Source organism: Niastella sp. sgz303648 (assembly GCF_059587045.1).
In genome coordinates, this window is record NZ_JCAPSW010000012.1 from 57,672 (window position 1) to 115,342 (window position 57,671).

45 protein-coding genes (2 of these 45 cut by a window edge) are annotated in these 57,671 nt (G+C 42.3%); 28 read left to right on the forward strand and 17 right to left on the reverse strand.

The genetic code is table 11. The features are described from left to right. From AC59IL_RS28270 to AC59IL_RS28290, 5 genes are all read left to right on the forward strand, one after another. On the forward strand, positions 1 to 629 hold the 3' portion of the coding sequence (locus tag AC59IL_RS28270; protein ID WP_496555588.1) for a DNA polymerase III subunit. Its footprint begins 580 nt before the window's first position; 629 of the gene's 1,209 nt are visible here — the last part of the coding sequence; the start codon falls outside the window, past its left edge; it ends in the stop codon at positions 627 to 629. Between the two features lie 410 nt (positions 630 to 1,039). After that, positions 1,040 to 2,293 (forward strand): PSP1 domain-containing protein, encoded by a 1,254-nt coding sequence (locus AC59IL_RS28275; protein ID WP_496555589.1) that lies wholly within the window; start codon positions 1,040 to 1,042, stop codon positions 2,291 to 2,293. Between the two features lie 549 nt (positions 2,294 to 2,842). Beyond that, the gene (locus AC59IL_RS28280; protein ID WP_496555590.1) at positions 2,843 to 3,598 is read left to right on the forward strand and encodes a Bax inhibitor-1/YccA family protein; all 756 of its coding nucleotides are present in this window, start codon (positions 2,843 to 2,845) and stop codon (positions 3,596 to 3,598) included. A 718-nt stretch (positions 3,599 to 4,316) separates the two neighbouring features. Beyond that, positions 4,317 to 7,658: a SusC/RagA family TonB-linked outer membrane protein gene (locus AC59IL_RS28285; protein ID WP_496555591.1), complete on the forward strand. Its 3,342-nt coding sequence runs from the start codon at positions 4,317 to 4,319 to the stop codon at positions 7,656 to 7,658. 25 nt (positions 7,659 to 7,683) lie between these two features. After that, positions 7,684 to 9,393, forward strand: coding sequence for a RagB/SusD family nutrient uptake outer membrane protein (locus AC59IL_RS28290; RefSeq protein ID WP_496555592.1), 1,710 nt, complete (start codon positions 7,684 to 7,686; stop codon positions 9,391 to 9,393). Between the two features lie 114 nt (positions 9,394 to 9,507). Here AC59IL_RS28290 and AC59IL_RS28295 read toward each other — a convergent pair whose 3' ends face one another. Then, positions 9,508 to 10,299, reverse strand: coding sequence for a TIGR00266 family protein (locus tag AC59IL_RS28295; protein ID WP_496555593.1), 792 nt, complete (start codon positions 10,297 to 10,299; stop codon positions 9,508 to 9,510). Between the two features lie 358 nt (positions 10,300 to 10,657). Here AC59IL_RS28295 and AC59IL_RS28300 point away from each other — a divergent pair, with 358 nt between their 5' ends. Beyond that, a complete protein-coding gene (locus AC59IL_RS28300) occupies positions 10,658 to 13,516 on the forward strand; it encodes a M16 family metallopeptidase (RefSeq protein ID WP_496555594.1) in 2,859 nt (952 codons plus the stop codon). Positions 13,517 to 13,608: 92 nt separating this feature from the next. Here the strand turns inward: AC59IL_RS28300 and AC59IL_RS28305 are convergent, their stop codons facing one another. The 4 genes from AC59IL_RS28305 to AC59IL_RS28320 form a co-directional block, all read right to left on the reverse strand. Further along, the gene (locus tag AC59IL_RS28305) at positions 13,609 to 17,220 is read right to left on the reverse strand and encodes an efflux RND transporter permease subunit (protein WP_496555595.1); all 3,612 of its coding nucleotides are present in this window, start codon (positions 17,218 to 17,220) and stop codon (positions 13,609 to 13,611) included. Between the two features lie 137 nt (positions 17,221 to 17,357). Then, the gene (locus tag AC59IL_RS28310) at positions 17,358 to 18,530 is read right to left on the reverse strand and encodes an efflux RND transporter periplasmic adaptor subunit (protein WP_496555596.1); all 1,173 of its coding nucleotides are present in this window, start codon (positions 18,528 to 18,530) and stop codon (positions 17,358 to 17,360) included. A 52-nt stretch (positions 18,531 to 18,582) separates the two neighbouring features. Next, the gene (locus AC59IL_RS28315) at positions 18,583 to 19,992 is read right to left on the reverse strand and encodes a TolC family protein (RefSeq protein ID WP_496555597.1); all 1,410 of its coding nucleotides are present in this window, start codon (positions 19,990 to 19,992) and stop codon (positions 18,583 to 18,585) included. Continuing rightward, entirely contained in the window at positions 19,964 to 20,626 is a 663-nt protein-coding gene (locus AC59IL_RS28320; RefSeq protein ID WP_496555598.1) for a TetR/AcrR family transcriptional regulator, read from the reverse strand. Before AC59IL_RS28320 ends, AC59IL_RS28315 begins: the two co-directional genes overlap by 29 nt. 254 nt (positions 20,627 to 20,880) lie before the next feature. On the opposite strand from AC59IL_RS28320, the gene AC59IL_RS28325 reads away from it, so the two are divergent. The 9 genes from AC59IL_RS28325 (at position 20,881) to AC59IL_RS28365 (ending at position 32,628) form a co-directional block, all read left to right on the forward strand. Beyond that, positions 20,881 to 21,522, forward strand: a complete 642-nt coding sequence (locus tag AC59IL_RS28325; RefSeq protein ID WP_496555599.1) for a DUF502 domain-containing protein — start codon at positions 20,881 to 20,883, stop codon at positions 21,520 to 21,522. 157 nt (positions 21,523 to 21,679) lie between these two features. Continuing rightward, positions 21,680 to 22,648: a zinc dependent phospholipase C family protein gene (locus AC59IL_RS28330; RefSeq protein WP_496555600.1), complete on the forward strand. Its 969-nt coding sequence runs from the start codon at positions 21,680 to 21,682 to the stop codon at positions 22,646 to 22,648. Between the two features lie 94 nt (positions 22,649 to 22,742). Next, positions 22,743 to 23,822: a 3-phosphoserine/phosphohydroxythreonine transaminase gene (gene serC, locus AC59IL_RS28335; RefSeq protein WP_496555601.1), complete on the forward strand. Its 1,080-nt coding sequence runs from the start codon at positions 22,743 to 22,745 to the stop codon at positions 23,820 to 23,822. A 134-nt stretch (positions 23,823 to 23,956) separates the two neighbouring features. Beyond that, a complete protein-coding gene (locus tag AC59IL_RS28340; protein ID WP_496555602.1) occupies positions 23,957 to 25,183 on the forward strand; it encodes a DUF1015 domain-containing protein in 1,227 nt (408 codons plus the stop codon). A gap of 222 nt (positions 25,184 to 25,405) precedes the next feature. Further along, complete coding sequence (locus tag AC59IL_RS28345) at positions 25,406 to 26,425, forward strand: tetratricopeptide repeat protein (protein WP_496555603.1); 1,020 nt, start codon at positions 25,406 to 25,408, stop codon at positions 26,423 to 26,425. Positions 26,426 to 26,578: 153 nt separating this feature from the next. Next, positions 26,579 to 28,360: an AMP-dependent synthetase/ligase gene (locus tag AC59IL_RS28350; protein WP_496555604.1), complete on the forward strand. Its 1,782-nt coding sequence runs from the start codon at positions 26,579 to 26,581 to the stop codon at positions 28,358 to 28,360. Between the two features lie 260 nt (positions 28,361 to 28,620). Next, positions 28,621 to 30,105, forward strand: coding sequence for a pyridoxal phosphate-dependent decarboxylase family protein (locus AC59IL_RS28355; protein ID WP_496555605.1), 1,485 nt, complete (start codon positions 28,621 to 28,623; stop codon positions 30,103 to 30,105). Positions 30,106 to 30,505: 400 nt separating this feature from the next. Next, the gene (locus AC59IL_RS28360) at positions 30,506 to 31,570 is read left to right on the forward strand and encodes a branched-chain amino acid aminotransferase (RefSeq protein ID WP_496555606.1); all 1,065 of its coding nucleotides are present in this window, start codon (positions 30,506 to 30,508) and stop codon (positions 31,568 to 31,570) included. 365 nt (positions 31,571 to 31,935) lie between these two features. Next, positions 31,936 to 32,628, forward strand: coding sequence for an SDR family NAD(P)-dependent oxidoreductase (locus tag AC59IL_RS28365; protein ID WP_496555607.1), 693 nt, complete (start codon positions 31,936 to 31,938; stop codon positions 32,626 to 32,628). 238 nt (positions 32,629 to 32,866) lie between these two features. On the opposite strand, the gene AC59IL_RS28370 is transcribed toward AC59IL_RS28365, so the two are convergent. The 5 genes from AC59IL_RS28370 to AC59IL_RS28390 all read right to left on the reverse strand — a co-directional run bounded on the left by AC59IL_RS28370 (position 32,867) and on the right by AC59IL_RS28390 (position 38,074). Further along, positions 32,867 to 33,163, reverse strand: a complete 297-nt coding sequence (locus tag AC59IL_RS28370; RefSeq protein WP_496555608.1) for an early set domain-containing protein — start codon at positions 33,161 to 33,163, stop codon at positions 32,867 to 32,869. 1,018 nt (positions 33,164 to 34,181) lie between these two features. Next, the gene (locus AC59IL_RS28375) at positions 34,182 to 35,579 is read right to left on the reverse strand and encodes a HAMP domain-containing sensor histidine kinase (RefSeq protein WP_496555609.1); all 1,398 of its coding nucleotides are present in this window, start codon (positions 35,577 to 35,579) and stop codon (positions 34,182 to 34,184) included. A 1-nt stretch (position 35,580) separates the two neighbouring features. Next, positions 35,581 to 36,270 carry a response regulator transcription factor gene (locus AC59IL_RS28380; protein ID WP_496555610.1) on the reverse strand — a complete coding sequence of 230 codons (690 nt, stop codon included), beginning with the start codon at positions 36,268 to 36,270 and terminating at the stop codon, positions 35,581 to 35,583. A gap of 319 nt (positions 36,271 to 36,589) precedes the next feature. Beyond that, the gene (locus AC59IL_RS28385; RefSeq protein WP_496555611.1) at positions 36,590 to 37,567 is read right to left on the reverse strand and encodes a type I glyceraldehyde-3-phosphate dehydrogenase; all 978 of its coding nucleotides are present in this window, start codon (positions 37,565 to 37,567) and stop codon (positions 36,590 to 36,592) included. Between the two features lie 159 nt (positions 37,568 to 37,726). Beyond that, complete coding sequence (locus AC59IL_RS28390; RefSeq protein ID WP_496555612.1) at positions 37,727 to 38,074, reverse strand: response regulator; 348 nt, start codon at positions 38,072 to 38,074, stop codon at positions 37,727 to 37,729. Positions 38,075 to 38,195: 121 nt separating this feature from the next. Between AC59IL_RS28390 and AC59IL_RS28395 the strand changes: the two genes are divergently transcribed. The 3 genes from AC59IL_RS28395 to AC59IL_RS28405 are packed head-to-tail and all read left to right on the forward strand — an operon-like array spanning position 38,196 to position 39,232. Next, on the forward strand, positions 38,196 to 38,477 hold the full coding sequence (locus AC59IL_RS28395; RefSeq protein WP_496555613.1) for a YtxH domain-containing protein: 282 nt from the start codon (positions 38,196 to 38,198) through the stop codon (positions 38,475 to 38,477). A gap of 22 nt (positions 38,478 to 38,499) precedes the next feature. Beyond that, entirely contained in the window at positions 38,500 to 38,859 is a 360-nt protein-coding gene (locus AC59IL_RS28400; protein ID WP_496555614.1) for a phage holin family protein, read from the forward strand. Further along, a complete protein-coding gene (locus AC59IL_RS28405) occupies positions 38,834 to 39,232 on the forward strand; it encodes a hypothetical protein (protein ID WP_496555615.1) in 399 nt (132 codons plus the stop codon). The genes AC59IL_RS28400 and AC59IL_RS28405 overlap by 26 nt, the downstream gene beginning before the upstream one ends. On the opposite strand, the gene AC59IL_RS28410 is transcribed toward AC59IL_RS28405, so the two are convergent. Next, on the reverse strand, positions 39,205 to 39,642 hold the full coding sequence (locus tag AC59IL_RS28410) for a response regulator (protein ID WP_496555616.1): 438 nt from the start codon (positions 39,640 to 39,642) through the stop codon (positions 39,205 to 39,207). The genes AC59IL_RS28405 and AC59IL_RS28410 overlap by 28 nt on opposite strands. 181 nt (positions 39,643 to 39,823) lie before the next feature. After that, positions 39,824 to 39,973 (reverse strand): DUF1328 domain-containing protein, encoded by a 150-nt coding sequence (locus AC59IL_RS28415; protein WP_496555750.1) that lies wholly within the window; start codon positions 39,971 to 39,973, stop codon positions 39,824 to 39,826. Here AC59IL_RS28415 and AC59IL_RS28420 point away from each other — a divergent pair. Together AC59IL_RS28420 and AC59IL_RS28425 are read left to right on the forward strand one after the other, a co-directional pair. Beyond that, positions 39,903 to 40,088, forward strand: coding sequence for a hypothetical protein (locus AC59IL_RS28420; protein WP_496555751.1), 186 nt, complete (start codon positions 39,903 to 39,905; stop codon positions 40,086 to 40,088). The two genes, AC59IL_RS28415 and AC59IL_RS28420, sit on opposite strands and share 71 nt — an antisense overlap. A gap of 484 nt (positions 40,089 to 40,572) precedes the next feature. Continuing rightward, positions 40,573 to 40,899, forward strand: a complete 327-nt coding sequence (locus AC59IL_RS28425) for a single stranded DNA-binding domain-containing protein (RefSeq protein WP_496555617.1) — start codon at positions 40,573 to 40,575, stop codon at positions 40,897 to 40,899. Here the strand turns inward: AC59IL_RS28425 and AC59IL_RS28430 are convergent. Next, entirely contained in the window at positions 40,868 to 42,235 is a 1,368-nt protein-coding gene (locus tag AC59IL_RS28430; protein WP_496555618.1) for a sensor histidine kinase, read from the reverse strand. The genes AC59IL_RS28425 and AC59IL_RS28430 overlap by 32 nt on opposite strands. A gap of 181 nt (positions 42,236 to 42,416) precedes the next feature. On the opposite strand from AC59IL_RS28430, the gene rpoN reads away from it, so the two are divergent. The 4 genes from rpoN (at position 42,417) to AC59IL_RS28450 (ending at position 49,091) form a co-directional block, all read left to right on the forward strand. Then, positions 42,417 to 43,838 carry an RNA polymerase factor sigma-54 gene (gene rpoN / locus AC59IL_RS28435; RefSeq protein ID WP_496555619.1) on the forward strand — a complete coding sequence of 474 codons (1,422 nt, stop codon included), beginning with the start codon at positions 42,417 to 42,419 and terminating at the stop codon, positions 43,836 to 43,838. A gap of 83 nt (positions 43,839 to 43,921) precedes the next feature. After that, entirely contained in the window at positions 43,922 to 45,487 is a 1,566-nt protein-coding gene (locus AC59IL_RS28440; protein ID WP_496555620.1) for a sigma-54-dependent transcriptional regulator, read from the forward strand. A 124-nt stretch (positions 45,488 to 45,611) separates the two neighbouring features. After that, positions 45,612 to 47,600, forward strand: a complete 1,989-nt coding sequence (locus tag AC59IL_RS28445) for a PAS domain-containing sensor histidine kinase (RefSeq protein ID WP_496555621.1) — start codon at positions 45,612 to 45,614, stop codon at positions 47,598 to 47,600. 9 nt (positions 47,601 to 47,609) lie between these two features. Further along, entirely contained in the window at positions 47,610 to 49,091 is a 1,482-nt protein-coding gene (locus tag AC59IL_RS28450; RefSeq protein ID WP_496555622.1) for a two-component system sensor histidine kinase NtrB, read from the forward strand. 4 nt (positions 49,092 to 49,095) lie between these two features. Here AC59IL_RS28450 and AC59IL_RS28455 read toward each other — a convergent pair whose 3' ends face one another. The 4 genes from AC59IL_RS28455 to AC59IL_RS28470 all read right to left on the reverse strand — a co-directional run bounded on the left by AC59IL_RS28455 (position 49,096) and on the right by AC59IL_RS28470 (position 52,155). Continuing rightward, positions 49,096 to 49,263 carry a hypothetical protein gene (locus AC59IL_RS28455; RefSeq protein ID WP_496555623.1) on the reverse strand — a complete coding sequence of 56 codons (168 nt, stop codon included), beginning with the start codon at positions 49,261 to 49,263 and terminating at the stop codon, positions 49,096 to 49,098. A gap of 35 nt (positions 49,264 to 49,298) precedes the next feature. After that, positions 49,299 to 51,515, reverse strand: coding sequence for an outer membrane beta-barrel protein (locus AC59IL_RS28460; RefSeq protein ID WP_496555624.1), 2,217 nt, complete (start codon positions 51,513 to 51,515; stop codon positions 49,299 to 49,301). Further along, positions 51,478 to 51,726 (reverse strand): carboxypeptidase-like regulatory domain-containing protein, encoded by a 249-nt coding sequence (locus AC59IL_RS28465; protein ID WP_496555625.1) that lies wholly within the window; start codon positions 51,724 to 51,726, stop codon positions 51,478 to 51,480. Before AC59IL_RS28465 ends, AC59IL_RS28460 begins: the two co-directional genes overlap by 38 nt. Before the next feature lie 78 nt (positions 51,727 to 51,804). Beyond that, complete coding sequence (locus tag AC59IL_RS28470; RefSeq protein ID WP_496555626.1) at positions 51,805 to 52,155, reverse strand: VOC family protein; 351 nt, start codon at positions 52,153 to 52,155, stop codon at positions 51,805 to 51,807. 189 nt (positions 52,156 to 52,344) lie between these two features. Here AC59IL_RS28470 and AC59IL_RS28475 point away from each other — a divergent pair, with 189 nt between their 5' ends. From AC59IL_RS28475 to AC59IL_RS28490, 4 genes are all read left to right on the forward strand, one after another. Further along, complete coding sequence (locus AC59IL_RS28475; RefSeq protein WP_496555627.1) at positions 52,345 to 53,646, forward strand: SWIM zinc finger family protein; 1,302 nt, start codon at positions 52,345 to 52,347, stop codon at positions 53,644 to 53,646. Positions 53,647 to 53,736: 90 nt separating this feature from the next. After that, on the forward strand, positions 53,737 to 55,221 hold the full coding sequence (locus tag AC59IL_RS28480; protein ID WP_496555628.1) for a DUF5691 domain-containing protein: 1,485 nt from the start codon (positions 53,737 to 53,739) through the stop codon (positions 55,219 to 55,221). Between the two features lie 10 nt (positions 55,222 to 55,231). Then, on the forward strand, positions 55,232 to 56,311 hold the full coding sequence (locus AC59IL_RS28485; protein ID WP_496555629.1) for an ATP-binding protein: 1,080 nt from the start codon (positions 55,232 to 55,234) through the stop codon (positions 56,309 to 56,311). A gap of 45 nt (positions 56,312 to 56,356) precedes the next feature. Further along, a protein-coding gene (locus tag AC59IL_RS28490; protein WP_496555630.1) for a DUF5682 family protein crosses the window boundary here: on the forward strand, positions 56,357 to 57,671 show its 5' portion. It continues 983 nt past the right edge of the window; 1,315 of the gene's 2,298 nt are visible here — the first part of the coding sequence; it begins with the start codon at positions 56,357 to 56,359; the stop codon falls past the right edge of the window.

Here is a 57,671-nt window from a genome sequence, read left to right on the forward strand (position 1 = left end):
TGAAGCTGATTGAAGAACCGCCCCCCAATACCTTATTTATATTGGTAGCCGAAAACGAGTCGCTGATACTGCAAACCATTTTATCGAGAACACAACTGGTTAAAATACCGGCACTTACACAGGCTGAAATAACCGATGCCCTTATTACAAGAGCAAAACTGGCCGAAGATCAGGCAAGGCAAATAGCCCTTATTGCCGAAGGCAATTACCACGAAGCCCTGCAACTGGTGCAACATGCCGAGGAAGACTGGCAATCGCTGTTGCGCGACTGGCTGAATGCCATTTTAAAAAACGGGCCCATAGCCCAGGTGAAATGGATCGACGACATCAGCAAGCTGGGGCGCGAAAAACAAAAACAATTCCTGAGATATTTTAATCACCTGCTCGAACAGGCCATTCGCCTGCAGGCCATGGGCGCCCAAAATGTGCATCTACCATCAAATGAGCTCGATTTTGCAGGTCGTCTTAATAAAATTGCCGGTTTTTACCAGCAACAGGCCATTATTGAAGAGCTCGACAAAGCCTCCTACTATATTGAGCGGAACGCCAACGCCAAAATGCTATTCCATGCCCTCACCATTAAAATGTACCACATAATTGCCGGTAAAGAGGTAACCAATATCATCTAAGCTAAACGCTTAATGCATAACGCAAAACGCAAAACATAGCTAATTTGGCGTTCAGCATTCGGCGTTCAGCGTTCGGCATTCAGCTATAATCAATTTCCATATGAATCCCTTTTGCAGTTAATAACTTATATTTGTAAATCGGCCTGTAAAGCAGAAGGCAGAAAATGTTGTGGTGGGGTTTGAATTGCGAGCAGGATTACTAAATATCAGGTTATCTTTTTTCGCTATATTTTATCCATAAATGCGTCGTATTCATTAGGTTACAATTTTGCAACCGGTATTTGAATAAATATTTAGTGGGCGCAATCCGCTTTAGCGGTGATGGATCAACAGTTCCTACCTTTCACTTTCTGCATGCGTTTCCGGCCGAGGTTTAAAAATTTTTATAAATCGTTAATCCTAAATAGAGAATGGGATGTAGTTCATGCGGAACAGGCGGTAAAGTAGCAGGCTGTAAAAGCAATGGCGGATGCAGCACAGGCGGTTGTAACAGAATGAATGTTCATGATTGGCTGAGTAACCTGCCCTTTAGCGATCCTTCGGGCACCTGTAAAATTGTTGAAATAACTTTTAATAACGGTAGTCGTAAAGATTTCTACCGCAATACCACTGTTCACATATTCGAAAAAGGCGACCTCGTTGCCGTGGAAGGCGTAAGCGGATTTGATGTTGGTACGGTAAACATCACCGGTGAAATTGTACGTCTTCAAATGAAAAAAAGAAATGCCGACGAAACCGACCCCGATATTAAAAAAGTACTTCGTCGCGCTACTGATAAAGACATCGAGATCTGGCAACAGAATAAAGACCGTGAAAAAGAAGGCCTGATCCGCGCCCGCGCCATTGCCCGCCAACTGGGTCTTGAAATGAAGCTTACCGAAGTAGAAATTCAGGCTGATGGCCGTAAAGCCACCTTCTTTTATATTGCCGACGACCGCGTTGACTTTCGTGAACTGATTAAGATATATGCCAAGGAGTTCAGGGTTAAGGTCGAAATGCGCCAGATAGGCGCCCGCCAGGAAGCTGCCAAAGTTGGTGGCATTGGCAGTTGCGGCCGCGAATTGTGCTGCAGCACGTGGTTAACCGATTTTAAATCGGTAAACACTACCGCAGCCCGTTATCAGAATTTATCCATCAATCAAAGCAAGCTCAGCGGTCAGTGCGGCCGGTTAAAATGCTGTCTGAACTACGAACTGGATATTTATCTTGATGCCCTGCAACACTTCCCCGACAATGCCGATACTTTACAGGTTACAAAGGGTACTGCCATCCTTATTAAAAAGGATATTTTCAAAAACCTCATGTGGTATACCCTGCCCGATAGTACCAAGCAATATCCGCTGACTATTGAACGGGTAAGGAAAATAAAACAAATGAACGAGCAGGGCCATGCTCCCGATGAACTGGAAGCTGTTGACGTTACAACAAATAAACCTAAAGAGGTTGAACCCGAATTTGTTGATGTGGTTGGGCAAATCAGTTTGCGCAGTTTGGAAAGAGCCGAAAAGAAAAAAAGGCATCAGCATCATCAACAAAAAGAACAACCGCGCAAGCAACAGCCTCAACAAGGCCAGCAACAGCAACGTCGCGACAACCGGCCCGATAACCGGGATAATCGTCCGCCTAAAAAAGACGACCGGAGAAATATTCAACCGAAGAAATAGTAGTCAATAGACAACAGGCAATTGGCAATAGACAAATCCATATATAAAAGTTATATGCATATTGGTTAAGTACTGTCGCCAGGGTATTGTCCCTTGCCTGTTGCCCATTGCCCATTGCATATTGCTTGTTGATTACCGGTTGCATGACCTTTCGCAAAGCCGATTCGGTGATGATAAACCAGTTTCCGGGCGCCACCCGGCAATGTTGAATACTGAACGTATTGGCGAACTGATTATACCCGGCGCCAATCATTTTATTCCCTGAGCGAAATTCAAAGAAATTAAAGAAGTGTTGTTACAATTACCGGTGAACTGAGACTGATTAAAAGGCAATAGGCAGCAGGCAATGGGCAGTAGAAAGCAGGCAGTTCTTAATATAGCAAAATGACAAAGTGTGCGTGGGGTGTAAGCAATTGCCGTTTCATTCCGCCATGGCGGGACCGGTTGCCGATTCACAGATCAATCTTTAACAATTGACCATTGACCATTCACCATTGGTGATTGATGATTTTTTGTATCTTGTTTTCTGTAAACTAAACTCTATTTTATATGGCGCTATTTAAATCCGGTAATCCTGTTTTAAACGAAAAAACGTTTAACAGCAGTATCGAGTGGCAGCAAACCGAGGTAATGACCGAAAAAGGTACCCTGAACAAATTTGGCCTGATGTTGATCTTATTACTTGCATCTGCTTCATTTACCTGGAAAGCAGCTGCCGAGGGCACAGATGTTATGGTATGGATATTCGCTTCACTGATCGTGGGCGCAATAGCAGGTTTGGTATTGTATTTTAAACAACAATGGGGTTCGTTTCTGGCTCCCATATATGCCCTTGCCGAAGGCGTGTTGCTGGGCGGCATTTCAGCTTATTATAATGATGCATTCGATAAAATTGCCCCCGGCATCGTTATGCAGGCCGTTGGGTTAACTTTTGGTGTAGTGATCGCCATGTTTGCTTTATACCGCTTCGGTATTATTAAAGCAACCCAAAGATTTAAAACCATTGTTATTGTAGCAACTGCCGGAATAGGTGTCTTTTATATGTTAGCTATGATCTTAAGAATGTTTGGCGTACAAATGCCGCTCATTTACGAAGGCTCTACTATGGGTATTTTGTTTTCGTTAGTGGTTGTAGGTATTGCTGCGATGAACCTGGTATTAGATTTTGATTTCATTGAACGGGGCGCCAAACAGGGTGCTCCCAAATACATGGAATGGTTCGGCGCCTATGCTTTAATGGTAACCATCGTTTGGTTATATCTCGAAATCTTACGTTTACTGTCAAAACTGGCTTCCAGAAAATAAAACAGTGAATAACTTTTATACAAAGCCATCCCGCTGACAGCAGGATGGTTTTTTTATTTACATTAAAACATAATTAAAAATCATATGACTCCTGTCTGAAAAAAGCACGGCATCATAATACATCTTTCTTTAATAAATCCTGCTTCGGTTTGTCGAATATGTTATTCTAAAGAAAATTTTGATAGATTACTTCATATATATTGAATTATAATGTATACTCGCAGAAATTATCAGGTTTGAAAATAAATGTCTTATAAAAATCAGGATAAGATTGAAACCTTGTTAAGTAAATCATTATCATATTTTTATATTTTATATATTTTAATCACAAATCATTTAATTGATATTTTCATTAACTTGATAATTATATAATGGTTTCCTGACCATTACTTATTGTTTATCTAAAAACTGTCACATGAGAAATTCACTGGCGCTCCTGCAGGCCGGTATGGTAATGTTATTTTCATACCCCGCAGGTATACACTTTAACAATCAGGGAGTGGGTCATACACACAGCAAATGGCTTCCCAACCTCCAAATCAATCCTTTTATTCAATGGATCAAAAGCAGGCACCTCTTCAGAGGTGGATGGAGTTTTTTTAACTACACTGCCTCCTGGCCCTACAACCGATATCGACCAGGGGCTTGTTGGTTATAGTTGCGATTTCAATCGCAAATGATCCTTTTTCATTTTTAATTTTTTAAAATTTTAGTGCACATGAGAAAATTCATCTACTGCCTGATAGCAGGCAGCCTGCTTACTATTTCGGCAACTGCTCAAACAGTTGAAGTCAGCGGAAAAGTGCTCGACACTTCCGGAGCCCCCATTCCAAACACCACCATTTTACAAAAAGGCGTTTCCAAAGGAACCACAGCCGACATTGATGGAAAATTTACTTTGAAAGTCCCTTCAGGTACTACTTTGGTGTTTAACTCCATTGGTTACGAAAAAAGAGAAGTTAAGATAACCGAGGCTACTTCATCTTTAATAATAAAACTAAAGACTTCCTCTACGTCTTTGGCCGAAGTAGTGATCACCGGCTCGGGCGTTGCTACCACTAAACGAAAATTAGGGATTTCGGTAGAATCACTTTCTTCTGATAAATTACCACAAATACCTACGGCCTCCATTGATCAGGCCATGGTTGGCAAAATTCCCGGCGCCCAGATTTCATCGGTTTCGGGTAACCCCGGCGATAAAGTAAATATCGTACTAAGAGGTATTAATACTGTGCAGGGCGGCACAAGACCGCTGGTAATGTTAGATGGGATCGAAATTCCTTTCGAATACCTCAACACGCTCGATATGGCTCAGGTAGAACGTATAGAAGTGGTGCAGGGCGCTGCATCGGGTACCATATACGGTGCACAGGGCGCCAACGGCGTTATTCAGATCTTTACAAAAAAAGGCACCAAAGGCCGCATAAGTATTAATGTTTCTTCAAGTATAGCAAACAATTCATTTATCAATGCAGGCGATTTTGGCAAAGCCGATAAGCACCCTTATTTAACTGATGCCAACGGAAATGTCATCAATGCTGGTACCGACTCAAGCATTGGTTACTTTGCAGGTGATATCATCAAAATAGATCCTGCAACCGGATCGATCCTGGGCTCCAATTCCATTGCCTATAAGTATGGCAATGATGTACCGGGCCTAACAAGCACCATTCCCGGTTTATCGCCAAGCTATACCCGTTATGGCATACTCGATCCGCGCAACAATGCCGATCAGCCTTACAACGGCAACCTGCATTACAATGATCATTTCAAACAGGTTTTCACAGGTTCAACAACAAGAAACAACTCTTTAAGCGTAAGCGGCGGAAACGACAAAATGGATTTTAACTTTGCCTTCGCCAATAATCATACAACTTCTCCTTTCTTAAAAAACAATGGTTATATCGACCGGTCGAATTTGAGCGTAAATCTGGGGTTTGAAGTTTTTAAAGGATTTACATTACGGTCAATAACACAATTGGTTTACACACGCAATACCATGCACCCTCAATTGGGCGCTCCCGGGGGCTCGGATTTCGGCAGAGGAACTCTTAATGCCGATGTAGGCGGCGTATATGGCTTCTTAAACACATCTCCCTTCTTTAGCTTAACCGATACCATAACAGGCGGTCATTATGCGCCCTATCAAACAGCCAGCTTTTTAAGCGTAAACGCATTCAACCCCTATTACCGGCTTGAATATACCAGCGGCAACAGCAAGCGGTACGACATTATTCAAAACCTTGAAGCCAATTACCGCGTGAATAAATTCCTTACATTGAATGCGAAGTATGGAATCAGTTACAAGAATGAAAATGACATTTGGACGTATTACAATCAGACAACTAACGCCAACGCAGTTGCAAATAGCACCTATGCATACAAATATAATTCATCCGATTTAACAGGCGAGATGGACAACTACCAATACTTCAATACAAAACAGAATTTTTTGGGTAGTGCAACAGTACGTACCGATTTTGAGAAAGATTTTCATCTCAGAATTCCCATACAAACAACTACGTTACTGGGTTTTGATTACCGGAGAAACGATTACAAGGAGTTTGATACCTGGGGACAAGGCCTGGCACTCAATCCTCCGTTCAATTTCGCGGCTACGCAAAGCCAGCACATCGCTGTTGACATGATCGAGCCTTTTATAACGTATGGATACCTGGTTGATCAAAAAATAGATGTAGGCGCCTGGGGCGGTGTAACAGCGGGGTTCAGAACCGATTATTCTTCAGCATTTGGATCCGGTTCAAAGCCATTTACTTTCCCTCACTTTAATGCATACCTGAATTTACCATCATTCGATTTCTGGGAAAAGATTCAGGATGTTATTCCAACCTTTAAAATCAGGGCAGCATATGGCAAAGCAGGTATTCAACCGAAACCTTTCGATCGATACCCCACGCTCACGCTGCAGCCTACAGGCAATGAACTAACATATACCAATCAGACCACTTCCAGCAATCCACTTCTGAATGTTGAGGTTTCGTCGGAAAAGGAAATAGGCACCGATCTTTCATTTGCGATCGCCAAAGGCGATTGGCTCAGCAATGTAAACGTATCGTTCACTTATTGGAAAAGGCATACCGATAATGCCATTTTCGCTCAGAATCTGCCACCTTCATCAGGCGCTTCTTCCCTGATAACAAATGCTATTACAGTTTCGTCAAATGGCTGGCAGCTGGCCATTAATATTCCGGTGCTGGCATCAAGGAATTTCACCTGGGATTTCACGACCAATCTCGGACATCAGACATCAATGATTGATAAAGTGGCCGGAGGAGATATTCCGCTTACTTCCGGGGCCGGAAGCAGTGGTCTGATACTCGCTGCCGGTAGAAAAATCGGTGAGATCTATGGATATAAAGCGCTCACCAGCGTTACCCAGGTGCGTGAGGATGGCAAAACACCTTTTATCGATCCTTCAAAGCAATCTAACTATGAAATAGTAAACGGAAGGGTAGTGAATAAAACCACCAAAGCCATCTTTTTCTCTGATGAAGCCGTTTCTTTAGGCGATCCTAATCCGAAACTGACTTCTTCTTTTATCAACAGCCTTAGCTGGAACAACACCATTACGCTTGCCTTTCAGTTCGACTGGATACATGGCTCTCACCTTTACAATCAAACGAATGAGTGGATGTACCGCGATGGTATCAGCAAAGACTTTACAAATCCTGTTACCATCAATGGCCAAACAGGCGCCTGGACGGCGTATTATGCCAGTGCCTACTACGCGCTTGGAAGCACTGCCAAAGGCGTGGGTAATAACGTAACCAAAGATTATTTCTATGAAGATGCCTCTTTTGTAAGGCTTCGAAATGTTTCGTTGGGAGTTGATTTTTCGCGGTTCGTCAAAAATAATAACTGGTTAAAAAAATGCCAGCTGGTACTTAGTGGCAGAAACCTGATGACCTTTACCAAATACAGTGGCTTAGATCCCGAAATCAGTTCGGGCGCATCCAATTCAGCCTTCGACAGGGGAATTGATCATAGCACTGTACCAAACATGAAATCGTATCAGTGTACATTGAATCTGGGCTTTTGATTCGTAACCGTAAAAGAAAATTTCAATGAAAAAAATATCATTCAACTTATATACAAAACAGCAAAACTATATTTTTGGCTGTCTTTCAATTGCCCTGATGCTGGGGGTAACTTCATGTAAAAAACAACTCGACGTTCAAAATCCAAACAATCCAACCTTTGAGGCCAATGTTACTACAGAAACGGGAATTACCGCTTATGCTAAGGGAGGAATTTACTGGAATGGCTTTAATTACGGCGACGGATGGCTGGGAGATAGTTATTTTTCTTTGCCCTGGGGTTATCACGAATTAATGGGCGATGTAGTTGGGGGTGGTCAGGGTTCAAACAACCAAACTACCACCATGGGCGTGCCGGAATATTTTCAGGCAGATCCGGCCGATGCATCAACAAAATTCACAAACACTGCTCCGCAGGTAAGCATTATAAGATCATTTAACACAACAGCCTCTACCGCCAATGCCAATAACGCATTGTATTATGAGTGGCTCAATATGTATGCAATGATCTATGCCTGTAACGTTACATTAGAGAAGCTAGTTAATATTCCGCTTACGACCGACAAAGCGAACACTATTAAAGCATGGGTTTACTGGTGGAAAGGATATGCTTATGCGCAAATCGGCACATTATATATAGCCGGTTTAATTATAGATGATTCCAAAACAGTTGTAAACAAGTTTGTAAGCAGTGCCGATATGATAGCAGAAAGCAATAAGCAACTGAATCTGGCTTTAACTACGCTGCAGGGCATCAGCAACCAGGATGATTACACTACAATTATCACTGCATTAATTCCTGCACAAAATCAGAAGGGGCTTGGCTCACCACTATCCAGTGCCCAGTGGAAAAGAACGATCAATACCATGTTGGCCCGCAATATTTTATTGAATCACCTGGCGCCCTTTGTAAATGGCAATCCTGGTGCAACAATTAGTAAAGCATCTATGTCTGCAATGGCCACTGCCGACTGGCAATCGGTTATTACTTACTGCACTAACGGAATTCAAAAAGGTGATTACGTATTTACGGGAAGAACATCTGCCTCCAATTCATTCTTTTCAACTAACGGAGGTTCTGTTGCAGGGATGCTCACTGCCAGCAACCAAACAACCTCCTATAAGCTGAGTGAAAGACTGGTGCAGAACTTTAAATCGGGCGACAAACGGCTGGCCAATTTTACCACCTCAGACGGCATCTTTTATGGCGATGCCAATACCAATTCAACGAGATATAGTCTGATAGATGGTGTAGACTCTTCGTTAAGCGGCATACCCATTCTGGGCTCACGTAATATAGGCGCTCTTGAAATTTACATCGGACCTACCTACGAAGAAAATGCACTTATGATGGCCGAAGCCAATATTCGTACAGGCAACATTGAAACCGGTCTTGGCTTTTTAGATGCAGTAAGAACTTACCTGGGTTCGGGTATTGCAGCAACAAAGGGAACCGGTTTAACGCTGGCGGAGGCAATGCAGGAATTAACCATGGAACGCCTGGCTGCATTGGCGCTACGCGGCCTCTCGTTCTATGATTTACGCAGATGGGGCTGGACCTATGCCATTTCGAATGGCGGTGGCCGGTATGGAGCTACGCTTATTTATAAAAAGAATGTTTATACGAATGCTACTATCAATTATAATTTTATGGATTACTGGGATGTTCCTGCTGATGAAACATCAAAGAACCCGCCTGCCGCCGGCAGTGCGCCTGTAGTAAATCCCAATTATTGATTTGATAGCATTTATAAAACAATAATTTTCCCAACTTCAATTCAACAAAAAAGTCCGCATAACAGCGGACTTTTTTTGTAATGCAATTTCATACTTCTTACTTCGCACCTCCTGCTACCATCCGTCACCATCCAACATATTGCCCAACCCGCCTAAAATACTACCTTCTTCTTTACGGTTGGTAGTGGCATAATTTAATATGCGACCGGCAAGGCGGCTGATCGGCAACGTTTGTATCCAAACTTTACCGGGGCCGCGCAGGGTAGCAAAGAACAATCCTTCACCGCCAAACAATGTATTTTTAATACCTCCAACAAACTGAATATCGTAATCGATGGTTTGTGTATAAGCCACCAAACAACCGGTATCAATTTTCAATAATTCACCCGGTTGTAAAATTCTTTCAAACACATGGCCGCCCGCATGCACAAAGGCCATACCATCACCTTCGAGCTTTTCCATAATAAAACCTTCACCACCAAACAGGCCGGTACCCAGCTTACGCTGAAACTCAATGCCCACACTTACCCCTTTGGCAGCGCATAAAAAAGCATCTTTCTGAGCAATGATTTTACCACCCAGTTCCATCAAATCGAGCGGAATAATTTTACCGGGATAAGGTGATGCAAAACTTACCCTCTTTTTTCCCTGACCCACATTGGTAAATGCAGTCATAAACAAACTTTCACCGGTTAGTACACGCTTACCGGCCGACATCAGTTTGCCCAAAAAACCCTGTTGGGCCTTTGATCCATCGCCAAAAAGCGTTTCCATCTGAATGCCATCGTCCATCATCATAAAAGCGCCACTTTCGGCAATGGCCGTTTCACCCGGATCCAGTTCAACTTCAACATATTGCATTTCTTCACCTATAATGCGGTAGTCTATCTCGTGATTTGTACGCATGGAAAGATTTTTAAGGATTTATTAATATGATTAATTATTGATTTTATTTCTGATTTGGCGATTTCGGGATTTTGTGATTTATAGCGTAAATCCTTTCTGTTTGTCGCAATTTAGTAATATTCGTTTCATTCCGGAATTGATAAATTTTTCATCCTTCGACTGCACTCAGTACCATGGAACGCCCCTGAACGCAGTTGAAGGGAATACCATGGAATGGCTCTGAGCATAGCCTGCCCCACTGCCCGCGGATTGAAGAGCTCCAAAATCCTGACAACCACCTCAACTAAAGTGATAAATGGTTTGGAACACCCATGATAATTATTTTACCTTACACGCTTACTTAACAAAAATTACATATATGAAAAGAACCGTACTGGTATTCGCCGCATCGATGCTTTACCTGTGTGATCAGGTAGCTGGTCAGGCAAAACTGGTAGAAAAAATTACGCGTCAGGGAAATGATCTGATAATTCCTTATGAAAAATATGTACTGCCCAACGGACTTACCGTGGTAGTGCATGAAGACCACAGCGACCCCGTAGTGCAGGTCGACGTTACCTACCACGTAGGTTCGGCACGCGAACAGATTGGAAAATCGGGCTTCGCCCATTTTTTTGAACACATGATGTTCCAGGGAAGCGACCACGTAAAAGATGAAGAGCATTTCAAAATCATAACGGATGCCGGTGGCACCCTAAACGGATCAACCACCCGCGACCGCACTAATTATTATGAAACAGTTCCCAGTAATCAGCTCGAAAAAATGCTGTGGCTCGAAGCCGATCGCATGGGCTTTTTGCTCGATGCCGTTACACAAAAAAAATTCGAAGTACAACGCGCCACTGTAAAGAACGAACGTGGCCAGAACTATGATAACCGCCCTTACGGACTGGTAACCGAAGTTGCTTCGAAAAATTTGTATCCATACGGTCATCCCTATTCCTGGTTAACCATAGGCTATATCGAAGATCTGAACCGGGTTGATGTAAACGACCTGAAAAACTTCTTCTTACGCTGGTATGGCCCCAACAATGCTACCGTAACCGTGGGTGGCGATGTAAAAACAGCCGACGTAGTAAAGCTGGTTGAAAAATACTTTGGCGCCATTCCACGTGGTCCCGAAATAGCTAAGGTGGAAGTGCCTGCGGTAACCATCGAAAAAGACCGCTATGTAAGTTATACTGATAACTATATACGCCTGCCTTTGCTGAACATCGTATATCCTACAGTGCCTAATTTTCATAAAGACATGCCTGCCCTCGCCTGCCTGGCACAAATATTAGGACAAGGCAATAACTCGGTATTGTATCAGCAACTGGTAAAAACGCAACTGGCTTTACAGGCAAATGCATACAGCCAGTTAAGCGAACTGGCGGGCGAATTCACCATTCGCGTGGTGCCCATGCCCGGCAAAACACTGGCCGATATGGAAAAGCTGGTACGCGCATCGCTCGACAGCTTTGAAAAACGCGGTATTACCGATGATGATATCGAAAAGTTCAAAGGCAGTTCCGAAGCACAATACATCAACGGATTACAAAGCGTATCGGGCAAAGTATTTCAGCTGGCCGGCTTTCAAACCTTTACCGGTAACCCTAATATGATTGGAGAGTTACTGAAAATGTATTCGGCTGTTACCAAAGAAGATGTAATGCGCGTATACAATCAATACGTAAAGGGCAAACATTCGGTTATTGTAAGCGTATTACCCAAAGGGCAGGAAAATGTAATTGCTGCTGCAGATAATTATGTAGTCGACAGCAGTCATTACACAGCACCTGATTATGGCTACGCCGGTTTAAAATATACAAAAGCCAAAGATAATTTCGACCGCAACGTACATCCCGGCAACGGCCCTAACCCTGTTGTTAAAGTGCCTTCCTTTTGGCGTAAAGATGTGCCTGGCAGTATTAAAATGATCGGCGCTCAAAACAATGAAATACCTATTGTAACACTACGTATTGCTATACCCGGAGGTCATTTGTTACAGGCCAAAGACACATCGAAATTAGGCCTGGCAAGTATTTTTGCCGATATGATGAACGAGGATACCAAAAACTATACGGCCGAGCAAATGTCGGTAGCTCTTGAAAAGCTGGGAAGCTCCATTGAGATTAGCAGCAGCAGAGATGCTATTATATTTTCGGTGCAGGCGCTGAAAAAGAATATCGATAAAACGCTTACCCTGTTACAGGAGCGGATGTTCAATCCCAAATTCACCGATAACACCTTTAACCGTATTCAGAAACAAACACTGGAAAGTTTAAAACAATACAAGGCCCGCCCCGCGGCAGTGGCCGATGATGTAATAGCTACCGTGAATTATGGCGCAGGCCACATTCTGGGCATGAGCGAAAATGGCACCGAAAGCACTATTAAAAATATCAGTCTGCAGGATGTGCAGAACTACTATAACAACTACATCACAGCGAAAAACACCAAAGTGATTGTTGTAGGCGATATTACTCAAAGCGAAATTGCCCCTAAGCTTGCCTTCCTGAGCAAACTGCCTAATAAACCAATTGACCTGCCGGCAGTATCGGCCAAACCAAAAGAGGTTGATAAATCAAGGATCTACCTGGTAAATATTCCTAAAGCTGCGCAAACCGAGTTCAGAGTAGGCTATGTTACCGGTTTGAAATATGACGCCACTGGTGAATATTACAAAGCAGGGTTAATGAATTTTGCGTTGGGCGGCAGCTTCAATGCGCGTGTAAATTTAAACCTGCGCGAAGACAAGGGCTGGACCTACGGTGCCCGCAGCACGTTCGACGGCGATCAATACACCGGCGATTTTTTATTCAGCTCGGGCATTAAAGCCGATGTAACCGACAGCGCTTTAACAGAAATTGTAAAAGAGTTTAAAACCTATGTTGGCAGTGGTATAAAAGAAGATGAACTGGTGTTTATGAAAAATGCCATTGGCCAGCGTGATGCGTTGCGTTATGAAACAGGCGCCCAAAAAGCCGGATTTATTGAACGCATTTTGGAATATAATTTACCGGCCGATTATGTTGATCAGCAAAATAAAATCTTAAAGAATATTACAAAGGCCGAAATAGATGCGCTGGCAAAAAAATGGATAAACCCCGACAAACTGAATATTGTTCTGGTGGGCGACAAAACGCGCATACTTCCCGGTTTACAAAAAACAGGTTATGAAATTGTAGAGCTGGATACAGATGGGAAGCCGGTTGATAGTAAGAAAGGATTTTAAACAATAACGAATATTAAATGAAGAATGTCGAATGATGAAGTAAATACAACTTCATCATTCGACATTTTTTATTCGTTATTCGATATTTCTGCTTAGAACCAGCTTCCGAGGAAGGCTTCGTTCACTTTTTCTTTTTTACCGGCTAATTTTCTTCTTCTGCGTCTTACTTTATAGTTATGCACGAACATGGTAATTAACATCAATGGAATGAATAACAGGGTAAATGGCGGAATACCGATAAATGAAATCCATTTGCCGCCATACATGTTTCGCATTGGTCTTCTTAAACGTTCCGCGATCAGGTACATACTTGGTAAAATCACCAGCGTCATAAAGAACGCAAAAGCCAAACCGAAGATGATGGTCCAGGATAATGGTTTCCAGAATACGGCATTATCACCACCAAAGAAAATATGCGGGTTCAAATCAGAGAATAAAGTAACAAAGTTGATGTTGAAACCAATCGCCAACGGTATCAAACCCAATATCGCAGCCATGGCCGTTAACAATACCGGTATGATACGGGTTTTACCGGCCTGTACCAGGGCTTCCCGGGTTTTCAATCCACGGGCCCGCAATTCATCGGTAAATTCAATTACCAGGATACCGTTTTTCACTACAATACCGGCTAACCCTACAATACCTAAACCGGTCATCAATACCGATACTTCCATTTTGGTGATAGCAAAACCCAACAGCACCCCGATTACACTAAATATAATTTCGGTTAAAATGATCACCGGTTTGCTGATAGAGTTAAACTGGAATACAAGCGTGAAGAGAATAAGTGCTAATGCAATAATCAATGCGTTTAAAAGGAAATCACCTGTTTCTTTCTGTTGCTCTCCTTCACCTGTTTGTTTAATGGTTACATTATCTGCCTTTTGTTTAAAATTGTCGATATAGCCTGCTATAACCTGGTTTACTGCAGTAGGCGTATAACCGCTTAATACATTTGAACGGAGCGTAATTACCCGTTTCTGGTTTTTTCGTTTTACACTTCCCAGGGTACTGGTATAATCAATTTTTATCAGTGAGCTGATAGGTATGTGTTTAACCTGGCCGCTGGCCATATCACGGAAAGTGATATTCATATTCAGCAGGTCGGCGAGGTTTTTGCGTTGTACTTCCAGATTACGCAATTGAATTTTATATTCATCTTCACCATCTTTAATCTTCGACACTTCACGTCCGAATACCGCTGTTCTGATTTCCTGTCCTATTTGTGCAGTGGAAACCCCTTCAATCAATGCCCTTTCACGATCTACCGTGAAGCTAATCTCGGGATTGGTAAGGTCTACATCCATTTTCAACTCTTCTACACCAGCTACCTGTATCGAATCGAGATAATTTTTTAATGATACGGCTGTTTTAATCATGCCATCAAAATCTTCACTGGCCACTTCAATATTAATGGGCGGATCTGTGGGCGGTCCACCCTTTTCCTGGTCAACCGAAATTTCAGCGCCAGGAATCCCTTTTATTGCTTTACGAATATTATCGAGGTAAGGCGTGGTAGCTACCCCATGGCGTTTTTCAAACTCCACAAATGAAATTTGAATACGGCCCAGTTCGGGTCTTGTGCTTCGGTCGCCACTGGTAGGGTCGCCCGCACCAACGGCTACGTTACTGATCACACTTTCAACCACCGGGTTCTTTTTGCCATGATCCATTCCTATCACCTGGTATACTTTTGTTTCAAGCGTACGGGTTATAGAATCGGTATATTCCACATCAGTTCCTACCGGCAATTTCAGGTATACATATATCTGGTTGGGATCACCTTTAGGGAAGAATACCACCGGTACGTTTCGCGCGCCAAAGAACAAATAGGTGAGTATTAATAAAACGAAAGTGCCGATTAGTAAATGTACAGGGCGCCATCCTTTGAGCGCCCAGCGCAATGCCGTTTCGTAATGGCCCATGATCCAGGGTAAAGCCCGGTTTTGGAAACCGTGAATCAGGTCATCCAGTACATAGCGGTTTAACAATACCAGCAGCAGCATAAATATTAATACATTGCCGAAGAAGCTAACACTTAACCCATTGACGGTAACGTGATTTGCTGCTGCTAATACATCGAAGAAAATACCCAGCCCTAACGTAACCCAAAAAGCAGGTTTTTTAAATATGGCTGATTTGGTTTCTTTTGCCCCTTCGGGGTGATTCATAAAATCCACCGCAAATACGGGGTTCATTATAAAGGCCACTATCAGTGATGCTGTAAGCGTAAAGATGAGCATTGCCGGCAGGTAAATCATAAATTTACCAATGATACCGGGCCAGAACATGAGGGGGATGAATGGCGCCAGTGTGGTAATAGTACCGGCCAGTACAGGCACAAACACTTCACCGGCCGCCATCATAGCCGATTTCTGTGCTGTAAGCTGCCCATTGCTTTGCATAAAAATGCGGTGCGTATTTTCAATTACCACAATTGCATCATCTACTATAATACCCAGGCCGAATAACAACGCAAACAGTACTATGAAGTTGAGCGTAACATGCGTACCAATCATGAGGTCAGCCGCTGGTAAAAATACAAAAGCTACGAACATACTTAACGGTACCGACAAGGCTACGAAAAACGCATTGGTTACCCCCATGAAAAACATCAGGATGATCAATACCAGTATAAAACCAATTACAATGGTATTTACCAGGTCGTTGAACGATGTACGGGATGCCTTACTTTGATCGCCGGTAATGACCACATTCAGACCTTTGGGAAACTGGGTGGCTTTCATTTCATCCACAACCTTCTTCACATCATCAGACGTTTCGATAAGGTTTTCACCGGCACGTTTGATAACGTTCAGTGTAATAACAGGCTTTCCATCGAGACGTGCATAGCTTTCCCTTTCTTTGGTAGTATCTTTTATCTCTGCAATATCTTTAAGGTATATCGGCGAACCGCTGGTATTGCGCACTACCACTTTCTGAATATCGTATGCGGTTTTAAACTGCCCTTTCAACTGCAGGGTACGTTTCATATTCCCTACGTCGAGTAAACCACCCGAAATATCCATGTTTTCGCGCGAAACAGCATTGGCAATATCATCGAATGTGATATTGGCGCTGCGCATTTTGTAGTTATCTACATTGATCTGGAACTCTCTTTCCGGGGCGCCTACAATGTCTACCCGGTTTAGCTGTGATAATTCTTCCAGCTTGTCCTGCAAGTTATCAGCATATTTTTTCAGGCGCGGCATATCATAATCACCGCTCAGGTTAACATACATAATGGGTTGCTCCGAAAAACTCACTTCCATTACCGAAGGTTCTTCAGTAAGATCAGTAGGCAGGTCTTTCTTCGATTTGTCAACCGCATCCTTTACTTTTTGCAGCGCCACATCGGTTTTTACATCGGTACCGAACTCCACTACAATGGCTGAATAATCCTGTACCGAGGTGCTGGTGGTTTTATTGATCTTGGCCCCTGTAATACCTTTGATCTGTTTTTCAATAGGGTGGGTTACCAGGTTTTCTATATCCTTTGGAGAGTTTCCTACATAAATGGTTTGCACATAAATAGTAGGGATCACGATATCCGGGAACTGCTCCTTAGGTAAGGTAACAAACTGTTTAATACCCCAAAAACTAAAGAACACCATTACCAGGTATATAGCAGTTTTATTTTTTACGCTCCAGGTTGTAGGCTTAAACTGTTTGAACGTACCTGTAATATTTTCTAAAACACTCATACAATTATTTTGTTGTGTAAGTCAACTTTGATGTTTCGTGAATCGTAAAACGTAAAACGTGAAATACTCCTCAATAATTAATCACTTTCTGTTTCAGTTGTCTCTGCCGTTTCACGTTTGCCGATTGCCGACTGCCGTTACTTAGTCTCTGTGGTAATCAGCTGCCCCTCGTACAAACCCTGAAAACCATCTGCAATTAAAATATCTCCTGCCTGCAGTCCACTTTTTACTTCCAGTTTATTACCATAAAGTAATCCTACTGTTACCGGCCTTTTCTGAGCAACTTTTTTGCCGCCTTCAGTAGCAGCTACCATTACAAATTTTCCTTTTTCATCATTCTGAATGGTATTAATAGGAATTGTAACAGCATTGGGAGCCGAATAGTCCTGTATGCGCACCATGGCGATTTGTCCGGGGCGGAAACCGCCATTGGCAGGGATTCTACCTTCGATATAAAATGAACGGGTATTAGGATCAATGATCTTACCTGCTACCGATACCTTTGTATTGAGCGATTTATTATTGTCTTCAGGCAGCGTAACAATTAAATTGGTTCCTTCATTTACCTTGCTCTGATAATTTTCCGGAACATTGGCTGTTACTTTCAGATTGTAGTTGTTTACAATGCGAATACCCATTTGGGTTGCAGAAACAGCAGAAAAAGTTTCACCCACTTTAATGGTTACCACATCGGCAACACCACCTAACTCTGCATATACATTCGACTGACTTGATTGCTCTTTCAGCAGGTCAATTTGTTTTTCAAAGTTTTCCATGTTACTTTTTGCCTGTAATAACTCTACTTCGGTACCAATTTTTTGATCCCAAAGATTTTTACGGCGGTCGTATAAAGTTTTGGCCAGGTTTAACTGCACAGTAGCCTGTTCAATCTGCTGGCGTACCACAGCATCATCGAGCTTCATCAACAACTGCCCTTTGCGAACATTATCTCCTTGCTTTACATAAAGGGCCCTTACCTGTCCGCCCTGACCACGGGGTGTTACCCAGGCTATGTTTTCGGCATCTATCTTACCCTGCAGATCGATATAGTGTGTAAATGCGGTGGGCTGAACAGTAGATAATACCACTAATTTGGGTTTTTCGACCTTCGCGGCACTTGTATCTAACTTAGCAATCTCTTTTTCGAGCTTTGCTATATCATCAGTCACTTCTGTCTGTTGCTTCTTCAATTCTTCGAGCCGGGCTTTTTTCTTGTCGAGATCTTTTTTATCGCCTTCTGTAGATGCGCCACAGGCAGCAACAAAAAGAACAATTGCAACGGCACCTATTATGTTATACAAGCTTTTCATATCTAAAAGTTTATCCGGTGAATTCATTTATTGGTTTAGAGTTTGGTTGTGTTTATAATTTCCCTATGGCTTTTAAATAATCTATACGGGCTACAATGGCATCGTACAATGCATTGATATAATTTGTTTGTGCGCTTTTCAGATCGGTTTGCGCAGCGGTGATTTCGGTGTTAGACCCCAAACCGGCTTCGTACTTCTTTTTTGTTTGTTCATATACATCTTCGGCCAGTTTCATGTTTTGCTTTTGATAATCCATAGATTCAGTAGCCGTTTTGAAATTGGTGCGGGCGGTTTCCACTTCATTGTCGATAGTTAACTTCAGGTTATCCATCTGGTTAACTGTTTTCTGCAGTTCAAGTTTGGCGGCATCAATTTTCGATCTTGTGTTAAAGCCGTGAAACAGGGGTATTGCAATGTTCAGGTTGATGTTCGAAAACGTATACCAGTCGCCCTTACTAAAAAAGTCGAATTGGTTACGTTGCGCATTTTTTGAATAGGAGCCTGAAAGGCTTACTGTTGGTATCTGGCTCAGCTTATAACGTTTAATATTATACTCATTCAGCTTTTTGCCCAGTTCGGCGTATTGGTATTCTTTTCTGTCGGTATAATTATAAGCGCTTGCTTCAAGCATGCCGTCTTTTATCTGGCTGTCGCTGAGCGTATCTGTCAATACCAGCTCATCTTTAATAGGCATGCCCATCAGTAATTTCAGGCCCAGGTATCCATTCGATATCTGGTTCAGGGCTTTCTTTTTTTCCGTTTCAAGATTGGCGATCTGAACCGTTACTTTATCTACATCCAATTTTTCAGCAAATCCGTTCTTATATAATTCGCGGGTATCGTTTTGTAATTTTGTTAATCGTGCTATATTGGCATCAAGTAAGTCGATTTGAGTTTTACCAACAACCAACTGATAATACACTTTATGTACGTTTGCTTTGATCAGCTCTTCGGTTACTTCAACATTCTTTCTGGCCCATTGCATAGATGTTTCCCTTGCCTGTAAGCCCACAAACACCTGGCCATCGAATAACAACTGGTGCAAATCAACACCCGCATTGGCCGTCCATTTTGTTGCAAATGATGCTTTCAAAAGTCCTATCTCAGGCATTGTTATGGCGTCGCCGTTTCCTTTTCTTACGTCGTTATCTATAAGAACCCTATATGTTCCTGCGGTAATAAAATCGGGAAAAGCCTGAACAGCCAGATTAGGGTTATAGGTAGTTCCCATTCTGCCATCAATTTGCGGAAATGCAGAAGATGTAACCTGGCGGTTAGTTTCTTCCTGCAACCTAACGTCTAACAGAACATTTTTAATTTGTACGCTATTTTTTTTCGCATATTCCACTGCCTGTTTTACAGTGAGTACGTGTTTTTCCTGCGCCAGAGCCAATTGCATCACACCTCCTGTTAATACCATCACCAGAGCGATCTTACTTATGCTTGCCGGATTCAGTTTCATAGTTCTTTGCATTTTTATTTCTATGCTGTTGATATTTTAAAATCAGTTTGTGCCCTTTTAACGAGGCGACACCATATAAAAAATGTTCTATAATTATTTTGGTAACCTCGGTAAGCTTATACTTTGAGGGAGGGAACAGATCGATGTTGAAGGGGATCATCATCGAATCGAGTCTGAACCTGGCCAACACTTCAACATCAATATCCGACCGGTAAAGGCCTTCTTTCACACCCCACTCCAGATTGTGGCGAATTATCTGCAATAAGAACTTGTTTTTGTGTTCTATAAACCGCTGGTATGCCCGAACATGAAACTTTTCAAGATCATACAATACCATGGGGTTCAGATTACTCAACTGTTCTATTACCTTATCTACCGTTAAAAAAATTTCTTCTACCGCATCGCGTGCTTTTTCAGTGCATTGCATGCAATCGCGCTGCATGCAACCTATATCGTCTTCGACCACTGAATCAACCAGCTCGTTTTTATCGGTAAAATACTGGTAAATAGTTTTTTTCGACATGCCCAGCTGATTGGCAATGTCGTCCATGGAAACAGAGCGAATACCATACCGTAGAAATAATTCTTTCGCCTTTTCCCGAATCCGCACTTTTGTGTTTGCTTCTGTTATCATAAAATCGGCACAAAACTATGGAAACTTTTTTCGTTACCAAAGTTTCCATCCGAATTTTAAACCGCCGGTAACAAAAAAAATAATGCAAACAACTGTTTGTTTTGAGTTAACTTGGTAGCTGTAGTATGGAATTTGAACCCTTGCCGAAAACTACTAACAGATTGCTTACCAGACCAAAACGCCATACTAACTAACGGATTTAATTTTACCACACAGTATAAGTAGGCTAATTTTGGATTGCTAAATACCAGCAAATGACAACCAAGTATATATTTAAGAAAATCTTTCAGTATTTTCTGCAGGGGCTAATTATTTTAGCTCCTATAGCTATTACCATTTATGCGGTTACCGCATTATTCAATTTTATTGATAATATTTTACCCAGTCTTATCGGCTACTTCGTCCCTGATATATTAGGTACCGACACGGCAGGCAATCCTAAAAAAATTCCCGGCCTGGGCTTTATACTGGTAACACTGATCGTTATACTCGTTGGGTATATATCATCTTCATTTATTGTTAGCAAACTGGTTGACCTGTTTGATAAAATACTGGAACGCACCCCCGGTATTAAAATACTGTACTCAACAGTAAAAGATTTTTTTGAGGCCTTTGCCGGCAACAAAAGAAAATTTGATAAAGCAGTGCTGGTATGCATCGAAACAAACGATGTATGGCAAATTGGGTTTATAACCCAGCAGGAAGTGCATGAGTTTGGCTTACAGGATTATGTAGCCGTATACGTTCCCCAGTCGTATGCTTTTACAGGCCGGCTGTATTTTGTTAAGAGAGACAGGGTTCGCCTGCTTACCGATATAAACTCGGCCGAAGCCATGAAATTTGCCATATCCGGCGGGGTTACCTCTATTGAAGAAGAAGAAGTAAAAAAGAAATAAATATCGCCCTAAATAGGCTTAACGCTTAATGCCGAACGCTTAACGCATTACAGGCTGAACGCTTAACGCATTACCAAAAAGAATTGTGTATTTTGCGTTAAGCGTTTTGCGTTGAGCATTCAGCGTTTTGCGTTTTCCGTTTTTTCAACATTGCTATATGAAAAAATTACTGCTAACAGGAGTGGCAGTGCTTTGCAGCCATTTCCTTTATCCATGGGGTTTTTATGCCCATCGCCAGATAAACTACTATGCGGTATTCATGTTGCCGCCCGAAATGCTGGTACTATACAAACCCAACATTCAATTCCTGAACGATCATGCAGTAGATGCCGATAAACGTCGGTATGCCGTAACCGCCGAAGGCGCCCGCCATTATATTGATATCGACAAGTACGGCCAATATCCTTTCGATTCATTACCGCATACCTGGACCAAAGCCGTGGAAAAATTCGGGGCCGACACCTTACAGGCCAATGGCATTGTGCCCTGGTATATTCAAACCATGCTGGCACGCCTCACCAAAGCTTTTAAAGAAAAAGACCAGGTAAAAATTTTGAAACTATCGGCCGACATCGGGCATTATATCGCCGATGCCCATGTGCCCCTTCACGTATGCAGTAATCACAACGGTCAGTTAACCAACCAGCATGGCATACACGCTTTTTGGGAATCGCGCATTCCCGAATTGTTAGCTGCCACCACCTGGAACTTTTTTACCGGTAAAGCGGTATATATAGCCAATCCGCTTTCTTTTACCTGGGACCGCGTGCTTGAAAGCGCCGCAGCAGCCGATAGTGTATTACAAATTGAAAAAGCATTGAACAACCGGTTTTCGCCCGATCAAAAATTTTCGTTCGAAGAACGTAGTGGAAAAGTGATTCGTCAATATTCAACCGCTTATTGCCAGGCCTATAATAAGCAACTTAACAACATGGTTGAACGCCGTATGCAGCAATCGATATATGCCGTGGCTTCTTTCTGGTATACTGCCTGGGTAAATGCCGGCCAGCCCGATCTGAAACAGCTCACCAACAAAAATTTCAGCGAAGAAGATCTGAAAGAATTTGAAAATCTAAATAAAGAATGGATGAAAGGAGAGGTAATAGGGAAAGCGTGTGAAAAATAACCGGCAAAACCGGAACACCTGCATCTTCCTAAATTGGCCCCTGCTATAATGTACGAATGGCATACTTTTGCACTCTTTCTAATTCATTGAAACGATGATGCACAATTTTAACTCGGGACCAAGCATTTTACCCAAAGAAGTATTTCAGCAAGCCAGTGAAGCCATATTAAATTATAATAACTCCGGTTTGTCGATACTCGAAATCGGGCACCGTACCGATTTATTCCAGGCCGTAATGGATGAATCCATTGCCCTGATGAAAGAACTTATGCAGCTCGACGACCGGCATGAAGTGCTTTTTTTGCACGGCGGCGCCTCCACCCAGTTTTTTCAGATTCCTATGAACCTGTTGAACGACAACGAAATAGGCGCTTATACCGATACCGGTACCTGGTCGGGAAAGGCTATTAAAGAAGCCAAATTATTCGGGCATGTTGAAGTGGTTTGTAGTGCCAAAGAATCGAACTATAATTATTTGCCCAAACAATTTACGGTACCTAAAACGGCCAAATACCTGCACATTACATCGAACGAAACCATTCACGGTGTGCAGTGGCACGACTATACACCTTTTTACGAAGCCGGTGTTCCGCTGGTAGCCGATATGAGCAGCGATATTCTGAGCCGGGTGATCGACTTTAATAAATTCGACCTGATATATGCCGGCGCTCAGAAAAATATAGGTGCCGCCGGTGTGAATGTAGTTATTGTAAATAAAAATATACTGGGCAAAGTAACCCGCAAGCTGCCCTCTATGATGGATTACCGCAATCATATCGAAAACGGCAGCATGTTAAATACGCCCCCGGTATTTGCTGTGTATGTGTGTATGCTTACCCTGCGCTGGCTAAAGCAACAGGGCGGAGTAGCTGCTTTAGAAACGATCAACAATCAAAAAGCAAAACTGCTGTATGATACTATCGACAGCCTGCCAATTTTCAAAGGAACTGTTGTAGCCAAAGAAGATCGCAGCTTAATGAACGTTTGTTTTGTGATTGACAATACCGATCTCGAAAAACAATTCCTAACAGTTTGCAAACAAAACAATGTAGTAGGCATAAAAGGTCATCGCAGCGTTGGCGGGTTCAGGGCGTCATTATACAATGCATTGCCGATTGAAAGTGTGAAAGTGCTTACTGAGCTGATGAAAGATTTCGCTAATAAAAAAGGATAAGCCTTTATAATATCGAATATTGAATGTCCAATTTTGAATGTCGAAGTGAAACCCCTTCAACATTCATCATTCAATATTTACCGGCTTAGTCCTTCATCATTTAACATTTAATATTCAACAATCAATATTTTTTCATGGCTAATATTTCTCCTTTTAAAGCGTTGCGCCCGCGGCCCGAACTGGCTAAACAGGTTGCTTCGCGTCCTTACGATGTATTAAATTCAAAAGAAGCCCGTGAAGAAGCGGTAGGTAATCCGTATTCATTTTTGCATATCACCAAATCTGAAATCGATCTGAATGATAGCATCGATATTCACAGCCAGTCTGTATATGAAAAAGCAAAGGAAAATATAGCCGCTTTTATACAACGTAGTATTCTGTTCAGGGAAGATAAAGCCTGTTATTACATTTATCAGCTGATAATGAACGGCCGCAGTCAAACTGGTTTGGTAAGCGCCAGCTCGGTAAACGACTATGAGGAGGACGTAATTAAAAAACACGAATTTACCCGCCCCGAAAAAGAGCAGGACCGCATTAACCATATAACCATCACCGGTGCTCAAACAGGCAACGTTTTTTTGGCTTACCGCAACGACGTGGCCATTGATTCGCTGATTGAACAATGGAAAGACACCCACTCGCCCGTGTATGATTTTGTTGCCGACGATAATATCAGCCACACCATTTGGGTAATTAATGATGATTCGGTTATTGAATCAATTACCGGTCTTTTCAACAAAATTCCAAATACATACATTGCCGATGGTCACCATCGCGCCGCTTCGGCCGCCAAAGTACGTAAGGCACTGGGCAACCAGGCCACCGAAGCAGCAGATTACTTTTTAACCACCCTGTTCCCCTCGAACCAGTTGTATATTATGGATTACAACCGGGTGATCAAAGACCTGAACGGGCTCGACGAAAAAACATTTCTGGATAAATTATCAGCTGCCTTTACCCTCGAAAAAGCTACAGGCGCTGTTTCACCTGCCAGTCTGCACCAGTTTGGCATGTACCTGAAAGGCCAGTGGTATAAATTAACATCCAAAGAGGGCACCTGGACGAACGATCCCATCGGCGTTTTGGACGTAACCATTCTGTCGGAACATGTATTGGATAAAATTCTGGGAATTACCGACCAGCGCACCGATAAACGCATTGATTTTGTGGGTGGAATTCGTGGCCTGGGCGAGCTCGAAAAGCGTGTAAACAGCGGCGAAATGGCCGTAGCCTTCAGTCTGCACCCCGTTACCATTCAGCAGTTGTTCGATATTGCCGACAGCGGTAATGTAATGCCTCCCAAAAGCACCTGGTTCGAACCGAAGCTTAGGGATGGGTTGCTTACGCACCTGATTTATTAAAATCAGGGCATCCGAAGTCTGAAGTCGGATGTCTGAAGTCAGAAAAGTCCGAAAGGCGGAGACACTGATTCATTTCAGCAACCGTCTTTCGGGTTTTCCACTTTCTTACTTCCGATTTCCGATATCCGACTTCAGACTTCTGACTTCAGACTTCAGATTTCAGCCTCAGATTTAACAACTTTCAGTCTTTCGGCTTTCCGACTTCCCTTATCTTTGAACCGTATGAAACATCTGTTATTAGCCGCCGGATTGTTGTTTACCGCACACATTGGCCATTCACAGGAAGCTGATGGTAAAACAGTTCAGGAAACAGCAAAAAACTATATACGGCAGGGTGATTATTCAAACGCCATTCTGGTTTTGAACAGGGCACTGCAAAGCAACAGCGATAACCTCGACTTACAAAAAGACCTCGCTTTTGCCTACTACCTGAACCGTGATTATGTACATGGACTGGAAGTTGCCAAAGCTTTCCCCGAACGTAAAGACGTTGATGTTCAAAGTTTTCAGATCCTGGGCATGATTTATAAAGCCATTGAGGAAGTAAAGGATTGCGAAAAAATGTACAAGGGAGCCCTGAAAAAGTTTCCTAACAGCGGTACCCTGTACAACGAGTATGGCGAAATGCTGTGGAGCAAAAAAGAGTATACCGATGCTATAAAACAATGGGAAAAAGGCATTGAAACCGATCCTGGTTACTCAGGCAACTATTATAACGCCTCCAAATATTACTTTTTTACTACCGATAAAGTATGGACACTTATTTACGGTGAAATATTTGTAAACCTCGAAAGCTATTCGAAACGCACAGCCGAAATCAAAAACGTTTTGCTCGATGGTTACAAGAAATTATTCACCGATGCAAACCTCAATAAAGACCAGGATACAAAAAACGACTTTGTAAAAGCATTCCTCGATGAAATGAAGGCGCAATCGTCGTTTATTGGCGCAAATGGCGTTACAGCCGAAACCTTATCGGCCATCCGTACAAAATTTGTATTAGACTGGTTTTCGAAAAACGCTTCGCGTTTCCCCTTCCGCCTGTTTGAATATCATCAGCAACTGCTGAAAGCTGGTATGTTCGATGCTTATAACCAATGGGTATTCGGAACCGCGAATAACCTGCCGGCTTACGAAAACTGGACAAAAACACACCAGGAAGAATACAATAAGTTTGATTACTTTCAGCATAACCGGGTATTTAAATTACCGGGCGCACAGTATTATCAAACATCTAAATAAAAAGATATTTAAAAAAAAGTCCCGCCGGAAGCGGGACTTTTTTTATTTGAGCAGAATTGGTAAATTGAAAGTAGTAAGTAATAAGTACTAAGTTATAAGAATTAAAAACCTACGACTTAAACCTACGACTTACGACATAAAACTTAGAACTTTATGACCGAACCCAAACGATTATTCGATTGCCTGCAAACTAATTTGAACAGGAAGCCATTACCCGATATGCTGGCCGCCAAAGAAAATGGCACCTGGAGAACGTACAGCACAGAAGAAGTAAAAAATACTGTTGATAAACTCAGCGCCGGGTTGTTAAATCTTGGCGTTCAAAGCGGTGATATGACTGCCGAAAACCGCGATAAAATTGCTATCCTCAGTAAAAACAGGCCCGAATGGGTTATGCTCGATCTGGCGGTGCAACAAATCGGCGCCATACTTACGCCTATTTATCCAACTATTAATGTGCAGGACCTTGAATTTGTACTCAAAGATGCACAGGTTAAAATAGTTTTTGTAAACGATGAAGAACTGTTTCATAAAGTACTCAGTGTAAAAGAAAAAACGCCAACAGTTAAGGCAATTTATACTTTTGAACATGTAGCCAATGCCAGTCACTGGAAAGATATTCTGTCGCTGGCCGACGAACCGGCTTTTGAACAGGTAAAAACTATTGCAGCCGGTATTCAGTACGAAGATCTTGCCACCATCATTTATACTTCAGGCACTACGGGTACGCCTAAAGGAGTGATGTTATCGCATCGTAACATACTCAGCAACGTAATGGCATGTTACCCCTGCCTGCCCGATTTTACCAATATGCGGGCCCTGAGCTTTTTGCCATTGAACCATATTTTCGAGCGCATGATCACGTACTTTTATCTTTACAGGGGCATTGCTATATATTATGCCGAAAGCATGGATACTATTGGCGATAACCTGAAAGAAGTAAAGCCCGATATTTTTACCACAGTACCGCGCCTGCTCGAAAAAGTGTACGACCGTATCATGGGCAAGGGTGCAGAACTAACCGGAATAAAAAGAAAATTATTTTTCTGGGCGCATGACCTGGCCGCCCGCTTCGAAATCAATAAACCATTGAGCTTTGGTTATAAACTTCAGTTATCGCTTGCCAATAAAATCATTTTTAGTAAGTGGCGCGAAGGACTTGGCAATAACCTTAAATGTATTGTTAGCGGCGGCGCCGCCTGTCAGGTTCGGCTGATACGTATTTTCACGGCTGCCCGCATTCCCATTCTTGAAGGATATGGCTTAACTGAAACATCTCCGGTAATAAGCGTAAACCGCTTCGAAGAGCATAACCGCTCATTCAGCACCGTTGGCCCATTGATTGATAAGGTTGATGTAAAAATTGCCGAAGACGGAGAAATATTATGCAAGGGTCCCAATGTGATGATGGGCTATTATAAACGGGCCGATCTTACTGCCGAATCAATGAGCGGCGAATGGTATCATACCGGCGATATAGGCATGATGGTAGATAACAAATACCTGAAAATTACCGATCGCAAAAAAGAACTGTTCAAAACCAGCGGTGGCAAATATGTAGCGCCTTTGCCTATCGAAAACAAGCTGAAGGAATCGATTTTTGTTGAACAGATTATGGTAGTTGGTTCCGAACGCAAATTTGTAGGCGCATTGATCGTTCCTGCTTTTCCGGCGTTGACAGACTGGGCCCGCAAACAGGGTTTACCCATTACCTCGCACGAACAACTGATAAAGCAGCCCAAAGTAATTGATCTATACCGCGAACTGATAGATAGCTACAACAAATTTTTTAATCATGTTGAGCAAATAAAAAAGTTTGAATTACTGCCCAACGAGTGGAGCATCGAAACCGGTGAAATGACGCCCAAATTAAGCATCAAGCGCAAAGTGGTTATGGAAAAATACCGCGATGCCGTTGAGCACATTTATGCTTAGCAGTTCACAGGTTAAAAAGTTGATAAGTTAACAGGTTAAAATGTTTACAAGGCAGTGGCCCCTCAACCTGTTAACTTATTAACTGATCAACTTGTAAACTCGTCAACTTTGTCAACTGCCCCTCATCTGATCTACTCAATAAACTTAAATCTGCATCTGTTTTTTATTGCCGTTCTACAGGAAATTTGTACATATAGCAGGAATCGGGTTGTTACAGGCTAAGGCTTTTATCAACTTTATAGCTGCCAAACTTTTTTGTTATGAACAAAGAATTACTGTTAACGGAAGAAAAAACGCTCGATCCGAAGAACTGGTCGGTATTGAACGAGCTGGCCCACCGCATGCTGGATGATATTTTCTATTATCTCGAAACAGCGCGTCAACGACCTGTGTGGTCGAAGCCTGCCGGCAATGCCATTAACAGTATGCAGCAACCATTGCCACAGGTGGGTGAACCGGTAGCTGATATATATAAATCATTTTTAACGAACGTGTTGCCCTACAACACCAACAATATCCATCCGCGCTTTTGGGCATGGGTACAGGGTGGCGGCACCCCTTTTGGCATGCTGGCCGATATGCTGGCATCGGGCATGAACGCCAATGTTAGTATTGGCGATACGATGCCGATGTACGTTGAAAAACAGGTGATTGAATGGTCGAAACAAATGATGGGCTTTCCTTCGAACGCCAGCGGTTTATTGGTGAGCGGCGCTTCACTGGCCAACATCACGGCACTCATTGTAGCACGCCATCATGCCAACAGTACCATTAAAACAAAAGGTTTACAATCCCTGCAAAAGCAGTTGATGGTATACGGTTCAACCGAAACACATAATTGCGTTATAAAAGGTGTAGAAGTGATTGGCATTGGCAGTGATAATTTTCGCAAGGTACCGGTAGATGAAAATTATCGCATACAAACCCGGGCACTAAAGCGCATGATCGTTGAAGATATAAATGCCGGACATCAGCCGTTTTGTATTGTAGGTAATGCAGGAACGGTAAATACCGGCTCCATCGACGACATCGGTGAACTTTCGGCAATTGCGAAAGAACATAATTTATGGCTGCATATCGACGGAGCATTTGGCGCCATTCCCAAAATATTACCTGAGTTCGACAATCAGTTAAAGGCCATTGAGCAGGCAGATAGCCTGTCGTTCGATTTTCATAAATGGATGTACATGAATTACGAAGGCGCCTGTGTGCTTATTCGCGATGCGCAATTACACAGGGAAGCATTTGCCACTGCTGTAAATTATTTAACCTTTCACGAAAGAGGTTTGTCATCGGGTCCGGATGCATTTAATAATTATGGCATGGAGCTATCGCGTGGTTTTAAGGCATTGAAAGTTTGGATGCTTTTGAAACAGCATGGCTTGCAGGAATACCGGGCATTGATCAGGCAAAACCTGCAGCAGGCACAATACCTGGCACAGTTGGTTGAAAATGAGCCGGCACTTGAACTGATGGCGCCTGTACCATTGAATATTGTTTGCTTCCGTTTTAATCCCGCGGATGCGCGGGATAATTGTTCCGATAAAGAACTGAACAGCATTAACAAGGAAATTTTAATGCGATTGCATGAGCAGGGAATCGCAGCGCCTTCTTCCACCATATTGAACAATCAATATGCCATTCGCACTGCCATTACCAACCATCGCAGCCGGTTCGAAGATTTTGAAGCGCTTGTAAATGAAACAGTACGAATCGGGAAGGAAATAACAGGCAATTTGCAATAGGCCATTGGCAATTGGCAAATAGCACTTTGCCCCCTGATCCCTGTTACTTGTGACTTGTTTCCTGTGCCATTTGCCTTGAATCTTGTGCCTTGAACCTTGTAAGTTGTGCCTTAATCTTTTTATCTTTACATCACAGAAAGAATTGCAGCAATACCTGACCATTACGCCTGATTACATGCTGAAAGCCTGTCAACCAATTACATGTTCTTTCTGGTAAAAGTACCATGATAACTGTGGTTTCGACAAGGCAAATGCAAGTGCACAAAAAACCGGTTAAGGCCAACTGCAAAAAGAATTACAAATAATTTTTGTATCATATACCTGTTTCGCAAGTTGTGTTAACCCTAAAAAGGTAGCCGGCTTACGAACAACTGAATAACCTATTTTAAAATTTTTAGCTATGGAACTTACCGATGAGATAATAGTTCAAAAAACTACAAAAAGCCGGTTATCTGAAGTTGATTTTAACAAGCTCGGTTTTGGAACTTATGTGGCCGACCACATGCTGATATGCAATTATGCAAAGGGTCAGTGGGATACTCCGCGCATTATACCTTTTGGCGATATTACCATAAGTCCTACAACGCTTGCATTACACTACGGACAATCGGTGTTTGAAGGATTGAAAGCGTTTAAGCTCGACGACGGCCGTATCAATCTTTTCAGGGTTCAAAGGCATTACGAAAGAATGGTGAAGTCGCTTAACAGAATGTGCATGGCGATCATACCTGAAGATATATTTGTTGATGGACTTCGCCGCCTGGTTGAAGTTGATAAAGACTGGATACCGGCACAGGCGGGGTCTTCATTATATATTCGTCCGCTGATGTTTGCCAGCGAAGCCAAGTTTGGCGTAAAAGTTTCTGATGAATATTGCTTTATTATTTTTACCGGTCCGGTTGGTCCTGCCTTTTCGCAGCCGTTGCGTGTAAAGGTGGAAACCAATTTTGTACGCGCTTCGAGAGGAGGAACCGGTTCTGCCAAATGTGCGGGCAATTACGGCGGCGCTTTTTACCCAACACAAAAAGCAAAAGAAGCCGGTTTTGACCAGGTAATATGGACAGATGCCCGTGAAAACAAATTCATTGAAGAATCGGGTATGATGAATGCCATGTTTGTAATAGATGGTACGCTGGTTACCCCTCCTACCAGTGATTCAATTCTGGATGGTGTTACCCGCGATTCGCTGTTAACCCTCGCTGCCGACCTGGGCATTCCGCACGAAGCGCGCCCTATCAGCGTTGCTGAAATTGAAAATGCGTTTCGTCACAATACCATTACCGAAGCCTTTGGCGCCGGCACAGCTGCAGTAGTTGCTCCTATTGCAACCATTCATTTAAATGGCATCGATCATCATTTGCCTGCATATTCCGAAAACGCCATTATGTACCGCCTCAAAAACAAAATGGAAGCTATTCGCAAGGCTGAAGATGAGGATAAACACGGCTGGAATTATATTTTTTAAGTCGGGAAGTCAGGAAGACGGAAAGTCCGAAAGAATTAAGCTCTAACCTGGGCTTTCTTTCGGACTTTCGGTTTTTAGGGCTTCCCGACTTTTAACTTTCCGACTACTTTAATTTATTCCGTAATGAATTAATCATAACCAATATCTCTTCGCACATCTTATATATTCTTTGAAAATTTCCCTCATTAATATAACCTCTTCTTTTACCTAAAAACAAACATCCCACTACTTTTTGTGTTAACACTATTTAAAGTAATACAATAATAAAATAATATTGCAACTTACCGCTTGCTTACTTTCGGTCTTTCCGACTTTCGGTCTTCCCGACTTCCCTTATCTTTGACTAACACATTCAAAATATCATTATGCCCAAAACCATTATCATAACAGGTGCAAACGGCAACCTGGGAACTGCAGTGGTAAAAAAATTCCTTGATGCAAATTATAAGGTAATTGCGGTTGACCATTCGGGTAGCCATCTGGGATTTGCCGATAAAAATCCACAGTTTGAACTGCATAGCATCGATTTAACCAATGAATCAGAAAGTGAGGTCTTTGTAAAAGAAGCCGCCGGCCTGTACGGAAACATCGATTGCGGCGTGTTGCTCGCAGGTGGTTTTGCCATGGGAGATATTGAGGCAACAGATGGCGCTGCCCTTAAAAAAATGTTCTCACTGAATTTCGAAACTGCTTATAACATCGCAAGGCCGCTGTTTCAGCACATGCTGCAAAATGGGTACGGCAGACTTGTATTAACCGGCGCACGCCCGGGTTTACATGCCGAACAAGGCACTAAAACCATTGCCTATACATTAAGTAAATCGTTGCTGTTTAAACTCGCAGACATTTTAAATAAAGAAGCCAAAGGCAAAAATGTGATAGTATCGGTAATTGTGCCCAGCACAATAGATACGCCGCCAAACCGGCAAAGCATGCCTGATGCCGACCCCAACAATTGGGTAAAACCTGAGCAAATCGCCAATGTGCTTGAATTTATTTGTTCTGATAAAGGAGATGTGCTAAGAGAACCTGTTTATAAAGTTTATAATAATGCATAATAATCAACAGGCAATGGGCAATAGGCAATGGGCAATAAGCAATTGGCAATAAGCAAAACTTTCATACTTCTTACTTCCTAAAAATAAAATGAGCCATTCACAACACTGCGAATGGCTCATCTTTTTTGTTTATAACCATGAGGGCTTAACTAAGCTTTCCCCGAATAACTCGGGGGTACGGGGTAAAACCCTCACGATTTTATGGTTACACCACAAAGAAGAATAATGACAAAATCATTTAAAGCTCCAACACACTATTCCAACCGGTTACTCCATCGGGTTCGCGATACTGATTTTCAATATCTTCTGCCCACATACGCTCATCAATAAAAAATTTGTAATGATACTTACCACGTGGCAGCATGGGTATTTCAATACTCCAGAAACCGTTTTTGGTAGGCCGAAGCGTTAACTGATCATGCGCCCAGTTATTAAAATCACCTGCCAGCGAAATTTTATTAGCGCAGGCATTTTTAATATGAAATTCAATACACTTTTTCCTCTTGTTTACGTAAGGGGATTCGTGGTGTTTCATGTGCCCTCCTTTCCTTTTTTTGGATGTTGAAAATTATTGACGTTCCATTCGAATACCGAACAGTTTTCATGAAAGGTGCAGGATAAGAATACAGGGCATTAATTTTAAACTCCAATTAATACGCTGAAAATCTGGCAAAATTTGTGTGTGAGACTAAATGATTCTAATTAAAAATAAAGATGTAGTTTCTTTGTCCGCTTACCAAAAGGTACGATGTTTTGTGATATTTTAAAAACTCTTCCCCAGTTTTTTTTCGGGAGTAACCGAAAATCGGTTATCGCATTGTATATCAACAATAAATTTCCCCAACTATAAATAACCACTTATCTCTATGCAGGCGTGGTTGCTAAACCGATTACTAATGTTGCATCAATGAAATATATTATCTGCTCGTCAGTTGTTGTTTTTCCGGTGCGCTGTGTTCTATACTATCAAGGCCATGCTTTAAAAAAATGATGTCTTTTTGCAATTTCAGATTTACCGATAACACAGAATCATTTAAAAGCAGCAATTTGTTATTTGCTTCTGTAAGTTGTTTGTTTTTGTGCTGTAGTAATATACCTGCAGCAAGCAATAAAACAATACAACAGGAAAGGCCACGGAATATAAATACTTTACTACTCAATGTATAAAATAATATAAACCAAATATGCCTTATTCCGGTTAAACGGCTATTAAACACGAATTAAAAAGGTATTAAACAAAGCCTGAAAAGAGAAGTACCCGGGATGGATCCAGGATGGATTCGACATGTATTTGGGATTTGTTCGGGGAATTCCCGAAGCCTTCCTGAGCACTTCCCGAACACTTCCCGAACAATTCCTGAAGTGAATGTGGTACCCGTCTGACTGTCAGCTGATAAAATCTGTTTTTCGAAAACCAAAGCCTGCAAATCGCTGCATTTCGTCCCTCCGGGACGATATCAACAAACGTTCTTTCTACCAACATTTTGATCCCAGCGGGATTAAAAACCCAGGACAACTCCTAAACTAAACGACATTGCCTATTGCCCATTGCCTTATTGCCTGTTGCTAAACGCTTTTACCGAGGGCAACATTATGGTGAAAACCGTTCCGCTTTCGTTGGATGACTGAACCTTGATGCCCCCTTTGTGCAAGCTGATGATGCGTTTGGCAAGCGCCAGTCCCAGGCCAAAACCTTTTATAGGCGAAGCATTGGCGCTGCGGTAAAAAGGCTGAAAAATATGTTCGGCTTCTTCCTGTGAAATAGTATCACCAAAATTCTTCACCTGAATAATTACATCTTCATTGCTGAATAATAAATTAACAAGGGCATGGTGATCGGAAGAAAATTTGCATCCGTTCTCAATAATATTGCGCAGAGAGCTGTATAATAATTCGCTGTTGCCGAATACCAGAAAATACTTTTCATCATCGGGGAAATCGCCGAATTGCAAAATAACCTTATAATCTTCACTGCTTTTTTGCACATCGGCGGTTACCCTTAACAACACTTCATCTATACGAACTTCATTTAATTCAATACTTCCTTCGGTACCGGTTTTGGCAATTTCGAGCAAACTTTTTGTAAGCTGCTGCATTTGCTGTACATCTTCGTGTATCGAGGTCATAACCTGCCGGTATTCATCAATACTTCGTTCTTTATGCAGCGTTACTTCGAGCTGACTTAATATAGCGGTAAGCGGGGTCGATAATTCGTGCGAGGCATTCGAAATAAATCGCCGTTGTATTATAAACGATTCCTGCAACCGGTCGAGCAGTTCGTTAAAGGTATTGGCAAGCAGGTTCAGTTCATCCTGCGTGCTACCTGCATGTATATGGTGCGACAGGTTTTGCGAAGAAATATCCTTTACTTCATGAATGATCTGTGCAATAGGCCTTACCAGCTGCACCGAAAAAGCGTAGCCAACAATGAGGGCCACGGCAATGCCAATAAACAGGCACACCAATAAAATATCGCGCAGGTCTTTTAACCGTTGCCAGCCATCCACATCATAACCTGCCACCAGTACAACAATGCGGCTGCTGCTGTCGGTATAGTGAAAGGCCAGCACATCGCGCTTGTGGGTGCTGTAATATACTTCGTGTTTTACCCTTGCTTCTTTTAATATTTCTTTACTGGGCAGTATGGAGTCGATATCCTTTACATTGAAAGTATACACCGGCTGATCGAGGTAATTAAAGATCACCACGCTTTTTTGATACAGCGTAAAAGCCGAGGCCGAATCGATGCGGTATAAAATAGAACGCGTGCTGTCGCTGTCGCCAAAATACGAATACAGCTGTCCATCATTGTTGGCCCGTCCCTTCAGGCGTTTTTTAAAGGCATCGAACCTTTGAATAGAAGTAAAATAATGAACGGATATGCTTAATACCAGCAATATGGCTGTAACGAGTAAGGTAAATAGTGCGGTTATTTTATATTTGATCTTCACCCTATGGGTTTTCTTTCAATATATAGCCCATGCCTACCTGCGTATGAATAAGCCGGGAATCAAAATCTTTATCGAGTTTTTTGCGCAGGAAATTTACATACACATCAATTACATTGGTTTTTGTATCGAAATCGATATCCCAAACGTTCAATGCAATATCTGCCCGTGATACTACACGGTTTTTATTCCTGATCAGGTACTCGAGCAACTGAAACTCTTTGGCAGTAAGCGAAATGGGCTTATCGGCCCGTGTTACTTCTTTGCTATCGAGGTTCATGGTTAAATCGGCCACCTTTAAAATATTGCCGGTAGGTATATTGTGGTAGATCCTTTTCAGCAATGCCCTGATGCGCACCAGCAATTCTTTAAAGTCGAATGGCTTTACAATATAGTCATCGGCCCCCGCATCGAAGCCTTCAATTTTATCGGCGGTAGTATTCAGGGCGGTGAGCATTACCACGGGAATGCGTTCGCTTTGCCGGCGAATTTGCTTACATAACTCATAACCGTTTAATCCCGGCAGGTTAATATCGAGTATTATAAGATCGAATGGGTAGGTTTCGAACAATTTTTTGCCAATCAGTCCATCATACGCTACTTCTACATAGTAGTTTTGCTCAGAAAGACCTTTTTTCAACGACTCGGCGATTTTCTTTTCATCTTCTACCAGTAAAATTTTTATTTCTTCCATAACCAGATTTCTATGGGCGCAAAATTCACAAATAATAAAGTTACCGGGTATGCAGGATTAAGATTGTACATTAAAAGTAAATTAAAATACGGAAGTCAGATGAACCCGAAACGTTGAGCACCCTGACTAATTTCAGTTTTCCTACTTCATACTTCTTACATCTTTTCAATTTCCAATTTCCTACTTCCTTCTTCCTACTACTTCATACTTCATTTTCCCACAGTATAAGACGATCATTTATCATATTTCCTTCCCCCACGACTTCGGGCTTCGGACTTCCGACATCCGACTTCAGACCTCAGACCTCAGACTTCGGGCCTCAGAACTTCCCCAGCAAATCGATCATTCGGGTAGTAAATCCATACTCGTTATCGAACCAGGCTATCAGCTTCACATGATTGCCTACAACCGAGGTTAGGGTACCGTCGATAATACACGAATGCGTGTTACCCTTGATATCCAGCGACACGAGGGGGTCTTCGGTATATTGAATAATTCCTTTGTATTCGGTTTGAGCGGCTGTTGCAAATAACCGGTTAATTTCTGCCTTGTCTGTTGGCTGGCTAAGCTGAATGGTAAAATCGGCCATAGCGCCGTTGGCAACCGGCACACGGGTGGATACCGAGGCTATTTTATCTTTAAGACCTGGTAACAGGCGTTCAAGCGATTGCTGTAAATCAATTTCTACCGGAATGATGCTTTCGGCAGCAGCCCTTCCCCGCCTGAATTGTTTGGCCGGGGCATCAACCAGTTCCTGACGCGAAGTATATGAATGCAAAATGTTGCAATGAGCCGATTTAATACCTATCGCATTCAGTATATACATTATATGGGTTGAGCAGTTGGTCATGCAGCCTCCCGGCGAAATAATGATATCTTCTTTCGACAGGGCATGCTGGTTAAAACCATACACAAGCAGGGGAATATCGGCCGAACCGGTGGTTGATAATAACACTCTATGAGCGCCGGCCTTAATGTGTTGTTCTGCCGCAATGCGGGTGGTAAAGCGTCCCGAGCATTCAAGCACCACATCAACCTGCAGCTCCTTCCAGGGCAACCGGGCCGGATCGGGCTCTTGAAAGGCCCTGATTGTTTTATTATCCGCTACAATGGTATCTTTTTGGTGGGTTATAGTACCGGGAAATGTTCCATAAACCGAATCATACTTTAACAGATATGTCAGATTATCAACATCCATGATATCATTTACCGCTACCAGCTCAAAATTGTCGTGATTTACCAGTCTTCTGAACAAAAGCCGTCCGATACGACCCATTCCGTTAATTGCTATTCGCATATAAAAGTTTCAAAAAATGAGGGTGCAAATATCGGTGAAAACGGAATACAGTTGCCGGATACCGGGTACCAGTTGCAAGTTACCGGGTGTACCAGTTTCACAATACAGGCTATCTGATTTTACGGGTAACAGGGATCTGGTAACAGGTAACAGAAGTGTTCAGCTAAAATAAATATCCAGATCTTTCAGTGAAATGGGTTTTTCCCAAACTTTTGTCACCGGCAGGCCGTCTTTTATGCGTGGAGGGTTAAAGGCACTTAGCAAATGAAGCTGAATATTGGGGTAATGTTGAATAATGTTCTCAGCTTTTTCCCAGCCTAACCCATCGGGTAAGTTGTTATCGAGGAAAAGAACATCGGGTAAAAACTGATCTACCTGATTAAGCCCTTCGGTAAGGGTATACGCAGTGTGTACATCGCAGTTCTTACGGGTGAGATAGGTCTTAATTAAAAGACACAAATCCTTTTCATCATCTATGATCAAAACTTTTATTCGCTCTTTATTCATGTTTTAGAGCCGGCTTTTATAAATCCTGGGGAATTTGTTTCCCATCAATGAAAAATATAAAAAAAACAGCATTCTTCTATCAGTGGTATAATTTTTTCCTCAATTCCCGGAAAGTAAATGTATGACATCTAGCACAAAAATCATTCTCGGTATGCTCGCCGCCGCTGCCGCCGGTGCAGCCGTTGGTGTTTTGCTCGCCCCCGAAAAAGGTAGTGATCTCAGAAAAAAAATCAGGAACAGCTTCGACGAGTTGGTGGAAGATGTAGCTGAATTACTGGCACTTGGACAGGAAGAAATAAAAGATATGTATGCCGGAGCGAAGGAAGAAGTACAACAGGGAATGGAAACCGTAAAAAACAATGTAGCCGAAAGCTATTCACAAATGCATACCGATCGTAATTAAGCCCGGGATTTAAAACAAGCACATGGAAGATCTTAAAACTAAAGCATCAACCCTATCCAATCATGTAGAAGATTTAGTTGAAACCTGGTACGAACTGGCGCGGGTTAATATAGCGCAGGCTGGTTCAAGAGCTCTTTCAAGGGCAATTATCTTTTTTATAATAGGTGGATTATTCCTTTGCATTTTATTACTGCTGGGCATCGGCCTTGCCCTTTTTACCGGTAAACTGCTGCATAACCCGGCGGCCGGTTATTTTATCGTTGCATTTTTGTATATTGTATTATTGATCATTGTCTTCCTGTTACGCAAAAAGATTGTTTTCCCCATTATCAGAGATTTTATTGTTAGAAAAATTTATGACAAAACCGATTACCAATTATAAGGAGCTGCTGCAGGAAAAGGCCCGCTTAAAAGCATTGATGGCCGAACAAAAATTGCAAATTAAAAACGACTGGCAGGCCATTAAGGAAGATCTGCAACCTTCTATCATTGTAGCATCCACGATAAAAAAACTGTTTACCCGAAAAAGCGGTGGGCTATTTGCCAACCTGGGTATTAATTTACTGGCCGATGGCCTGATAAAAAAAGTATTTCTTGCAGGATCGGGGCGTTTTACCAAATGGGTTATACCTTTTATAATAAAGAATTATGCTTCGCACCTGGCTGGCGAACCCGAAAAACTTATAGATAAATTAAAACATCTGTTTGGCAAAAACGGTAAAACGCATCAGGAAGCGGGTATGGATGCTGTTTGAAACCAATAGCTGCGAATATTTTCAACCACTTTCAGCAAGGCATCGAAACTGATAGGCTTTATCACATAACTGTTAGCGCCCAGTTCATAACACCTTTTTATTTCAATTTCGTTTTTGGTAGTAGTGAAAACAATAACCGGAATTTTTTTAAATACCGGATGTTGTTTTATTTCCTTCAACACTTCACGCCCGTCTTTTTTGGGCATATTCAGATCGAGTAAAATAAAACCAGGCAGCGCTTTAAGTTCCATGTTGTTATTGGTGTAGATATTGTCGAGATAATTCATCACTTCTACCCCATTTTCAACAAAGTCAATTTTTTCGGGATAGCCTATTTCCGAAAAAGCTGTTTGCAGCAGATACCTGTCGTCTGCATCGTCTTCAGCAATAAGTATTGGCTGCTTGTTCATAATGTATCTATCCCCTGTTTATCTAATCAAATGTAAGTATTTGTTAACAGAAGATAACCTTAAAGTTTATTTAATAAAGTGCGAAGAGTCCGGAAGTCCGAAAGACGAAAAGTCCGAAAGAAGCTCACTAAATTTTGAACTCTCTTTCGGACTTTCGGACTTTACTGACTTTCCAACTTCACTAATCGACTCTCCTGAATCCACCAGCTATTAATGATATCAGGAATAATACTATGAAAATATAGAATAGAATTTTTGCTATGGCAGCTGCACCTGCAGCAATTCCGGTGAACCCAAAAATAGCTGCTATGATTGCTACTACCAGAAATATTACCGTCCAACGTAGCATAGTTGTAATGTTTAAGGTGATTAAATATAGTTTACTACCAATCGTGATGCTCAGCTTTCATTTACAACAAATGATTTTCGGCAGCACACTGGGTTAACCAGTTATTTTACTTTGATCATATTCCGGGCCCGATTCTTCCGCGTTGTCAATAAAACACTGCGCATACGATCACACTCTTGCTGAAGTTTTATAAGTAGTTATTATAGTGTTAACCGTTACAAACCTTCAGTTTTTTTGGTTGTTTTAATATAATTTGTAAAAATCATACCGTATGCATTTCCTGCATCAGGCTTAATATTAACTATTCCATTATTAAGGTAAAAAAGCAGCACCGTGTAGAGGAACTTCTACATTCCTTTTCAATTTGCTTGTTTAAACATTCGCAGGTACAATCTTTATATTATTATAAGTGAGATTGCTTTGACTGAGGTTATAAAAATGAACAATTACAGAAACAGCAGAACAGCTAATTTAAATGATTTCTGATTTAGTGATTTTTAGATTTCCGGATTTAAAACAAATCAAAAAAACGAAATCAAAATCACTAAATCTCAAAATCAGAAATAAGAAAATTTTGGGTTATGAAGAAGAGCTTTTTGTTACATATAGATAAGCACACTTATCAGGATATTCCGTTTGAAGAGATTAGTTTTTTATCATCGCTCAAAGCAAATCTTTTGGAAGAAATCCTCGATGAGATCTATATCATAGAAATAACACTATCGAATCCCGACGATGATATAATTGCTGCATTGGTAAAAATCGGCGCTTATTGCGGAGAATATACAGGCTATAGCCATGGGCCCCGTTGGGAAATCGCCGTGTCGAAAGCATTTGAAAGCATCAGGCATCAGATAAAACTCATGGCTGATATGGTTAACCTTCCGGTACAGGAAAATACAAATTGAACAGGGCGCCCTTATCGGGCTGGGCAGATGCCAGTACATATCCGTTGTGATTGGTCATTACCCTTTCAACAATTGCCAGCCCAATGCCCTTGCCTTCGTATTCCGAATCGGCATGCAACCGTTGAAATATCAGAAATATTTTCTGGCTGAACTCATTGCCGAAACCAATTCCATTATCCTGTATGCTTATACGAATAAATTGTTTCTTACCCAGTTTTTTATCGATATGCATCAGTTCCTGGCCGGTGGTTTTAACGCATTGAATGGTTACTACCGGTGGTATCCCTGTTTTTCCAAATTTGATGGCATTATCAATTAGCGCTTTAAACATCAGGAACAACTGGTGCTCAAACCCGGTGATCGATGGCATCTGGCCAATATGTATCATGGCCTTTTTTAAATCAATATCAGCTTTCAGGCTTTCGACAACCGTTTGAATCAGCTGATTGGCGTCAACCGTGCTCAATCGTTCATCGCCGCGAACAAGATTGGCAAAATTCATCAGATCTTCGATCAGTCCCTGCATGCGGCGCGCCGAATAATCAATTCTCGATAAAATCATTTTACCCTCATCATTCAACTGGTCGTGGTATTTCCATATTAAGCGATCGCTGAAAGTTCGAATGCGGCGTAACGGCTCCTGTAAATCGTGCGATGTGGCAAAAGCGATTTGTTCCAGCTCGATATTATAGGCATTGGTTTCATTCATTTTTTGTTCAAGCTGTTTCTGGTATAACGACCGCTGTCTGAACTCTTTCAATATAACCAGAAACGAAATAAAAAATATAATGAACGCAAACAGGAATATAGCGGTAAAATACCGCGGCATGCTCGATTCGTGCTTATTAACCGAATAATACTTCACCAGTTTCATCTCTTCATCCTGCACTTTTTCAAAAACAGCACGCAGGCTATCCATATTTTCTTTGCTGCCTAACAGGCCCGAACGCGATTTCAGATAAACACTATGCTGAAAATGATCGATCAGGTTATTGATCAGCAAACCTGCTTTGTTTAACAATTGCTGCTGATCGCGGTTGCCTGCCGTTAGCCGTTTCAGAGAGTCATATTTCGGTTTTATATCATTTCTGATACTTAAAAAAGGCTGCAGAAAAACACTGTCGTTGGTTAACAGATAACCGCGCTGAGCGGTTTCAGCTTCTTTGATATAGTTTTCGAGCTCGCTGGTTTGAAGACTTACTTTATACGCATGTTCAATGCGGCGGTTCTGCGCATTGGCACGCACATAACTTTCATATAACAGATATGAAAGAAGCATAATGATGATCAGCGATAAGATGAATGCGGTAATTATAAAAAATAATCTTTTTTTCATAGCGATCAATTCTACAAATCGGGGATAATTTTCCACATTCCACCACATCAACTTTCAATAACGCAACATAGTAAAAAAACGATTCACTGACAATAACCTAACAATCAATAAACTAAAATTAAATTGTCAAACTGGTCAAAATGGAAAGCATCTTGAAGTTAATAAAGAAAAACCAACCGGTATGTTACAGCAGAATCTTGTGCAGAAGCAGGAAACGAAAATTTTGCCCCAGCAGATACAATTACTCAATTTATTTCATTTAAATACACTCGAATTAGAACATAGAATTGAACAGGAACTGGAAGACAATCCTTTTCTCGAAAAAAAGGAAGACGAAGAAGAATCTAATGCAGATAAATATTCGAAAGAACAGGTTCAGGATTTTCAGGACTGGGACGAATACGGTTACGACGATATTCCCGATTACAAAATGGAATACAGTAATTATTTGCCGGATGAAGAAAAAACTTTTAGTCCGCTGAAAGCCTCTACAGATTTCAGGGACGATCTGAAAAAACAATTCAGGTTATGCTGGAACGACGAAGAGCAAACCAAACTGGCCGATTACCTGATCGACTCGCTCAGCGACAGCGGACTGCTTGAAAATACTTTAGACAAGGTAGCCGAAGAATATTCATTTACCTGTAAAACATGGATAGAAGCTGAGGCATTTGAATCGGTGCTGGCGGCCATACAACAGCTTGACCCAATCGGCATCGGTGCCCGCAGCATTTGCGAATGCCTGCTGCTTCAGTTAAAAGCCATGAATACCAAACGGCCCGATGTACAAAAGTCCATCTGCCTGTTGCAGAACCACTACCAGGACCTACGCAACCGTAATATGGATAAAATTATGGAGTGCCTGCACCTTGAGGAAGATGAATTAAAGATCATTCTGGAGCTGATTAGCTCGCTAAAAATGAAACCGGTGGCCGAGGTACAGGAAGGAGCTACCGCCAACAATCATATCATACCCGACTTTTTGATCGTTCAGGAAGGCGATTACCTCGAAGTGTCGTTGTATAACCAGCGATCTTCCTCCCTTTTTATAAGCCGCGAATGGAAAGAAATAGTGGCCGACAGCCAGAAAAACAAAAAAGACGCGGCTGCGGCACAATATTTAAAGAATAAGTACCAGTCGGCTCAATGGTTTGTAAGTGCTATACGCCAGCGCGAAGGCACTATGCTGCGAATAATGAAAGCAATTGTAAACATGCAGTACGATTATTTTCGCGAAGGCGATATAAAACTGCTGAAACCGATGATCCTGAAAAATATAGCTGATATTACCGGAGTAGATATTTCAACCGTATCGCGTATTACCTGCAATAAGTACGTAGATACCCCTTTTGGCATGATATTACTGAAAGATCTGTTTACCGAAGGAATTATCAACGAAAAAGGCGAAGCGATCAGTAACCGGGTTATTCAGGTGGCCATTGAAGACGCCATTGAAAAAGAAGACAAAAAAAATCCTTATACCGATCAGCAGCTCGTTTCCATTTTAGCCCAAAAGGGTTTTTCCATAGCCCGTAGAACAGTTGCCAAATACCGGGAGATTTTACAGATACCGGTAGCCCAGATGCGTGCAATATGGGCATAACGCCAACAGTATCACTAAATTTGGTGAATAGTTAAATATGGGAAAAACCATTATAAACTAACAGTAAAAAAGTAAATTTGAAGATGCCGAAAATACTTGTAATAGACGATGACAGGGATATTTGCCTGTTACTTAAACGCTTTCTCACCAAACATAACTACGAAGTGGCCGAAGTGTATGCAGGCAAAAAGGCACTTGAACTTATTCATTCGTTTACACCCGACCTGGTGATGTGCGATTTCAGGCTCGATGATATGGATGGAACAACTTTGCTGGTAAAAATAAAAGAACAACTGCCCGAAGTGCCGGTTATTATCATGACAGGCTACAGCGATATTAAAGTGGCAGTAGAAGTAATGAAACTGGGTGCATACGATTATATAGGCAAGCCATTATTCCCCGATGAAATACTGGTCACCATAAAAAAAGCATTACAAAACAAAACCACTGCCGATACCGCCGCTACCACCACTGTAGCTGCCGCTAAACCTACCGACGGAGCGGCCACTTATACACCGGCACCCGCACCGGCCCCCGACGTGGAACAAACCAATGCCGAAAAAGAAAAGAAACAGCAAATCATTATTTCGGGTGATTATATTTTTGGTGACAGTGATTCATTTAAAAAAATTCTCAAACAAATTGATCTGGTAGCGCCTACCAATTACAGCATTATAATTTACGGCGAAAGCGGCAGCGGCAAAGAAGCCATTGCCCAGGAAATACACAAACGCAGCCGGCGTAAAAACATGCCGTTTGTTGCCATCGACTGCGGCGCCATGTCGAAAGAACTGGCAGGCAGCGAATTATTCGGGCACGAAAAAGGCTCGTTTACCGGCGCTTTAAATCAAAAAATTGGCAGCCTCGAAATTGCTAACGGCGGTACCGTTTTCCTCGATGAAATTGGTAACCTTTCGTACGATATACAGGTTTCGTTATTGCGCGTTGTGCAGGAAAGAAAAATGCGAAGAGTGGGCGGTACAAAAGATATCGACCTCGACATTCGCATTATTGTAGCCAGTAACGAAAAGTTATGGGATATTGCCCGCCGTGGTAAATTCCGTGAAGATCTGTTTCACCGGTTTAACGAGTTCAGCATTGTGGTGCCGCCTCTGCGCGAACGCAAAGATGATACAATGGTTTTTGCGCGGCACTTTTTACAGCAAACCAATAAAGAGCTCGAAAAAAATGTAAAAGGCTTCACCAGGGAAGTTGAAGAAATTTTCAGAAGTTATATCTGGTATGGCAACCTGCGCGAACTGAAGAATGTAATTAAACGCGCCACCCTGCTGGCAGAAGGCTCCTATATCGAAGCACACACACTTCCATTCGAAATATCGAACTTTACCCGTTTACAGTTTGATGAAACACCCGAAGCACCTTTCATGCATTCAGAAACCAAAACTGTAATACCTGCCCCACCATTACCATCCCCTATTTCCGAAGCAGAAATACCACGGCCGCATCCGCATCACTCGCACAGCGAATTATCGTTAAAAAATGCAAGCATCGATGCAGAGTATGAAACAATAATCGAAGCGCTGAAAAAATCGAATTTTAACAAAAGTAAAGCCGCCAAATTATTGAACATCGACCGAAAAACATTGTACAATAAAATGAAACAATATCAGGAATTTAATAACCAGTAAATAACAATGCTAAACGCTAAAAGCTCAACGCATAACGCCCAATGCCCACACAGTTGGCTTAGCTTTCTGTTCTGCGTTAAGCGTTCTGCGTTAGGCATTAAGCGTAAAATAAGTCCAGGCTTTGATGGAAGAACTAATAAATCAGGAGATTAACCCTCTGAAGCTTTTGTTTCAATCCAACAGTGTTCACGATGGGCTTCCGGATAAAATAACCGACTTTTTTCCGGCCATTATATACGTGTTTGATGCCGATAGTAAAAAGCTAAAGTACATCAACCGCAAAGTGACCGATTTGCTGGGTTATACCCAAAACGATATCGTGAGCTGGGACGATGACCTGATGAAACTGGTGTATAAAGACGATCTGGAACTGGTTAATAAAGAGCTTCAAAAGTTCTATTCACTTCCCGACAACGAAAGTCACAGTTACAATTCACGCCTGAACCATAAAGCAGGCCAATGGAAATATTTTCGCACCATGGGCACGGTGCTCGACCGCGACAAGCTGGGTAATGCCATCAGTATTTTATTCATCGCCCAGGACATTACCGAAGAAATTGATACCACCAATAAGTTCAAACGAATTGAAGAACTGTTTAACGATACGCAGGAAGTACTGAAATTCGGCGTATGGGAATGGGATGTAGCCGGAAATAAATTAATCTGGAGCAACGGTTTGTATAAACTGCTCGGCTATGATCCGCTGACTTACAAACCCGATATTACGCCTGAATTTTATTTACAGCACATTGTTGAAGCCGATCGCGATAATGTGTTATACAACCGCAAAGACCATTTAATACATCATGAATATGATTTGTATTACAAGGTTAGCGATGTTAACGGCCGCATAAAAGATGTTCGTGAAAAAGCCAAAATAATACGAAACGATAAAGATGAGCTGGTACGGGTAATAGGCAGCACCATCGATGTTACAGAACAATTGCAGCTGTACCGCGATTTGGCTGCCTATAAAGCAATGAAGCAGGAAAATGAAAAATTCCTGAATTACGGCACCTGGGAATTTGACCCCCGCACCGGCATTTTCTTTTGGTCAGATGGCATGTACCGGTTGTTTGGCTACGATCCTGAAACAGATAAAAATAAAATCGTAATCAACGAAGCCTTGTACCGAAAACACATGCACGAAGAATACTACGATAAAAACAAGGCCATTACCGAATCCATTGTTGCGAACAAAGAAAAACCCGAAAACTATTCTTCCGAATACCAGATCACAGCCAATGACGGAAGTAAAAAAAGGATCGAAACTTCGGGCAAATTAATATACGACAGTGAAGGCAACTGGCTAAAAACCATTGGTACCAGTCGCGACATAACCCGTTTACGCCAGTACCAGGTTAGCCTCGAAGAAAAAATTAAAGACCTCGACCGCAGCAATAAAGAGTTGGAAGAATTTGCCTATGTGGCCTCACATGATATGAACGAGCCGCTGCGAAAAATAAACACCTTTATTGAACGGCTCGAAAATAAATACAAAACCGAACTTGGTTCCGACGGGCAGCTGTATTTAAACCGTATTACTGCATCGGTCGAAAACATGCGCCTGCTGATCGACACATTACTCGAATTCAGCAGAACTGCACGCACCAACCAGCCTTATGTAACGGTTGACCTGAACGAAGTTTTAAAAGACGTAAAGGCCGATCTGGAACTTAAAATCGAGGAAACAACAGCAGAGATAAAAGTTGGCATTTTGCCGGTAATAAAGGCCATACCGTCGCAAATGAAACAACTTTTCGACAACCTGCTGAGCAACTCAATCAAATTCAAAAGGGCCAACGTTGCTCCTGTTATCAGCATCCGTAGCCATCGTTTAACGCGCAGGCAAAAAGAACAGCATTTGCTTGATGTAGACAAAAACTGGTTTAAAATAGATTTCAAAGACAATGGAATCGGATTTGAACCCGAATACAGCGAACGGATCTTTCAGATATTTCAACGACTGCACGGCAAAACCGAATACCCGGGTTCAGGTATCGGGTTAGCGATTTGCAAAAAAATTACCGACCAGCATAAGGGCCTTATTTATGCTACCGGCGAACCGGATAATGGCGCTACCTTTACTGTAATATTACCGGAAAGCCAATAAATTTTTCTGATGACAGTACCTAAACTACAGGCCCGTATACTGATTGTAGATGATGATGAAGACGACTTCATTATCACCAGCGATCTTATTCGCAGCATCCCATCTTCAGGCTTTTCGATAAACTGGTGTTATAGTTATAAAGAAGCGCTGGACCAGATGAAAAACCGGCGCAACGATATTTATTTCATCGATTATCGCCTCGGCGCCAAAACGGGCCTCGACCTGCTGAAAGAAGCCATAGCAGCCGGTTGTGAGGAACCGGTAATTTTATTAACCGGTAAAGGCAACCACGATGTAGATATGGAAGCCATGCGCGTAGGCGCTATGGATTACCTCATAAAAGGCGAGCTGAACGAAGAAAAGCTCGAACGCAGTATAAGGTATGCCCTCGAAAGGGCTGCCTCGGTAAAAGCCTTACGCGCCAATGAGCGCAAATACCGCAATATGTTCGAACGGTCGAAAGACATGGTATTTACTGCCGATATGGAAGGTTGCTTTAAAGACGTAAACAGCGCTACCAGCGACCTGGTAGGATATACCAAAGACGAACTGATCAGTTTAAACGTTTACGATCTCTTTGTTCATAATAAAGACCAGGAAAAATTCAGGTTTCTGTTTACCGAACGCGGCGAAGTAAATGATATGGAGGCCGAAATACGTAACAGAAAGGGCGAACATCGCATTTGCGTCATTTCTGCATCGCTCGAAAAAGATAATAACGGCATCGGTTACATGCAGGGTATTGTGCACGATATTACCAACCTTAAAAAAGCCGAAAAAGCCACCCTGCAAATCGAAAAACTGGCCGCTACCGGCCGCCTTATTCGCACCCTCGCTCACGAAGTTCGCAACCCGCTTAACAATATCAATTTATCGGTTGAGCATCTGCGCGACGAAACCGGCGCTAATGAAAACAGTTCAACTTACTTTGAAATTATTCAGCGCAACAGTAGCCGTATAGGCGCTCTGATAACAGAATTGCTGAACTCGTCGCGGCCCGCCGAAATGAAAATGGAGCCGCATGTGCTGCAAAGCATCATGGACGAAAGCATTCTCGATGCCATCGACCGGCTTACATTGCAGGGTATAAAACTCGAAATAAAATACCCCGATGAGCCCGTGATTGTTACGGTCGACAAGGAAAAGCTAAAGCTGGCCTTTTCGAATATACTGGTGAATGCAACCGAGGCTATTCATCATAAGCGTGGCCGCATATCGGTGGTTATAAAATCAAACGACGATCATAACATTATTATAAGCGACAATGGTTGTGGTATTAACGAAGAAAATATCTCGCGGTTATTTGAACCATATTTTACGTCAAAACGCAATGGAATGGGACTTGGCCTTGCCAGCACCTTAAATATCATTCAATCGAACAAAGGTTCAATTGATGTGAAGTCGGAGGTAAATGTGGGCACTTCGTTCATTATTACGTTCAAAAAGAATCCTGAAGTATTAGCTATACAGGAAATGAAAAGCGAGCAATAAAAGTTTATGGTTTCTGGTTTCTGTTTTTTTGTTTCTGGTTCCTGATCCCTGTTACAAGTTGCCAGGTTCCGGGAAAACCGGTAACAGGTAACAGGTAACAGGTAACTGGTAACCGGTAACTGGTAACCGGCAACTGCCTACCCGCACTCGCCACCACTTGCCTGGTGCTCATTGCCCATTGCCTATTGTTCATTGCCTATTGCCTATCTAATTCACCCTTCCCGCCTCCGCCTCAATTCCCGTTTTTCTTTCGCGGCTGTTAACCGATTTGCCAAACCGGTATTGGAAGGTTATGGCAAACTTCTGCGTGTCGAAAATGAGATAATAATAAATGGATGCATATTGAATATTGATATCCCGCCTTACTTTCCAGGTGTGGAATATATCATTCCCGGCAAGGGTAACCGTAGCTTTTTCATTGATCTTTTTTTGCAGGCCGGCATGCATTTGCGCAAGTGGACGGATAGACGACTGCCATTGAAGCAATTTGCTGCGGTAGGTGGTGGTAAGGTCGGCCGACCAGCCTCTGGTGAATTTAAACTGACTGTATGCTTTCAAATAAAAAGTGGTAAGCCGCTTATCCTCCCAAAGATCTTCATTAAAGATCCGGCTCCGGAAATGGCGATCTTCAAGCTCATGATAGATGTTTACAGTATACCAGCGGCACACATTAAATTGCCAGCTTATATTAAGACTTATATCGGTAGCGTGGTCAAGATTTGTTTGAACACCTATAAATGCGTCGCCCACCTGTTTGTAACCGCGGGTAATGAATCCTTTTGCGTTACTATATGATAATTCGGCAGTAAGCTTTTTGTTATACGTGTACGATAATTCCATATGGGTGATGAACGAAGGCTTCAGCAAACTGTTTCCCGAATTGGATGTATTGCGGTCGAAGAAAAATGTTGAAGGGTTCAGGTCGTAATAGCCCGGCCTTTCAATGCGCCTGGCTATTGAAAAATTCAACTGATGTTTTTCTTTTTTATCGATAGTATACATCAGATAAGCCGTGGGAAACCAATTGGCATAGTGAATACTGAACGAAGTATCGGGTTTAGACGGCCTATCATATTGCACGGCATTGCCCGCGGTGCTTTCAACCCGGATGCCTGCCTGTGCTGATAACCTGTTAAAATTTCTTTTAAGATTTATATAGGCAGCGTTGATAGTTTCGCGATAGCGGAAACTGTTGTTCAACTCCTCGTTAGGATATAATACATTTTCCTGTTTCGTAAAATAACTGCTGGTATTGTTTCTGATAGAATTGATGGTTTGAATGCCCGGTTCTATTTTTATTTTTCCAAAAATGGTGTCGCTGTAATCGGCCTTTGCACTGTAAATACTGGCAGCAAAAGGGCTTTCGGTAAGCAGTGTATATTGCTCTGTTTGCGAACCGGCCGGTTTGAATACATTGCTTTCGAGCGTTTGAGCCGCTCTGGTAGTATAGCGCAAATAATCGAGGTTGATATATATTTCTTTATGCATTCCATCGAACAAATGCATTATATAAACATTCACCGAATTGCGATAAGGCTTGCTGTTAAAACGACTATTCGAAACAATAGATGAATCTGATTTGCCCGAAGGATCGATAAACCGGTTGCTGTAAATGCCTTTTTCGCGGTACGGTTCGGTATATCCATCGGCCATGATGCCAAGGGAAGTATGTTTACTCACGTCATAGTCGACCCCTGCTCTGTAATTGCCGCTATTATCGTGGCTAATTTCATGAACATCCTGCAACAAAGTATATGAAAGCGACGCATTGGGATAACTGTACTTTCGTTGCCGGTTCGACAAAAAATAAGTGTTATTTGCCGAAGCTCCTATGTTCATAAAGAAGTTAAAGCGGTTCATTTTATAGTTAAGCAACAGGCTGCCGTTCGATTTAAAATACCGGCCCGATCCGGCACTTGCCGAAACACTTCCATAAAAACCTTTTGCTTTTATTTTTTTGGTTTTGATATTAATAATGGCAGCGCCATCGGCATTGTATTTTGAAGAAGGATTGCTCATCAGTTCAAGTTTATCAATCAGCGACGAAGGCAATGACTTTAAATAATTCAACAGATCGGTGCCCGAAAGCTGAACTGGCCGGTCATCTACATAAATAATTACACCTTCCCTGCCTTTTAAACTTACACCTCCATTTTCATCGACCATTACACCGGGCGAACCATTTAAAATATCTACGGCATTACCGCCCGTTGCAGATATAAGGGCGCTTGCATTCACAACAACTTTATCTAACTGAATTTCTACTAATTTATTTTTCTCTGAAGTAACCACCACTTCCTTCAATGCTTCACTGCCCGCCTGTATTTTAATAAGCAGTTGCAAACCGGCGCTTACTCTTTCAAGGGTAAACTGCTTCTTAAATATTTTATAACCTGTATGGGTTACAGTGATGAGATAATGCAAACGCGCCCTCTTTTTCGCTCAAAACGGTTTTATGATACAACGTATCAATTGTTTTTTTTAAAACAATGGTCGCTCCTTCAACAGGTTTACCGGTTAATGAATCGAGCACGGTTCCTGTAATACCTGACGAATTACTGCTTTGCCCATGTATCTTATTATATGAAATGAAAAAAATGCCCAGCCACAGAGCACAGGAGAAGAGTTTTTTCATGCGACAAACATATAACTAAATATTTAGTTTTACAACTAATTATATAGTTATAACAATTTGTTTAAGCTTCCCTGCTTTTTAGGCGCTTTTATACAATTCTACCTTTCTTCCGTCAGGATCTTCGATAACAGCCATAATGCCCCATTCGGTTTGCATTGATTCATTAATAAAACGGGTATTTCGGTTACGCAGCAATTCAACAGTATTGTCAAAATTATCAACCGAAAACCCCAGGCGCAAATTTTCATCAGCTTTACTTTGAGTTTTGCTCAGGGGATAAATTTCAAAAATTGTTTGCCGTATTTGCGCCGAATAATGCCACGGCCCATTGCCGTGCCGGTGATGATGAAATGATAAACCCAGTAAAATGTAAAAATCCGCCAGTTTTGCAGGATCAGGTGTTCTTACAACAATTAATTTCAGCTCCATAAAATATTTTCAGGCTATATTTTGCTAAAATACTTCATTAATTATCATGTGTTCGAAATATACACGCCCTGTGTCAATCATAACGGTTACATTACCAGGTAAAAACAATTTAATTTGTACGAAATATTAGCTTTGCTTTTTGTTTTTTGTAAATTGGTTCTTATAAGTTCACTTTAAAATTGTTGCGTTTTGCACTTATCCGAAGAACAAGTACTTGCCCTGGCTCCCGATGAGTCTTCTAAAAAATCAGGCAAAGAATTATCCAATGCCGCCAAATGGGTCAGTAAAGGAGTTAACGACCTTGCACTATGGGGCGAATGCCAGGGAAGCGGCAGTAAGCCATATCAAACCCAGGTTGACCTTGTAAATATTGCTTTTAAATGTAGTTGTCCCAGCCGCAAATTTCCCTGTAAACATGGCATCGGTTTGCTGTTGCTTTATGCACGGCATAAGAACGATTTTACCACCAATGAAATGCCTGCCTGGGTAGCTGATTGGATCACCAAACGAAGCGAGCGGCAGGAAAAACAGGCAGAACAAAAAGATAAACCGGTTGACGAAGCCGCGCAGGCAAAACGAAAACAGGCGCGCGAACAAAAAGTGACCGATGGCATTGAGGAATTATTACAATGGATAAAAGACATCATCCGCAACGGTATTATTAATATGCCTGAAAAAGGCTCAGCCTGGTTCGAAAATATGGCGCGCAGAATGGTAGATGCGCAGGCCCCGGGTCTCGCAGGCATGATAAAAAATCTTGGTGAAATTAATTTTTACCGCGAAGGCTGGCAATCTGAATTCATGGACCAGCTGTTGCGCATTTATCTTGTAACTACAGGTTTTACAAAAAGCGAATCGCTGCCTGCCCCGCTTCAGCAGGATATTCGCGCCTGGATAGGTTTTACACAAAACCAGGATGAACTAAAAGAGCAAACAGGCATTACCGATACATGGCTGGTGCTTGGCAAACAAACTACCGAAGATGATAATTTAACGGTTGAAAGAAACTGGCTGTACGGCATAACCAGCAACAAATACGCATTGGTACTGCAGTTTCTGATACGCGGACAGGGCGGCCAGTTAAACTTAATGCCCGGCGTATTTGTACAGGCTGAACTGATTTACTATCCTTCAGTTGTTCCTTTACGCGCCATCGTAAAACGGCAAATGAATGCCGAAAAAACGCAACAATACAAAGGGTTCATCAACTGGCAACAGGTAGTTGAAGCCGAAACAGCCTACAGCAGCGCCTTGCCTTTTCGCAGCGAGCGACCCTTTATTATTGAACAGGTACGCCCTGTATTGTACAATCAGCAATGGTGGCTGCAAGACAGCAACAATACCCTTATGAACATTAAAAGCGGGTTTAAAAATATCTGGAAGCTATTATCATTAAGCGGAGGCCAGGCATTGAATATTGCTGTTGTAGGCAAAGAAAAAACATACGAGCCTATCGGCGCCTGGTATAACGATGAGTATAAATTGTTATAGACCATTGATCACTTCGTCCGTCGAATCAGCCAACTGGCGGAGAGGCGGATTCACCATTGACCATTGACCATTCACCTAAACACAGGGGATATGCAATTCTGGGATCAAATTATAAATACTGCCCTGATGGGCACAGATAAAAGGGCGCTCAGTGCCGATGAATTACCAGCCGGCATAAGCAATGCGGCAACAGCCATACAACAAGGTACATCTGACAAAGAAGAACAGTTTTTGCAAACAGCTGCACTGGCTTTTAATTATCGTCAGTGCGGGGTTACACCTTTGCAAAAAGAAGGAATAACCATTGCCATAGCAGGTACCGAAGAAAAAGAATACGGTTCGGCCCTGGCCATGCACACCTTAAAAGACATTCTTGATACGGAAAGCTATTCATTGCTGCGCTACTGGTTACAGCAATGCGCTTCAAAGCAACGCATTGTTGTTCCCGAGCTGATTCCGCTGTTACTGAACGTAGGCGTGCAGCAAAAAAAATTACAAAACCTGATAGTATCCTGTTGCGGCAAACGGGGCGAATGGCTCACCCGTTTAAACAACGAATGGAATTTTTCGGCCGCCGCAACCGATGAAGAATTGTGGCAAACAGGTTCACCCGAACAACGCAAAACCGTGTTGCAGCAATTACGGCAGTTGAATCCCACACAGGCGCGGGAATGGTTGCAGCAAACATGGGCGCAGGAAGATGCCAATACAAAAGCCGAATTGCTGCAATTGCTTATCACAAATATTGGCGAAGATGATATTGCATTTTTAGAAAGTCTTTCAACCGAAAAAAGCAAAAAGGTAAAAGAAACAGCGCTCCGGTTATTAAAGCAAATTCCTGCTTCGCCCATTGTACAAAAATACCAGCAGGTATTACAGCAGGCAGTGACCATAAAAACTGAAAAAAAGTTGATGGGCATATCATCCGAAAAACACCTGCACCTGCAGCTACCCGCCAATATCGATGAAAGCATTTACAAAACAGGTATCGACAAACTAAGCAACACCAAAGAGCTTACCGATGATGAATATGTTGTGTTGCAGCTGGCGCAATCGGTTCCCCCTTCTTTTTGGGAAACACATCTGCAAAACACACCGGGCTCCCTTATAAAATCGTGGCAGAAAGACAATACCGGTAAAAAATTAATACGTGCACTTATTAATTCAATTGTTTCTTTCAAAGACAGTCGCTGGGCATTGGCTTTTATGGAAAACAGCGATGTATTTTTTATTGATATCATTCCCCTGCTGCCCGTTGAACAACAGGAATTTTACAGTTTAAAATTTATCGACCAGTTTGCTGATAACATTATTGATTATGCTGTGCAGCGCGAAGATGAATGGAGCATAGAGCTTACCAAAGCCATTTTTAAATACACAGCAAAAAACGCCTATCAGTTCAACAAGCCTTTTTATAGTAAAAATATTCATTGCATACCGGTTGGTATGGCAACGGAGCTCGACAAATGCGGTCCGCCCGAAGCGCATTTGCGATCTTACTGGAGCAATACCAGTGAACATATTGCAAAGCTCATCAACTTAAAAAAACAAACCATAAATTCCTTTAACGAATAAAATAACCATTATGTCTGCCTTATTACGCCTGCATGCCGAACAATTATATGCACAGGAACTGGAAGAACTGCAAAAGCAGGACAGCGGCAAGCGGCCGCAAAACTGGAAGTTATCGCCCCAGTCGGTAGTTACCTACCTTATCGGCGGTAAACTGAAAAACGGATTTGAAGTATCGCCCAAATACATTGGCAATAAACGATTGATGGAAATTGCGGTGGCCACACTTACTACCGATCGAGCTTTGTTGTTGTATGGACTGCCCGGTACTGCCAAAAGCTGGGTGAGTGAACATTTATCAGCCGCCGTAAGCGGCGATAGTACCATGATCGTTCAGGGCACTGCAGGAACAAGTGAAGAATCCATTCGTTATGGCTGGAACTATGCACGCCTGCTGGCCGAAGGCCCTTCACAAAACGCATTGGTCGAAACACCGGTAATGCGTGCTATGAAAGAGGGAAAAATTGTGCGTATTGAAGAGCTCACCCGTATTGGGGCCGACGTACAGGATACGCTCATTACTATTTTATCAGAAAAAACTTTACCTGTTCCCGAATTGAATACCGAAGTACAGGCGGTGAAAGGATTTAATGTAATAGCTACAGCCAACAACCGCGATAAAGGAGTGAACGAATTGTCAAGCGCCCTGAAGCGTAGGTTCAACACCGTTATTTTACCGGTTCCCGACTCCATGGAAGAAGAAATTGATATTGTAAAACGGCGGGTTGAAAGTTTTGAAAAAGTGATGGAATTACCGGCCGAGCCACCGGCCCTGCAGGAGATCCGTCGCATTGTAACCATCTTTCGTGAATTGCGCAATGGGGTTACTATCGATGGTAAAACAAAAATTAAAGTGCCCAGCGGAACATTGAGTACCGCCGAAGCTATTTCAGTTGTAAACAATGGACTGGCCATGGCTGCCTATTTTGGCGATGGACAATTAAAAGCAGCCGACCTTGCGGCAGGGATCCTTGGTTCGGTAATCAAAGACCCCGTGCAGGACAAACTGGTATGGCAGGAATATCTTGAAACAGTTGTAAAACCCCGCGAAGACTGGAAAGATATTTACCGCGCCTGCCGGGATCTGAATTAAGCGTTGAGCAGTAAACTATTGACCATTCACCATTGACCATTCACCATGTCGGTACACATATTAGGCATACGGCACCATGGCCCCGGTTCGGCAAAAAACGTAAAAGATTTTCTGGAAAAATTGAAGCCGGATATTGTTTTGGTTGAAGGACCGCCCGAGGCAGATCCCCTGATACAATGGGTTCACCATAAAGAACTGAAACCTCCTGTTGCGATTCTGGTATACCAGCCCGATGATCTGCAGCAATCTTTGTTTTATCCGTTCGCCGAATTTTCGCCCGAATGGCAGGCCATGTTGTACGCCCGTAAAAACAATATACATATACGGTTTATGGATCTTCCCATAGGCCATCATATTGCGCTTGAAAAAGAAAAACGCGAGCAGCTGTTAAAAGAACAGGAAAGCAAAACAACAAATGAACAGGGCAACGACCCCGATGCATCATTAAATAATTATGCATTACGCAATAATGAAGCAACAGCCGAACCTGAAATAACCATCAAAAAAGATCCCATTTCTTATCTCGCCGAAGTGGCCGGTTACGATGATGGCGAAAAGTGGTGGGAGCATATGTTCGAGCACCGGCATAACAACGAACAGGTGTTTGACGCTGTTACCGAAGCTATGCAGGTGTTGCGCGAAACGGTTGCTCACAAAGAAGACAGAAGGGAACTGTTGCGGGAAGCATGGATGCGCAAAACCATACGACAGGCCGAGAAAGAAATGTTCCAGAACATTGCGGTAATCTGCGGCGCCTGGCATGCGCCAGCATTGGTGAATATGCCCAAACCAAAAGACGACAACGACCTGTTGAAAGGATTGCCGAAAGTAAAAGTTGAATGCACATGGATACCGTGGACATATAGTCGCCTGAGCTTTTATAGCGGGTATGGAGCAGGTATTGAATCGCCCGGCTGGTATGATCACATATGGCATCACCCGGTCGACGATGGCACCCGCTGGATGGCTAAAGTAGCAAAGCTGTTAAGAAAGCAGCAAATGGATACTTCAGTGGCGCATGTGATAGAGGCTGTTCGCCTTGCAGAATCACTGGCTTATTTGCGCAACCTCAATAAAGCAGGTCTCGAAGAATTGAATGAAGCCACCCGCACCGTACTGTGCAATGGCGAAAATATATTAATGCAGCTGATCCACGACGACCTGATCGTAAGCAACCGCATTGGCGAAGTGCCCACTGAAATTCCCAAACCACCCCTTCAGGTAGATATTGAAAAGCTGCAAAAGAAATTACGGTTACCCGCCACCGCCGACTGGAAAGACTACACATTAGACCTGCGAAAAGATACCGACCTGGAGCGCAGCATATTTTTACATCGACTGCTATTACTCGATATAAAGT

Bases quoted from the DNA above. Each gene is read 5' to 3' on its own strand.
- AC59IL_RS28450 (WP_496555622.1), top strand. From the start codon at position 47,610: ATGACAGTACCTAAACTACAGGCCCGTATACTGATTGTAGATGATGAT.
- AC59IL_RS28430 (WP_496555618.1), bottom strand. From the start codon at position 42,235: ATGAAAAAAAGATTATTTTTTATAATTACCGCATTCATCTTATCGCTG.
- AC59IL_RS28365 (WP_496555607.1), top strand. From the start codon at position 31,936: ATGCCCAAAACCATTATCATAACAGGTGCAAACGGCAACCTGGGAACT.
- AC59IL_RS28400 (WP_496555614.1), top strand. From the start codon at position 38,500: ATGGAAGATCTTAAAACTAAAGCATCAACCCTATCCAATCATGTAGAA.
- AC59IL_RS28360 (WP_496555606.1), top strand. From the start codon at position 30,506: ATGGAACTTACCGATGAGATAATAGTTCAAAAAACTACAAAAAGCCGG.
- AC59IL_RS28380 (WP_496555610.1), bottom strand. From the start codon at position 36,270: ATGGAAGAAATAAAAATTTTACTGGTAGAAGATGAAAAGAAAATCGCC.
- AC59IL_RS28410 (WP_496555616.1), bottom strand. From the start codon at position 39,642: ATGAACAAGCAGCCAATACTTATTGCTGAAGACGATGCAGACGACAGG.
- AC59IL_RS28355 (WP_496555605.1), top strand. From the start codon at position 28,621: ATGAACAAAGAATTACTGTTAACGGAAGAAAAAACGCTCGATCCGAAG.
- AC59IL_RS28285 (WP_496555591.1), top strand. From the start codon at position 4,317: ATGAGAAAATTCATCTACTGCCTGATAGCAGGCAGCCTGCTTACTATT.
- AC59IL_RS28325 (WP_496555599.1), top strand. From the start codon at position 20,881: ATGACAACCAAGTATATATTTAAGAAAATCTTTCAGTATTTTCTGCAG.
- AC59IL_RS28440 (WP_496555620.1), top strand. From the start codon at position 43,922: ATGCCGAAAATACTTGTAATAGACGATGACAGGGATATTTGCCTGTTA.
- AC59IL_RS28275 (WP_496555589.1), top strand. From the start codon at position 1,040: ATGGGATGTAGTTCATGCGGAACAGGCGGTAAAGTAGCAGGCTGTAAA.
- serC (WP_496555601.1), top strand. From the start codon at position 22,743: ATGATGCACAATTTTAACTCGGGACCAAGCATTTTACCCAAAGAAGTA.
- rpoN (WP_496555619.1), top strand. From the start codon at position 42,417: ATGTTACAGCAGAATCTTGTGCAGAAGCAGGAAACGAAAATTTTGCCC.
- AC59IL_RS28485 (WP_496555629.1), top strand. From the start codon at position 55,232: ATGTCTGCCTTATTACGCCTGCATGCCGAACAATTATATGCACAGGAA.
- AC59IL_RS28465 (WP_496555625.1), bottom strand. From the start codon at position 51,726: ATGAAAAAACTCTTCTCCTGTGCTCTGTGGCTGGGCATTTTTTTCATT.
- AC59IL_RS28395 (WP_496555613.1), top strand. From the start codon at position 38,196: ATGACATCTAGCACAAAAATCATTCTCGGTATGCTCGCCGCCGCTGCC.
- AC59IL_RS28405 (WP_496555615.1), top strand. From the start codon at position 38,834: ATGACAAAACCGATTACCAATTATAAGGAGCTGCTGCAGGAAAAGGCC.
- AC59IL_RS28390 (WP_496555612.1), bottom strand. From the start codon at position 38,074: ATGAATAAAGAGCGAATAAAAGTTTTGATCATAGATGATGAAAAGGAT.
- AC59IL_RS28425 (WP_496555617.1), top strand. From the start codon at position 40,573: ATGAAGAAGAGCTTTTTGTTACATATAGATAAGCACACTTATCAGGAT.
- AC59IL_RS28300 (WP_496555594.1), top strand. From the start codon at position 10,658: ATGAAAAGAACCGTACTGGTATTCGCCGCATCGATGCTTTACCTGTGT.
- AC59IL_RS28290 (WP_496555592.1), top strand. From the start codon at position 7,684: ATGAAAAAAATATCATTCAACTTATATACAAAACAGCAAAACTATATT.
- AC59IL_RS28370 (WP_496555608.1), bottom strand. From the start codon at position 33,163: ATGAAACACCACGAATCCCCTTACGTAAACAAGAGGAAAAAGTGTATT.
- AC59IL_RS28330 (WP_496555600.1), top strand. From the start codon at position 21,680: ATGAAAAAATTACTGCTAACAGGAGTGGCAGTGCTTTGCAGCCATTTC.
- AC59IL_RS28455 (WP_496555623.1), bottom strand. From the start codon at position 49,263: ATGAGCACCAGGCAAGTGGTGGCGAGTGCGGGTAGGCAGTTGCCGGTT.
- AC59IL_RS28295 (WP_496555593.1), bottom strand. From the start codon at position 10,299: ATGCGTACAAATCACGAGATAGACTACCGCATTATAGGTGAAGAAATG.
- AC59IL_RS28470 (WP_496555626.1), bottom strand. From the start codon at position 52,155: ATGGAGCTGAAATTAATTGTTGTAAGAACACCTGATCCTGCAAAACTG.
- AC59IL_RS28310 (WP_496555596.1), bottom strand. From the start codon at position 18,530: ATGAAAAGCTTGTATAACATAATAGGTGCCGTTGCAATTGTTCTTTTT.
- AC59IL_RS28350 (WP_496555604.1), top strand. From the start codon at position 26,579: ATGACCGAACCCAAACGATTATTCGATTGCCTGCAAACTAATTTGAAC.
- AC59IL_RS28315 (WP_496555597.1), bottom strand. From the start codon at position 19,992: ATGAAACTGAATCCGGCAAGCATAAGTAAGATCGCTCTGGTGATGGTA.
- AC59IL_RS28345 (WP_496555603.1), top strand. From the start codon at position 25,406: ATGAAACATCTGTTATTAGCCGCCGGATTGTTGTTTACCGCACACATT.
- AC59IL_RS28305 (WP_496555595.1), bottom strand. From the start codon at position 17,220: ATGAGTGTTTTAGAAAATATTACAGGTACGTTCAAACAGTTTAAGCCT.
- AC59IL_RS28445 (WP_496555621.1), top strand. From the start codon at position 45,612: ATGGAAGAACTAATAAATCAGGAGATTAACCCTCTGAAGCTTTTGTTT.
- AC59IL_RS28340 (WP_496555602.1), top strand. From the start codon at position 23,957: ATGGCTAATATTTCTCCTTTTAAAGCGTTGCGCCCGCGGCCCGAACTG.
- AC59IL_RS28420 (WP_496555751.1), top strand. From the start codon at position 39,903: ATGGCAGCTGCACCTGCAGCAATTCCGGTGAACCCAAAAATAGCTGCT.
- AC59IL_RS28480 (WP_496555628.1), top strand. From the start codon at position 53,737: ATGCAATTCTGGGATCAAATTATAAATACTGCCCTGATGGGCACAGAT.
- AC59IL_RS28385 (WP_496555611.1), bottom strand. From the start codon at position 37,567: ATGCGAATAGCAATTAACGGAATGGGTCGTATCGGACGGCTTTTGTTC.
- AC59IL_RS28280 (WP_496555590.1), top strand. From the start codon at position 2,843: ATGGCGCTATTTAAATCCGGTAATCCTGTTTTAAACGAAAAAACGTTT.
- AC59IL_RS28320 (WP_496555598.1), bottom strand. From the start codon at position 20,626: ATGATAACAGAAGCAAACACAAAAGTGCGGATTCGGGAAAAGGCGAAA.